Origin of the sequence: Paenibacillus sp. RC73 (assembly GCF_044908085.1) — a bacterium.
Classification (GTDB): Bacteria; Bacillota; Bacilli; order Paenibacillales; family Paenibacillaceae; genus Paenibacillus; species Paenibacillus terrae_A.
This window is the reverse complement of the sequence record NZ_JBIYCV010000002.1, coordinates 230,687-288,357: the sequence shown is the minus strand read 5'-3', so window position 1 is coordinate 288,357 and position 57,671 is coordinate 230,687. Positions and strand designations below refer to the sequence as shown.

Below are 57,671 nucleotides of genomic sequence, written 5' to 3'. Positions count from 1 at the left end.
CTCTTCAATATCGTCAGGCAGTGCTCGTTGCTGGAATACAGTCACAAAATGCTGCTTCGCTGCTTCCTCCGCTTCCTTACCGTGGTACATGCGTACCAACGTTCCGGCCAGCTTCATTTTGGCGTCACGCGGATGCACTGAACCGTTCTTAATACCTTCCGCGAGCTCAGCCAGTTCCTCATTGTTCAAATCTGTTGCCAGCTCAAAATATTTAAACATCAGTTCATCAGGAACCGACATGGATTTTCCATAGATTTCGTTCGGCTCTTCATCGACACCAATGTAATTGCCCAGACTTTTGCTCATCTTCTGCACGCCATCCAGCCCTTCAAGCAGTGGCAACGTAATGGTGGCCTGTGGCTCCACTCCGTATTCCTTTTGCAGAGTTCTGCCCATCAGCAAATTGAACTTTTGATCTGTACCGCCCAACTCAATGTCGCTTCGGAGTTCCACGGAATCCATCCCTTGCATCAACGGGTAGAAAAATTCATGGATGCTGATCGGCAAGCCGTTTTGGTATCTTTTCGTAAAGTCATCCCGTTCCAGCATACGTGCGACAGTTACTTTAGCGGCCAGCGTTACCACATCCGCAAAAGACATGGGCGCCAACCAATGGGAATTGTAGTATACCTTTGTTTTTTCGGGGTCCAGAATTTTGAATATCTGCTCCTTATACGTCTGAGCATTGCGCTGGACATCTTCCTCGGTCAGCTGCTTACGAGTTTCCGATTTGCCTGTCGGATCACCAATCTTGCCCGTAAAATCGCCGATGATAAGTTGTACCTGATGACCAAGCTCCTGAAACTGGCGTAGCTTATGCATAACGACCGTATGCCCGATGTGAATGTCCGGCGCCGATGGGTCAAGTCCTAATTTAATTTGAAGCGGCTCACCGCTAACGACCGATTTAATAAGCTTACGCTTCAGCTCGTCCTCCGGTACAATTTCTGCCACACCACGTTGAATCACATTTAATTGACGTTCTACCTCTACCTGCTGTTCAGGCTTCAACTCTTCCCATTTCATCCTGTATACCTCCTGTTTTTATCCAAAATATTACATATTAAACAGACCAAAAAGCCCCTTTCATCCCAAGGGACGAGAAGGAGCCGCTCGCGTTACCACCCTAATTAAAGAAACATATGCCAAAGACAAGCGTTTCTTTCACTTCATTCCTATAACGGGCCTACACCCGGTACTGGATTACTATAGTCAGCTTCACAAATCTGCAAAAGCTACACCATTCATCCAGACAGCTCCAGACAGTAATTCAAAGGAGGGTCGTTACCGATTCGCACCACCCATCGGCTCTCTGCACAACGTGATTCCACCTTCTACTGAAGTCTTTCTCTGCTTTTCACGATATTTACTTTGACTTATTTATAACACACCACTTTTATAGAGTCAACGACACCAAAAGACAGGCTTTTTAGCATATGGGTTCATTTTGTAATTTTATGCTATAATAATGGCTGTTATAAAGGAGGAAGACTTAATGGTTGAAGAAAAAAACAATGTGTCAGAGCCAAAGCCTTCCCGCTTACGGACATACATGCGAAGGCTCGGCCGTGTCATAAAGTGGGTCGTCATCATCGGTTTTATGGGAGCGCTGTTTGCAGGAGGAGCCGCAGCCGGCTATGTAGCCTCTATTGTAAAAAGCGAGCCAGTGCGCTCCAGATCCATGATTGAACAGGAAGTAGACAAAAATGCAATTACAGGCTTCGCTTATTTCAATGATGGCTCCCCTATCGGACAGCTCCGGACAGAAGAAGATCGGCGTCCTGTCACGTTTAAGGAGATTCCGCAACTCGTTATTAACGCAGTCATTGCCATTGAAGATAACCATTTTTACGAGCATAAAGGTGTCGATCTGTCGGGAACGCTGCGGGCTATAAAACAAAAAGCGCTGCATGAATCCGTACAAACCGGGGGAAGCACCCTAACCCAGCAGCTCGCCCGTCGTGTCTTTCTGAATCTGGATCGCACGGATGACCGCAAGGTCAAGGAAATTTTGCTCTCTCTGCGCCTTGAGCGCTTCCTGAGCAAGCAGCAAATTATTACGGCCTATCTCAATAAAGTACCTTTTGGTAACGGATCAAGCGGTTATAACGTCTTTGGGATCAAAGCAGCGGCCAAAGGTATTTTTAATGAGAATGATCTGAATAAGCTGAATGTGGCTCAAGCCGCCTATCTGGCAGGTCTGCCACAGCTTCCTTCCTCTTATTCCGCTTACAACGGTAAGGGTGAATTTAACGAGTCCGGCTTTAAAAGGGCGATCAACCGCCAGCACCTGGTACTTAGCAGGATGCTAGAGGAGAACAAAATCAATCAGGCACAGTATGATGAGGCGATGGCTTTTGATATCAAAAAGTCGCTCGCTCCACGCACTGTTAAAGCCTACAACACGTATCCGTATCTTATGATGGAAACGGAACGGCAAGCGGCACAGGCACTTATGTCAGTCACAAATCCGGGTCAAGCGGCCAATGCCAGTGCAGATGCCAAAACCAAGGATGATAACGACTTGCTCAAAGAAGCTGAACAACAGCTTCGAACAGGTGGTTATATGGTATACACCACTATTGATAAAAGTATCTACAAGTCGATGCGCCAAATTGCAGAAAACAAGGATAATTTCTCTTCCACAAGTAAAACCAAGGGTGACGAGCAAGCGGCCGCCATTCTTATCCAGCACAAAACAGGCGCGATTCTCGGTATGATGGAAGGCCGGGATTTCCAAAAAGAACAGATGAATTATGCTACCCAGATGGTACGCCAGCCGGGATCGGCTATGAAGCCGATTGCCGCCTATCTCCCTGCATTGGACAGCGGTCTCGTGCAGCCTGGCAGCATCGTGGATGATGCACCTATTATTTTGAAGGATGGCAGCAATGGGTATCACATCCCGAAAAACGCCAATAACCGCTATCAGGGGCTGGTTACGGCCCGTTATGCGTTGAATCAGTCACTAAATACGATAGCACTCAAGCTGTTTAACGAAAAGGTAGGTATCAGCAAAGCTTGGGATTTTGCCAAGAAGCTAGGCATTACCACCTTGGAACCAAGCGATAACAACGCCCAGACGGGTGTACTCGGCGGTTTGGCCCATGGGGTCACAGTCGAGGAACTGACGAATGCTTATGGTGCGATTCCAAACGGCGGTGTATTTAATGACGCCTACATGATCGAAAAGATTGTGGACTCGCAAGGGAATATCGTTTATAAGCATCAGCCTAATCCCGTACAAGCCTTTACACCACAAACCGCCTATCTGATGACGGATATGCTGCGTACAGCTGTGTCGGAAGGTACAGGCAGACTGGTGAAGCGTAATTTCAATCAAGCTGGCAAGATTCCGATTGCTGGTAAAACAGGTACTACACAATCTTATACCGATGTATGGTTCGAGGGCTTTACGCCTGACGTCACACTGGGTGTATGGGTTGGTTACAAGCAACCTGTCAATAAGCTTGAAACGAAAGCACAAAAAGAGCGGGCACGCCGCCTGTGGGCGCAAATCATGAATGAAGTGACCGCAAAGGATCCGGATCTGTTCCGAACCGACAGCTTCAAGCGACCAGACGGTATTGTAACAAGAACAGCATCCGCATACGGTTCGGATATTTACAACAGTAAGTATCCACCCAAAAACAGTGAAAATGGTGTCACTCGTGCCAAATATATTACCTATCAAGGTGTCAATTACATTCCACGGGACGGCACACCGGATGATATGTTGAACGAGCGGACCGTTAGCAAACGGGAAAAACCGATTTCAGAGCTGATTAAAGAGCTCCAGCAAGCCTTTACCGTGATGAGACGACATAATTCGTTGTCCTACTATCTGCCTCAGGATGCAGATAAGGCGGCTCCTACCCAGATTGATCCGCGCAAAGACGATGGAGCCGATCCTAGTGCTCCGTCTAACGTTAGCGTAAGCTATAGTGACGGCAAAGCTATGATCAGCTTTAGCCCAAGCGGAAACAGCGATGTCGTAGGATACCGTCTATATCGTTCTACAGATGGGGGCAGCTTCCAACGGCTTGGCAAAGTCGTCATGGCTGACGGCTCCAAAGTGTTCTCTGACAGCCCGGGTGGTGGCAGCTCCAGCTACTACGTAACCGCCGTTGATGTAGGCGGACATGAGTCAGGGCCAAGCTCCCAAGCAAGTGCAGCGCCTGTAGCACCACCTGTTGATCCCGAGAATCCAGTTGTACCGAGTGAAGGAGATGGACCAAGTGCGCAGCCTACGGAGATTCCTACCGCTCCTGGGCAGCCTCAAGCGAAAGCAGCAGGCTCAGCCGTAGCGCTCCAATGGAGTGCAGGAAAGCCTGCGGATGCGATTACAGGCTATAACGTGTACTACAGTGAAAGCGGTGCGGAGCCTTTTACAAACATCGGCTCCACCGCATCCACCAGCTTTCAATATAAAGCGGGCAGCAAACCGAAGGGTTGGTTCCGCATCACTTCCATGAATGCCTTGGGGGAATCAGCTCCTTCCGGAGCCGTTCGTCCATAAAAGCTCACAACAGCAACAAATACTGATATTTGGTAAAAACCCACTTTATCAGAACCAACAAAAAGGGAGTTCCTTAGCCATCACGGCTTTGGAGACTCCCTTTTTTGTATCTTTCTTAAAAAGCATTTCAATCCTCTATGGTAGACAAATCTCCTGTAGGAAGATTAAGCTCCCAAGCTTTCAGTACACGTCTCATAATTTTACCGGAACGGGTTTTGGGCAGCTTTTCCTTAAACTCAATTTCACGTGGTGCAGCATGGGCAGACAGCCCTTCTTTGACAAAGCGATAAATATCCTGCTGCAAAGCTTCAGAGGGGGTGTAGCCTTCACGGAGTGCGATAAAAGCTTTAATGATCTCTCCCCGCACAGTATCCGGCTTTCCGATCACTCCAGCCTCCGCTACAGCGGGATGCTCCAGAAGCTTGCTCTCGACCTCAAAAGGACCAATTCGCTCCCCGGACGAATTAATGACATCATCAATTCGTCCCTGAAACCAGAAGTATCCGTCCTCATCCATATAAGCAGAATCACCAGACACATACCAGTCGGAAAAACGGAAATACTCCTGAAATTTGTTCGGGTTGTTCCATATACGGTTCATCATAGACGGCCACGGCGTACGAATCGCCAAATGCCCCATTCGGTTAGGCGGAAGCACTTGCCCCCTGTCGTCCAGAATAGCGGCCTGAATGCCAGGCAATGGCTTTCCCATCGAGCCGGGCTTAATCGGCAGCTCAGGGTAATTACAGATCATTTGGCCACCCGTTTCCGTCATCCACCAGGTATCATGAATACGCTGCTTATATACCTGCCAGCCCCAGCGCACCACCTCGGGATTCAGCGGCTCTCCGACGGACAGCACATGCCGCAGGCTTCCGAGATCATATTTGTCAACGATATCCTCCCCTGCGCTCATGAGCATCCGAAACGCCGTAGGAGCGCTATACCATACGGTCACCTCGTAACGCTCAATGGTTCGATACCAGTCCTCGGGGCTAAAACGACCGCCACGAATAACATTTGTTACTCCATTCAGCCATGGGGCAAAAATGCCATATGACGTTCCGGTAACCCAACCGGGATCGGCTGTACACCAATACACATCATCTTCACGCAGATCCAGCACCATTTTTCCGGTATAATAGTGCTGGATCATCGCGTTTTGCACATGATACACGCCTTTAGGCTTGCCCGTTGAGCCTGACGTGTAATGAATAATCAACCCATCCTCACGACTCAGCCATTCCGGTTCAAGTTCCTCGGAGGACGCAAGCATTTCCGTTTCAAAATCAATAATCCCTTGTTCCCGTTCGTCCACGTCGCCAACCACAAAAATATGCCGCAGCTCCGGAAGTTCCTCACGCTGTACGCGCGAGAGAAGTCCAGGCGTGGTCACCAGCGCCACCGCCCCGCTATCCTCCAGCCGATCCTTGACCGCCGTTTCCATAAATGCCTCAAATAAAGGTCCGACGACTGCTCCTACCTTCAAAATGCCAAGCAGACTAATGACCAGCTCAGGTGAACGCGGCATAAATATAAATACCCGCTCCCCTTTGCCAATTCCGTATTTACGCAGCACATTACCAAACCTGTTGGAGCTGGCACGCAACTGAGAAAAGGTGTAGGCTTCATGGCGGTTCGCGTCACAATACAACAACGCCGTTTTGCTGCCTCTCCCTTCCTCTACATGCCGGTCAATCGCTTCATGCGCCATGTTCACCTTGCCTGATTCATACCACGTAAAATGACGCTCTGCATCTTCCCACTGAAAGCGGTTGTAAGCTTGTTCATACGGGCCCATGTTGGATGTGGGAACTACAGCCTGGAGTTCTTCAATCTTCATGCGTTCAGCCTCCTCACGATATAATGAGAATAATACAGAACAAGATAACGCTTACAAATTCAATACAAGCATGTCAATTCCTTTGTTTAACATCTGATAAAAGCGACTAATTGTGAACAATTTATGTCTAAAACAGTATATCATAGGTGAGGATGTGACGACCATCCTTTTCATTTATTTGTTTTTTTGCTATAAGTAGGGGATATGGAGAGCTAGGTCACGGTAAAGAAGGAGGCGCATGTATGCAGCATTTAAAACTGCACCATTTGGACACGCTGAGTCATAACGGGCAAAAGATTTACGTAGAAGGCCCCGTATCCGCTGATCAACTGCGTTCATTTCAAATGCATCCACAACTGGACGCCTTTCGCAAGCCGAAGGAGCAATTCGACGCGCTGATGGATATTTCGGGACTGCCGGAAGGCAGGATTATCATCGCACATGATGGGGAAACCATTCTCGGATACGTGACTTTTCACTATCCGGATGAGATGGAACGCTGGTCGGAAGCCGGAATGAAGGACCTGCTGGAGCTTGGAGCGATTGAGGTAGCCGACGAATATCGCGGACTGGGTCTGGGAAGCCAAATGATCCGTGTCGCCTTTGAGGACGGACAACTGGAATCCTATATCATTTTTACGACTGAGTACTATTGGCATTGGGATTTAAAAGGCAGCGGTCTCTCTGTATGGGAATACCGCCGCATGATGGAACGTCTGATGAAAACCGTGGATATGATCTGGTACGCAACGGATGATCCTGAAATATGCTCTCACCCGGCGAATTGCCTAATGGTCCGAATGGGAGAGGATGTCCCCCTCACATCACGGGAACAGTTTGATCGTATCCGGTTTGTGAGAAGGTTCATGTATTAAATGTTACACTACTAGCCATTTAAGCCAAATACTTCAGCATATACTCCACAATCCGATGCGAACGATGGGAAGATTCTACTGTAAATTCGCCAAAATTAACATGGGCAGATCCGTCTGCCTTATCAGACATAGAGCGGAGGACAACGTAAGGCACAGCGTTCATATGGGCTGTCTGAGCCACTGCTGCGCCCTCCATCTCGGTACAAGCACCGTCCATCTCCTGATGCAATGCAGCTACCAGCTCACGACTGGCGATAAACTGGTCACCGGAAAGCACCTTGCCGATAATATAACGATCGCCGAAGGATTGACAGGCTTGCTCAGCCAGGCGAACAAGATCAGGATCAGCCGCAAACTCCGAGGTATCCTGATAAGGAATGACCCCTTTGGCGTAACCCAAAGGCGTTACATCCATATCATGCTGCATGCACGTCGAGGAGATCACGATATCCCCAATATTTAAATCCGGATGCACCGCCCCTGCCACTCCTGTAAATATGATTTGTTCCGCTCCAAAGCTATCGATAAGGATTTGTGTCGTTACCGCAGCATTGACCTTACCTACACCGGACTTGCATACGACAACCTGTTGACCGTGAATGACTCCCTTTGTATAGGTGATTCCAGCCTTGACCGACTTACTAGCTTCAGTCATTGCAGCAAGCAGCAGCTCAATTTCTTCATCCATGGCACCAATTAATCCATAAATTCGGCTCATCTCAAATCCCTCTATTCTTTGTTTAATGATGTGCATTATGGACTATGTATTCACGAAAAAAGCTCCATAAAAGGAGCTTTCATCGAAGGTCTATCCTGTTAACAAATTTGTCTAGTCTAAATAATTAACCGACAACCGCAAAATCGTTTCATGCGGCAAAATAACGCGGGGATTTTCCACATTTTCCTTCTTCATCAGCTTGGTCAGCAAACGCATCGCTACTGCACCCAAATCGTACATCGGTTGCGCTACTGTCGTAAGCTGCGGACGAACCATGGAAGCCATACGGATATTGTCCACACTGATGACAGAGAAATCGTCCGGTACTTTCAAGCCTTCATCCTGAATGCTATGAATCGCACCAATTGCCATTTCATCCGTAGCCGCAAAAATCGCGCTTGGCTTCTTCTTGAGGCCCAGGAAATACTTCATTGCCTCCACACCGGACTCATAACGATAGTTCCCGATTCGCACGAGATCTTCCTGATACTCCATTCCTGCTGCTTCCAGCGCTCTCTTGTAGCCTTGGAAACGTGCATAGCCGTTCGCAGGATCCTGAAGAGTACCACTAATCATCGCGATTTGACGGTGCCCGTGGCGGATCAATGTATTCACTGCATCAAAAGCAGCGGCTTCATGGTCAATATCAACCGAAGGGTAGCTGCCTTTCTCATCACTCGTTGCGCACAGAACGATAGGAACCGCAGCCGTATGAAAAGCCTGAATATGCTCGTCCGTTACTGTGCCACCCATGAACAGAAGTCCATCAACCTGTTTTTCGAGCAGCGTATTGATGACACGAATCTCTTTTTCTTTCCTCTTATCGGCATTACACAAAATAATGTTATAGTGATACATATTCGCAATATCCTCAATGCCCCGCGCAATCTCTGCGAAAATTGAGTTTGATATATCAGGGATAACCACGCCGACGGTTGTTGTCTTCTTGCTGGCCAGACCTCTAGCCACCGCATTAGGCCGATATCCCAATTGCTCAATCGCTTCATATACCTTCTTGCGTGTCTGAGGTTTTACGTTAGGATTATTGTTAACTACACGGGACACTGTCGCCATTGAGACACCAGCTTCGCGAGCTACATCATAGATCGTTACCGTCAAATTCCTTCTCTCCATTGCCAATAAATTTTCAACCGAATCCAAGAACAACTAATTAGAACTATGATACGACAAAATACTACTTTATGCAACGACAGCGCTCATTCTATCTATACCAAATGATCGTGAAGCGCACGCGCAGTGATATTCGAATGGGATGTATGCCAGACAGCCTCTCCGCCCTTGATCAAAATGGCCTGCGGTGATTCATGCTGCAGTTGGAGCTTGTTCGCAGCCTCATTGGACACCGGCCGGTCTTCTACTACATAAATGATACCGTATTCAATATTTTCGTTGGGAGTGCCTTGCAAATAGGACTCCAGTTCCTGATGTGCGCCAGAGCTAATCGGACAGCGCGTACTATGTTTAAAAAGAAGCAATGCCTTGTCTGATGACGCTTCCAGCGCCGCATTTAATTGTTGAACAGTAGTCATCTTTGTCATCGTCGCCATTGGATATACATTCCTTTCCTCGTATTGTCGTATGTCCTATTCACATCCTAACAAAAAGAACATGTAAAATCCAATGGTGACCATGAAAATTTTCATTTTTTTTAGTTTTTTGTATTCATAAACACCGATTCACTGGTAAAACCGGATAATTGCCCCAATCTTTTCTGTACATCGTTCATCCAATCCTCATCTCCCAGACTTCTCGCATAACGATAAAGGTCCAGCAGCAGATTGATTCGAAGCTCCATTCGCTCCTCCAAAGAGGATTGCCAGTCCACATTAGGATTGTCCGCTTCCTCCAGCACCAGCCTGCGAATAATTTCAGCCAGCTCGTTGTTACGGGCAAAGGAAATGCGCCGAGCCGTAGGCTTGCTCCCCAAATTTTGCAATAGCTCCTTGATGTCCTTCGTTACATGCTGCAAAACCTCACTGGAGAAGCATGAAGGGCATGAAAATACGGGAACATGTAAAATTTCAACCTTGTCCGCATAAACTACCTTTCTCAACTCCAGCCCCATCGGTTTACCGCATTGGCATTGCTTATGCATTTAACCACCTCATTACGTAGGATCAAGCTATATGAGGATTTCATCAGAATCCAGATATATCTATCTACTAGTCTATAAAAGATTTGTTAACTCTATAAAATTTTTCACACTCTTTTTTATTTCGACTTTGGGACCTCAAATCCTTCCACAGATTGCAGCTATGAACAAATTACCAAAGGTTTAGTGGGTTTCGGAATGGTGATGCTAGTATTAAAAGAGCTAGTCAATTTATGAGAATGTGCAGAGGAATGGACTTCCGGCGCTCTTTTTCTTAAGATGTATAGGTGCAGATATAAAACAGCGTGTCATCAAGTGACGCACGAAAGGATGGTTAGATGTCGAGACTTGCCGGAAAAAAGGTTATCGCCCTGGTAGATGAGGAATTCGAGGATCTGGAGCTATGGTACCCCGTGTACCGCGTCCGTGAAGAAGGCGCAGAAGTGCATTTGGCCGGTGCTGAAAAGGGTAAAAAATATATTGGAAAATATGGCGTACCTGCTGAAGCGGAATATGCCTTTGAGGAATTGAACAGCCGCGATTATGACGGGATTCTTGTCCCCGGAGGCTGGGCGCCGGATAAACTGCGCCGCTATCCCAAGGTGATTCAACTTGTACAGGAGTTTCACGCCGCCCACAAACCCATCGGGCAGATCTGCCACGCAGGCTGGGTGCTGATCTCCGCCAAAATTTTGGACGGTGTCACCGTAACTTCCACACCGGGCATCCGTGATGATATGGAAAACGCAGGAGCCATCTGGAAGGACGAAGCTGTCGTGACAGACGGACATATCGTATCTGCCCGCCGCCCGCCTGACCTTCCGCCATATGGAAAAGCGTTCTGCGATCTGTTGGCAAACAACGCAAAGAAATAAGGCAGTCCAATATAATGAGCAAAAACACCTTCAAAATCACCACGTTATCCATGGTTTTGAAGGTGTTTTTTTATTCCAAAACAAGCTACACAGCCATTGCATGATTACTGCCGTCCAGGCCCGACTGAAATACAACTGACACTAACTGCGGTCAGCTTGTCTTCGATCGCCGCGCCGGTAGACATGCTGAAGCACGCCTGGGCAACCAGTGTTGCCTCAGCTGCGGACGTGTTCAGCACACGATGCTTAACTCGCAGCAAGGACTGGGGAGACATGCTTAGCTGGTGTATTCCCAACTCCAGCCACAAGGGAATGGAGCGTTCATCCCCTGCCATTTCACCGCACACACTCACATCAATTCCCGCTTGATGAGCCGCCTGTGCCGTCATACGCAGCATCCGCAGCACAGCCGGATGGTATGGATGGTACATATGGGCAATCTGCTCGTTCATACGGTCTACGGCCAGCACATACTGTACCAGATCATTCGTGCCTATACTGAAAAAATCTGTTTCAGCAGCGAGTAGATCGGCAATCATTGCTGCCGCTGGCACCTCGATCATAATCCCTTGCTGGATATGTGGATTGTAGGCAACCCCTCTCGCATCCAAATCCGCCATAGCTTCCTTCAAGATTGCATCCGCCTGGCGGATCTCCTCCACCGATGAGATCATCGGATACATGACCTTGATATTCCCTGCCGCACTGGCACGTAAAATAGCTGTCAGTTGTGTCTTGAATAATTCCTTCCAATCGAGACTGATGCGTATAGCGCGATAGCCGAGAAACGGGTTTTCTTCCACCGGCAGTTGAAGATAGTCCAGCGGTTTATCCCCGCCGATATCCAATGTACGGATAACAACGGAGTGGTTTCCTGCCTTTTCTGCTACCAGCCGATACACTTCATACTGCTCATCTTCATCCGGTGCAGAGTTTCGATCCATATATAAAAATTCCGTGCGGAACAGTCCAACACCCTGCGCCCCATGCTTCAATGCCGCCTCCAGTTCCTTGACAGAACTGATATTCGCTGCCAGCCTCAGTTCAGTTCCATCCTTGGTCACGGCTTCCACGGAAGCGAGCACCTGAAGCTGTTCTTTTCTGCGGAGCTGCTCATCACGTAATGCCGTATAATGATCAATAATGGATTTCTCCGGCTTCACATAAACCTTACCCAAGTCTCCGTCGACAACCATCATATCCCCAGTCTGGACAGGCAAATTGAGATTGCTCTCCAGTCCCGAAACAAGCGGAATGCCCATCGCACGGGCCATGATCGCGGAATGCGATGTTTTGCCCCCATTCATAGTTACAATTCCTAATACATAGCTTGGATTCAAGTGGGCCGATTGAGATGGAGAAAGCTCCTTGGCTACCAGAATGTAAGGCTGTGTGTCCTTCGGAAGAGTTACTTCCGGCGCACCCAGCAAATGCTTGAGCAACCGATTCCCCACATCCTTGATGTCGATCGCCCGCTCCTTCATATATTCATCATCCAGCAGATCAAACATCGTCACAAAATGGTCAATTGCTTCCTTAACAGCCACCTCGGCTGCTTTATATTGACGCTCGATGATTCCACGAACTTCGTTCATGAATTCAGGGTCCTCCAATATAGCCAGATGCGCATCAAAAATGCTGGATTCTTCCGGTCCCACCATTTCCCGAAACTCATCCTTAATAAACTGGATTTCACTTTTGGATGTGCGTATCCCTTCATACAGCCGCTCGAATTCCTTTGCGAGATCCACCGCATCCATTTTCTGCTCAGGTAAATCCCACTCCCAGCTCGGCAGGACAAAAGCCTTCCCGATTGCCACACCTGCTGCGGCGCCGATGCCTTCTATCATGTCTCTACCCCTCCAACATTCCTGTCATGCAGCACAACGGACATTACCGAGGTCTGACCTTTTTTCACTGTTTTAAACGGAGCAAAGCTCCATGACTTCACGCGATCCGGATTCGTAATGACCATAGGGGTCACTAAAGATGGAGCTTGTTCCCGCAGCGCCTGCAAATCAAATTTGATCAGCAATTGTCCCGGTTCCACCGTATCGCCTGCTTCTACCATAGCAGTAAAATTCCCTTTTAGCTGTGAAGTATCAATCCCTATATGAAGCAGAACCTCAAGTCCCTCTCGTGTAGAAATGCCCAAAGCGTGCATGGTCGGATACAAATGCATAACCGTACCATACACCGGAGACACAAGTTCACCTCGTTCGGGAACAAAAGCAACTCCGTCTCCGACCAGCTTCGTCGCAAAAATTTTGTCCGGCACCTCGTGAATCGGCAGCATTTTTCCATGCACAGGAGCGTTGAACAACACTTGAGGAAGATCACGATCCATAAGCTTCGCGATTTCCTCACGAATCAGCTCCGAATACGTCCCGAACACAACCTGCAAGTTGCCCCCTCCCAGGTTGATGAGTCCAGCCGAGCCCAAGGCTTTTATCGCTCCAGTATCAATCAGCCGGTCATTGTGGACGGTGAGGCGCAACCGTGTAATACAGGCTTCCACCCGAACAATATTTTCCTTCCCGCCGAGCGCCTCCAAAATGAGCGGAGCGCTGTAGGGAATATTGCCTGCCCAATCCTCCAGAACTGAACCTTCCTCGCGACCTGGAGTGGGAATACGGAACCTCCGAATCGCCCAGCGGAATAGCACATAATACACCAGCCCATACGCCACACCTAACGGAATCAACAACCAGGCATTATGTGACAGATGGAAATTGAGTACGTAATCTATAAAACCCGCTGAATATGAAAAACCGTGATGAATATCCAGTTCAAAGGTAAGCCACATAGCCAGACCGGACATGACTGCATGAACAAGGAACAAATAAGGAGCAGCAAACAAAAAGGCAAACTCGATTTGTTCCGATACACCGGTAAAAAAACAGACCAGGGCAGCAGTCAAAAATGTCTTTTGCACCTTTGGCTTCAAGTCTTCACGTGCTTCCTGAATAATCGCCAGCGCAATGGCTGGAATCGCAAACATCATGATTGGAAACAACCCTGACATAAAATAGCCCGCCGTCGGATCGCCAGCAAAAAATCGGGGTAAGTCTCCCTGCACTATGTTGCCTGACGGTGTTTTATATGTACCCAGTTGAAACCAGAATATATTATTAAGCAGATGATGGAGGCCAAAAGCCGCCAGCACCCGATACAAAATACCATAAATAAACAATCCGAAGCCGCCCAAGCTCAATTCCAGACCTGCTATAAACTGCAATCCTCTCTGAATGAGTGGAGCCACAATCAGCATCAGTCCTGCGAACACGGCGGAGAACAAGCCAATTAGCAGTAAAACAAATCGAGTCCCTCCAAAAAATTGGAGTACCTCGGGCAGCTTAATGCTTTTGAAGCGGTTATACGCCACCCCTGAAATGACACCTAAAATGATGCCAATGAGCGTCGCCGGATGAATGAGTCCGTTTCCAAATCTCAATGTGACCTGATCATATATTGCCATACCAGCCAATGCCGCCAATCCCGCCTGACCTGCCTGATTTGACATGCCGAGTGCTACACCAACCGCAAACAAATACGGCAAAAAATAAAAAATACCGTTCCCTGCCGCATTAGCCATATCAGACACCATTGGAAATCCCCAAGTGGACCAGGGAAGGCTACCGAGACTTAGTAATATAGCAGCAGCCGGTAACACCATCGTCGGGAGCATGACAGCACGACCAAGCTGTTGTAAGGATCCGAGCCAATTCATGGCATTCCTCTCCTTTCTATCCCTGATGGTAAGCCGAATAGATACTTTTGTCAAAGCGATTCTCTTGCTTGATTAAAAATACTTATATACGCTTTAAAGGTCTGGACAACTCCATTAAATGGCCTATTTAAGTTATATTTTGCTTGTTTATCAGCTTGGACCAAGCTATCCTGAAACAAAGGGGGATGGAGCAGCGATTCCATTACCATAACCAATAAAATAAGCGAATTCACCAAGATAATATCATCATAATGGCATACATACATTATATGAATTCCTGTAAGTATAATATACAGTTCCTGACTAAACTTAACCAAGCAACTGAGTGAAAAAAAGTAAAGCCAAATATAGTTTAATTCCACACTAAAAACCTTCTTCCCCGTATTTCATCGGGGCGAAGGTTTTTCTTCATGTCCAGATTATCCTTTGCGTACAGCTTGGGTTACGGAATCCTCTACCTTAATGCAGCGATCCATAATAACCGTCATTCCATGCTCCTGCGCGATGTCAGCGGCTTCCTGGCTGATAATGCCCTGTTGAAGCCACAAAACCCTGGCACCAATGGCAGCTGCCTCACGAGCAACCTCCGCGCAGTACTCACTGCGACGGAATACATTGACCAGTTCCACAGGCTCAGGTACTTCTTCGAGACTTGCATAGCAAGTTTCTCCTAAAATCGTTTGCCCCGCTGCTGCAGGATTAACCGGAATAATCCGGTATCCCCGCTTTTGCATAGCATAAGACACCATATACGAGGTCCGGTCCGATTTATCAGACAAACCCACAACCGCAATGTTGCCTACTTGTTCCAAAATGCTTTTGATCTCTTCTCTTGACGGATTTTCAAAAGCCATCCTGTCCCCTCCTGTTCACTTCTAAAGCTTACTATTATTTTACCCACTCTACAGAGGCGCCAAGCGTCGTCAGATGGTCAAAATATTGCGGATATGATTTGGCAACATGATGCGCATCCTTGATCACCAGCGGTTTCTGGGCCCGTAGACCGACTACCGTCAAAGCCATAATAACACGGTGATCAAAATGCGCGTTGATTTCAACGCCGCCTTCGACCCCCTCCGGTCGGCCATGTACGATAATTTCAGCCTGACGTTCCTCCACGCGAGCTCCGGCCTTGGTCAGTTCGTTCAAATAATCGGTAATGCGATCACATTCCTTGTACCGCAAATTTTCCACATTATAAAAACGGGATGTGCCGTCAGCAAATACAGCGGCAGCCACCATGGCCAGCACAGCATCGGTTGCAGCATCGCCGTCAAACTCGATTGCCTTCAAACGTCCATTCCCCTTCACGACAACTGTGTCGTTCTTGTGCGTCAGCGGTACTTCCATCATACGAAGCACATCTACAATAGCACGTTCTCCCTGCTTGCTCTGTTCCTTTAGCCGATGGATGGTGACATCCGAGTTCGTTACGGCAGCCGCTGCCAGCACCGCGGCACTGCCCGGGTAATCCCCCTGCACTGTATACGTGCGCGGCTGATAAGATTGTCGTCCCGGAACACGGAAAGACAAATAATCGTCACTTGCATGAATGATTATACCTGCCTCTTGGAGCACCTCCAGCGTCTGACCAATAACCACCTTGGATTTCAGATCATGCAGCACCTCGATTTCGCTGTCTTCCTCCAGTAAAGGTGTAAGGAATAGCAAAGCGCTCAAATATTGTGAGCTAACCGAACCGGACACCTGAATTTTGCCGCCCTTAGCTTGACCGCCCTGGATACGAATTGGCAACTTACCTTCGCGATGGTCCACTCTCACACCCAATTGGCCCAGCGCATCAATTAGATCATCATGTGGTCGTTTACCCAATGAGTCAGGATATGTATTAACGAAAGTAACATCCGGACATAAGGATGTAATTCCCATCAAAAAACGGAGCACCGCTCCGGCATTCCCCACATTTAACTCCTTCACAGCACGAGGATGGCTACCAAAACCCGTAATGACAATTTTTTCGTCATCCTCTTCCAGCACTGCCCCCAGATCAGCGATACAACGACGCATAGCATCACTATCCTCACTGTGTGCCGGAAAATAAATGGTACTTTCTCCATCGGCAAGCGCTGCTGTGAGCAGATAGCGTGTAGTGTAGTTTTTGGAGGACAAGGCCCCAATCTCTCCCTGCAAGGAAGGGGTAGGTCTAACGATAACATCCATATTGTACATGCTCCTTTTCGATTCAAACCATCCTAGTTTACGTTAATTATACAAGCTGTAGCGTTCATTTCTCTACCCAAAAAAATATACAATATTCATCTAGGTCTTTCGGAGTTTAATCCAGCAGGTTGATTAGTCTCTATCTTTCTTTAGGATTAACCCAATTGACAGCTTAGAGATAGCTTCGCTATCATACATAGAGAGTGTGATGTTTTGCACACGTCAATAACACACGCAGCACCCATTATACATTAGAAAAGAGGTCCAGCCATGACGCAAATCGCCCTGATTGAACCTTCTGAGCTTCGCGCACGCCTGCAAGCAGGAGAGCAACTGCAATTGATCGACGTTCGCGAGGCAGAAGAAGTAGCGGAAGGCATGATTGACGGTGCCAAGCATATTCCGCTCGGACAGATTCCGAGTCGTCTTGAGGAAATTGAACGTACCGGTGAAATTATCTTTATTTGCCGGAGCGGTTATCGCAGCGAACGAGCCTGCGAATATTTACAACAGCTCGGTTATGAAGGCTGCACTAACATGACTGGCGGTATGCTGCAATGGTCACAAGAGCAGTAAAATGCTGCTCACCACAAGAGACGGGATCTTCCCGTCTTTTTGTTACAACCCAAAGCTTAGACGCGGTAATGCGTTAAAATATCTTGTCGTTATCATACCACAGCGCCAAAAGATTACACAATCCTCTAGCTTCATCCTCATCCAATCAACTATCCACGAAAATCAAAAAACGGAAGCTTCTTCTACCACAAGGGTAAAAAAAGCTTCCGCTGTATTACATCGATGCTATCCTTACATATCCATCAATTTATTAGAACCACTGGTGATGGAACACGCCTTCTTTGTCCACACGTTTGAACGTATGCGCACCGAAGTAGTCACGTTGCGCTTGCAGCAAGTTTGCTGGCAGACGCTCAGTACGATAGCTGTCATAGTATGCGAGCGCGCTGGAGAAGCCCGGCACTGGAATACCTTGAGATACAGCCACGGAAATCACCTGACGCCATGCGTTTTGGTAAGTTTCTACTACATTTTTGAAGTAGGAATCCAGCAACAGGTTTTTCAGAGCAGGATCGCGGTCATACGCATCCTTGATGTTTTGCAGGAATTGCGAACGGATAATGCAACCGCCGCGGAAGATCATAGCAATTTTTCCGTATTTCAAATCCCAATCGTATTCATCGGAAGCTGCACGCATTTGAGCAAACCCTTGAGCATAAGACACAATTTTACTTGCGAACAATGCTTTACGTACGCTTTCGATAAATTCTTTTTTGTCTCCGCTGAAGGATTCAGCATTAGGACCGCTCAGCACTTTGCTTGCCGCAATGCGCTCGTCTTTCATAGCAGACAGGAAGCGGGAAAATACGGATTCGGTGATCATAGACAGTGGCACGCCCAGATCCAGCGCGCTTTGGCTTGTCCATTTACCAGTACCTTTTTGACCTGCTGCATCCAGAATAACGTCTACCATTGGTTTGCCTGTTTCGGAATCATATTGGGAGAAGATGTCAGCCGTGATTTCGATCAGGTAGCTGTCCAGCTCGCCTTTATTCCATTCTGTGAAGATTTCATGAAGCTCTTCCGCATTCACATTCAGGACCGATTTCAACAGGTGATAAGCCTCACCAATCAATTGCATGTCGCCGTACTCGATACCGTTATGCACCATTTTTACATAGTGACCAGCACCGTCGGGACCGATATATGTACAACAAGGGTCGCCTTCTACTTTTGCAGAGATTGCTGTCAGAATCGGCTCTACCAGCTTGTAGGCACTTTCTTGTCCACCTGGCATAATTGCAGGACCGTTCAAGGCACCTTCTTCGCCACCGGATACGCCTGTACCAATAAAGCGAAATCCTTTTTCCTCCAGCTCCTTACTGCGGCGCTGTGTATCAGGGAAGTAGGCATTGCCGCCGTCTATAATAATGTCGCCCTTGTCCAGATGAGGCACAAGCTGCTCAATCGTGGCATCCGTTGCTTTACCAGCTTGAACCATGATCAGGATTTTACGGGGCGATTCCAGTGAGTTCACAAATTCTTCAATGGAGAAAGTACCCGTCAATTTCTTACCTTCTGCTTCTTTGATAAGATCGTGCGTTTTTTCGGGAGAGCGGTTAAATACCGAGACGGTGAAGCCTCTGCTCTCAATATTAAGGGCCAAATTCTTACCCATTACCGCCAGGCCGATCACACCAATCTGCTGTTTTGCCATCTGGTTCCTCATCCTTTGCAACATATTTTTTATTCTATATCGCCGCTTTACCGCATTACACTTTATGTGAATCGGAACACGTGCAATTCTATTTTAACGTTTTTGGTGTCAGAAGTGAACCCCTGTCTATTCGCAGATCAAAACACCCCATTTTCATGAGGTGTTCAATTATACTAAATCTACATCATTATGCTTCCATCATCAGCAGTTGGCGGGATAGCGCTTGCAGGCGTTCATGGCAGTTCTCGGCTCTGGTCGTATCTCCCTCTGTCATTGCCGTGAAAAGCTTCTCCAATTCATCATCCACTTGCATTCTGAGCAGCAGCAGTCGGGTCTCTCCCTCATTGGAAATATACATTTCCTCCATCTCCTGCACTGACAGCACTGGTCCCTTCTGATAAATAACGCGTTGCTTAAAACCAGTAACCTCAACCAGACGAATGACCTCACCGAACAAAATATTTTCCACCAAAATATGATGGTCCTTGACTCTTTTGACAATGGCATGGCCTCGGGTGCTTCCAATCAGCTTTTCCAACCACTCCGCCAACTTGGCGTCGCGGATCACATAATCTCCGGCCAACTTGTAGTGCCCTGTACGCAATTGTTGAAAACGAAGCTTCACCAGCTTGCGTCCGGTCCTTACCGACAGCACCAGGTACGACTCATCCTCGCTCCAGTACAGCGAATATCCTTCCGATATCAAATCCTTGATCAGATTATGGATATGCCGACGGCTAAACCGGAGCTCCAAATTACAATATTCTACCTCGCAGCCCTTGTTCACGGCATTCCCTCCTTTTTCAAGTCCGATTCAAGAAGTCCGGCTACAGCAAGCCTGCGGCTTTCCCGCTTGATCTTCCCTTGCTCTATTTTATACTTCATTTTATGTAAGGGTACTTGGTTATTTGACCTATTTTTATGAGTAACAACGCACAATCCTACTTTTGCCTTATACTCTTGTCCCAAACCCGGCCTAAAGTCGGTCAAGCCTGATGGCATTATGCTATAATCGGACATATTACGCCACACGAAATGGCTTAACCCAGTTACAGGAGGAAAAGGTATGACATTCAGTGGATTTACTGCAAAGGACTTTGATGTTTTTGGAATACCGGGGCTGGAGCCTCGCATGGAGGTACTGATTGAACAGGTTCGACCCAAACTGGAAGCGATTGGTGCGGAGTTGGCTCCTTTCCTGACGGACTTGTGCGGCGAGCCTATGCACGTTCATGTTGCAAAGCATGCACGACGCAAAGTAAACCCACCCAAGGATTCTTGGGTAGCTTGGGCGGCGAACAAGCGTGGATACAAGGCGTTACCGCATTTTGAGGTAGGTATGTTTGCTTCACATCTATTCGTCATTTTTGCAATTATTTATGAAAGTCCGAATAAAACTACGTTTGCCCAGGCACTCAAAGCCAACCTGAGCAATGTACGCTCTAACATACCGGATCATTTTTACTGGTCCATGGACCATATGGCTCCGGAAGGTACAGAGCAAAAACAAATGGACGAGAAGGATTTTCAAACGATCATCGACAAGCTACAGCAGGTAAAAAAATCCGAGGTCATGTGTGGTATCCGTATCGACCGGGACGATCCACTCGCCAGTGACGGAGCTGCATTGCTACAGACAGTGCGTTCTACTTTTGAGCGTTTGCTGCCGCTGTACCAAATTGCCTTCTCGAAAGAGTAACCAGCATTAGCTAATCAAGCTGCTATTCAGGCTTTGGCCGTCTTTCTGCGCGGATTACGCGCCAAAGCCAAATGACAGCCGAACATAAGCAGCATTACAACTCCGCTGATGATAAATGGAGCTGTGTGTCCAGCGCGGTCCCACAGCACTCCTGAAACGAGTGGACCGATGACCATGCCGGAGCCTTGGAGTGTCAGAAAAAAGCCCCATACCGTCGCTCGTTCGCTTTCCGGGATCAATTTAGCGAGGAAGGTATTCCATGCAGGTAAAATAAGCGCATAGCCCAAGCCAATGAGCGCTACGGATACGAACACAAGCGGAATGGATCGGACGGCGGAAAAGAAAAACAGCGTAATCCCGGCAAGCAAAAAACCGGCGTGCAGAAAATACTCTGTTCCCAGCCGATCCACCAGCTTTCCGCAAGGAATAAGCGCCAGCACCGTCACCCCGCCGCCCGCGATCAAAAATACACTGTACAGATTCGGCGAAATGCCGAGGTCTGTCCGGGCGTACAGTGTCAATACTGGGCTGATCAAACCGATAACAAACGACTGCAAAAACAGCGCCGGGTAAATTAACGGGTTTACATCAAGTTTTGTTTTGAGAGAGTTGAACGTTTCCTTGATTCCTCCCAGTAGCTGCTTCTTTTGCTTCGCGAGACCGTCGGAGGACACCAAGGCGCTCCGTTGCAGCGCTCCTTTGTCAGCAGATTTTTTGCGTCCGGGCAGCATAAGGGAGACCAGCAATAACAAAATGCTGCATCCTGTCAAAATCATAAACACCATTCCGTAGGAATGACCATAATGTGCCATAGCGAAATTCATAACAAGCGGCCCCATTCCTGTTCCGCCCATGGACGCAATTTCCAATGTGCCCATCGCCGCACCATTGCTGTTATTAGGCCCGGACATTTCAGTCGTTCCAGTCATGACACAAGGCCAGAGCGGAGAAGTGCCCAGACCGAGCAGCAGACAGGCGACTACGAGCCACACTGGCTCTGTCAGCACGCTTAGCATGATCACCGCTACAAGTGTGAACAGCAACGCGGTCGACATCGTTCCCCGGTAGCCGAGCCGTTCAGCTATCCAGCCCGCCGGTGCCCGGAACGCATTGTCACCAAAATACTGGAGCGAAAAGGCCAGACCGATGATTCCGGCTGACAGTCCGAGCGTTTCTCCCATATATACCGGCAGGATAGCTACCAGAAGAGATCCCTTCATAAATTCAACCAGAAATACCAGTACCCATAATTCCGCAAAAAAGGGAGACCATAACCGCCGAGGATTTTTTTCTCTTCCGATTTGTTTCATCTGTCCCACATCCTCTACCTTCGTTTTTTCGTCATAAAGTCCGGGTTGTCTCCATGCTCCTCTCATTCACAAATAAAAGCACCGTCAACCGCTTGCATTCCTACTTCAAACTGCTATACTCAATTTTGTTCTATTATCACTTGCCAGGATTGTCGAAATCCTGCACGAAAGGTTGTGACAACACTAATGAATCAAAGCAACACCCCGCTTTTTACTGCTTTGAAAAAGCACGCTCAGAGCAACCCGGTTCAATTTCACATCCCAGGTCATAAAAAGGGAGTGGGGGCAGATCCGGAATTTCGCGAATTTATGGGGGATAATGCCTTTTCCATAGATATGATCAACATCGCTCCATTGGACGATCTGCATCAACCTACGGGTGTCATCGAAGAAGCCCAAAAGCTTGCGGCAGAAGCCTATGGAGCAGATTATACTTACTACAGTGTACAGGGTACAAGTGGAGCTATCATTACTATGATTATGTCCATCTGCTTGCCAGGTGATAAAATTATTGTACCCCGAAATGTACACAAATCTATAATGTCTGCCATTATATTGTCTGGAGCAAAGCCTGTATTCGTATCTCCGGTCAGTGATGAAAATCTTGGTATTCACCACGGGATTACAACCAAGTCCGTACGCCGGGCACTGGAACGCCATCCTGACGCCAAGGGCGTCCTCGTCATCAACCCGACATATTACGGTGTGTGCGCCGATTTGAAAGAAATAGTTGATCTCGCTCACAGCTATAATGTGCCGGTCCTGGTCGATGAGGCCCACGGTGTACTCATTCATTTTCATCCTGATCTGCCGATGTCCGCCATGGAAGCGGGAGCAGATATGTCAGCTACAAGCGTCCATAAGCTAGGCGGTTCCTTGACACAAAGCTCGATTCTGAATGTGAATACCAAAAACGGATACGTCAATCCGCAGCGTGTGCAGACGATTTTCAGTATGCTGACAACGACTTCCACTTCCTATATCCTGCTGGCTTCTCTGGACACATCACGCCGCAATCTGGCTCTCAATGGCTATGAAATAGCGCAACGTGCGCTTGATTTGGCCGAATACTGCCGTGCAGAGGTCAACAAGATTGAAGGATTATATTGCTTTGGCAGTGAAATTCTCGGTACAGAGGCAACCTATAATTATGACGCGACCAAAATCACCATTCATATTCGTCATCTAGGCCTTACTGGGTACGACGTGGAAAATTGGCTGAGAGAAAACTACAATATCGAGGTTGAGCTTAGCGATATGTACAATATTCTCTGTCTGGTGACCCCCGGGGATACGAAAGAGGACATTGAGATTTTATTGAAGGCTCTGCGTGAGCTGGCTGCTATTCATTATTCTACAGGTCAGCAGCATGAACTGGATGTAAAAATACAGGAAATCCCCCAGCTCTCCCTGATTCCGAGAGACGCTTTTTACGGAGATACGGAAGTGGTACCATTCAAGGAATCTGCTGGACGCATTATTGCAGAATTCATTTATGTATATCCGCCAGGTATTCCGATCCTGCTGCCGGGCGAAGTGATCTCACAGGACAATATTGATTATATTGTCGATCATGTGGAAGTAGGCCTGCCTGTTAAAGGGCCTGAGGATCGAACGGTACATCAAGTGAAGGTTATCGTCGAAACGGACGCCATTTCCTAAGCCTCCTGAGCCGTAACAAGCTTGAAAAATCTTATAAGCATCTTAAATGCTTAACAAAAAAAGCCCCCGATTGGGGGCTTTTTCATCAGCTTACAAAGTTGTAGCAGCCGATAGATCCAAGGTTATTCGTATTGGGCAACCAGCTCGCTGTATGCCTCTTCTACACGTTTCCATTCATCTTCGTCCTCGATATTGTAAAGCACCATTTCTTCGTTTTCTTCTTCCATACGAAGAATAATGCCGTCTGCTTCAGGATTGCCGCGCTCCAGCAGGAGAGCGTAAACGTGATTTTCTACGTCAAAGGTCTCTACCAGCACCATTTCTACATCTTTGCCATTTTCATCAGTTAGCGTAAGAACCATTTCTTCATGTTCGTGGTCATGATCGTGGTTGCAGGCTTCACCGTGTTCATGTTTGTGATCACTCATGGAAATACCTACCTTCAAATTGTTTTATTTTCCCCCGTATCGTAACATGATCAAGGGTACAGGTCAATTTGTGGTATGCCTAATTTATCGCTGTAATGACTTTTTCGGACACCAGTGTATAGCTGCTGTCTTTACTTTCTTTAATGTAGAAACCAACCCGGTAATTCCCTGCTGTTTTAAAATCATACGTAAAGTCGTTGGTACGGAACCAAAAGTTATCCTTTTGTGCTCCGCTGATATCCTGGGACTGAATATCTTTCACGTTACCCGCCGGGTCAGTAATCGCTACCTTCACTCCGGAGATATCCGCTTTCAACGTATCAATCTGACTGAATACATTGAATTTCACTTTGTTGCCTTTATTCACGTTACCGAACACCGTATCGCCCTTAAACAAGAACATGTGTACATTTGGTTGGTCGAAAACAACTTTTCCACCGGACGGATCAAAACTGACAATCCCGTTAAAATCCCGAATGGGCACATACGTTTTGCCATCAATGACAACCGCGCCATCCTTCGACACCTCACCGTTAATAATCAACTTCACTTGGTCCTTGGCGGATTCCGCCGAAATAACGGTCCCTCCCATTATCGAAAAGGCCATCACTAGGGCCATAACTTTTCTCCACTTCATCGCTAGATATCCCTCCATCATTATCTGTTAAATAACTTCTGTCTTACATTTATACCTAGCTCAGTTCCACAAGTTGCGCTAGGCATCACAAATTGTCCAAAGTTTTTGATATGGCGTAAAATCTTTAATTTCTAACAGCATCGATGGTAAGATACGACTGAAGAGGATTTATACACATTTAGCCTGGAGGGTGAAATACGAATGAGCCTGACCATACAAATGCTAGGCACAGGCAGTGCCTTTGCCAAAAACTATTACAACAATAACGCACTGCTGGACAGTGGAGAAGGCAAGCTGCTAATCGACTGTGGAACAACCGCTTCGCTGGCTCTGCACCAAATGGGTGTCCCATTGCCCGAAATTGACGCCATTCTAATCACCCACATTCACGCCGATCATGTCGGGGGTCTGGAAGAGTTTGGCTTTCAAATGAATATCCTACATGGTCGCAAACCTGTGCTTTGTATCGCAGAACCGCTAATTCATCCATTATGGGAAAATACGCTCAAGGGCGGCATGTCACAGCAAGGAATGATTGGCAAGCTGGAGGATGTGTTTGAGGTAAACGTGCTGACGCCTGGTGAACCCACCAGCTTAGTATCCGGCATCGAAGTTGAACTCATTCCTACCCGTCATATCCCCGGTAAAGACAGCTACTCCCTGTTCATTAATGACCGTCTTTTTTATAGTGCGGATATGACCTTTGATCCAGATCTGCTGAATCAACTGGTACACGAGCGAGGCTGTCGCAGCATTTTGCATGAGGTTCAATTACAGGGTGCAGGAGAAGTCCATACGACGTTGGACGAGCTGCTCAGCTTGCCAATCCAGCTTCAAGAGCGGATTCGTCTCATGCACTATAGTGACGACATGGAGCAATTCAAGGAAAAAGCTGGAGTCATGTCCTTTCTGGAGCAGCAGCGCGTATACAACATTGTGGAGCTGGAACGCACAGAGCAAAAATAATACTGGATACAAAGTGAGAAAGCAAAAAGCCGCCGGGTTTCCAACTGGAAAAAGAGCCCGGCGACTTTGGCATATACTTGCGTGTAGTTATGTGCTTAGTGATAGATGCTTGAAATGAACGTCAGAACAACGGCAACTGATCCAAATTATTCGTAGGATCTCCATCAGCATCTCCGCGAATCCGGTTGCTTCCGTCCTTGGCTTTGAAAACATTGACCCCGGCAATCGAGCCTGCTTCAATTTCATTTAGAGCCTGACTGTAATCCAGAACCCGTCCGGTAGATGTCTGAAATGACGTCAGATCACCATCACCGTTTTTACGTACTGCCGTAATTTGTTCCCGTTCTACATTAGCCATGCTGCATCGCTCCTTATCCATAGTGTAGTGGAGGAACTTTTACTAGCATGCACCCTATGCAGAATTATATGCATCTTCGGGCTGCCGGCTACAGCTTTTTGCGCATGCGCACATGTGGAATCCCGGCATCGTCAAAAGGTTCTTCCGAAATCGTCTCGTAACCGAGCTTCTCGTAAAACTTTTCAGCTTGACATTGAGCATCCAGCAGCGAATGCCGCAGCCCCAGCTCACGTGCGCGTTCCTCCAGAGCCAGCAGCAATATACGTCCGTACCCCCCGGAGCGATGCTCCTTGAGAACCGCAATACGTTGCATTTTAGCTGTATCTTCCTCATAATAGGTCAAGCGTCCCGTTGCCACCATCTCACCATGATCAGAGATCAACAAATGATGTGCAGTATCCCCCAGCTTGTCAAAATGGTCAATTTCTAGATTGAGAGGAACTTTCTGCTCCTCGACAAACACCTTAGTACGGATCAATATCGCTGCCTGTAGCTGTTCTTCTGTCGTCACACTAATAATTTCTGCGGCCATCATCCGCTCCCCCTTATCACTGCTTCAATTTGCAAACCCACTAAATTTGAATTATATATATAAATGGTAATGAAGTACAAGCTTATTTCTATTTTTCTACTTTACATTTATGGTTAATACATGATATTATCTAATAACCGAAGGACGGTAGCTCAGCGGGAGAGCATTATCTTGACAGGGTAAGGGTCATGGGTTCGATCCCCATCCGTCCTATACGTCAAAAAGCCTTGATACTCAAGGCTTTTTTGTTTGCCTGAAAATAAAAAAGTCTCATAGTTAGAACTCCAAGTGACTTATTGTGTATATCCCCCTCTCTCTTCTTCATTCACTTTATCCACCTGTTATAAAAATCTCTTCCTATCTATGGAATGAAATAAATTCTATTCCTGATTGAAAGACCCATCCAGCTCCATAGTAGCTTCGCTATGACAAAACTTACATTTAATAAAAATTATTGAAAATATAATGAAAATTAAATGTAATTTTCAGATAAAAATGATTGAAAAATATTTTCATTTTCATAAATTTTCTTATGTAAACACTTATATAACCATTTTTCACACAACATACTTGTTCACTTGGTTTAAAATAAGGCGTATACTGGTTCACGAATTGTTCAAGGTTTAACTAAATGTAATTTTCTAGAAAGAAGGAATTAGAAATGCGTGCTTTTCAATTGACGGAAGATGGTTCTATCGAAACCAAATTAACCGGAAAGGAATTGCTGGCTAATCCACTACTGAATAAAGGAGTGGCTTTTACTCTTGAAGAACGGCAGCAGCTTGGACTTGACGGTCTCCTTCCTCCTACCATATTGACTATTGAGGAACAGGTTCAACGGGTTTACGAGCAATTTCAGAGCCAACCGGATAATTTGCGTAAAAATATCGCGTTAAACGATCTGTTTAACCGGAATACAGTCCTTTACTATCGCTTGCTCTCCGAGCACCTAAACGAAATGCTTCCGATTGTTTATACTCCGACGGTCGGTCAGGCTATACAGGAATACAGTCATGAATACCACAAACCCGGCGGTATGTATTTATCTATTGGTAACCTTTCCGCCATTGAAGAAGCTTTTAAAAATTTGAGCCTGGACCCTGAGGATATTGACCTCATCGTAGCCACGGATTCCGAAAGTATTCTGGGAATCGGGGACTGGGGAGTTGGTGGAATTAATATCTCCATCGGTAAGCTTGCCGTGTATACCGCTGCTGCCGGAATTGATCCTAGCCGGGTGCTGGCAGTTGTTCTTGATGCAGGTACGAACAACGAAAAACTGCTGGAAGATCCTTTATACATGGGGAACCGTCACAAACGTGTTCGCGGAGAACAATATGACCAATTTATTGACACCTATGTTCAAACTGCACTGTCTTACTTTCCGAATGCGCTACTGCACTGGGAAGACCTGGGCAATGTCAACGCCCGGAACATTATCAATAAATACGGAAGCAGTATTCTGACATTTAATGATGATATCCAAGGCACTGGTGCAGTTACGCTCGCAGGTGTTATGTCTGGTGTTAAACTGTCCGGAGTCCCACTAAGCAAGCATCGAGTTTTGGTCTTTGGTCCAGGAGCCGCCGGTATCGGTAATGCAGATCAAATTAGTGCAGCCATGATGCTGGAAGGACTATCGGAAACCGAAGCAAGAAGTAACTTCTGGGCTTATGATTACCGCGGCCTGCTTACTAATGAAACAGAAGGACTTTTCCCATTCCAGGTTCCTTATGTACGGGATGCCGCAGAATGTCGTGATTGGGAACGTGCGGAGGACGGCAAAATTCCACTTTTGGAAGTTATTCGCCGGGTGAAACCGACCATTATGATCGGAACCTCCGGTGTTACCGGAGCATTTAGTGAGGAAATCGTTAAAGAAATGGCCAAGCATACAGAACGTCCTATTATTATGCCTATGTCTAATCCAACTCCACTGGCTGAAGCAACTCCGGAAGACTTGATCCGCTGGACTGAAGGAAAAGCATTGATTGCAACAGGCAGCCCTTTTGAACCAGTAACCTATAATAATGTTAAGTTTGAAATTGGACAATCCAATAATGCTTTCGTGTTCCCTGGTCTTGGACTTGGCGCGATTGTAGTGAAATCCAAAATCATCACAGACAGCATGTTCGCCGCCGCTGCCCATGCAGTAGCCGATATGGTCGATTTGTCACAGCCTGGAGCTTCCCTGCTGCCGAAAATCAGCGAGTTGCGTGAAGTATCTGAAGCAGTAGCTGTAGCAGTTGCAGAGGCTGCCGTTCAGGATGGCGTAGCACGTCACCAGCCCGATGATATCCGCCAAGCGGTTCGGGATGCAATGTGGGACTGCAAGTATAGACCAATCAAACAGAATGGCAAAGAAACGGTCCTGGTTTAAGATTAGCGAACAACGTCAGGTTGTACTTGCATACAAACAAAGTAATTATTGATTCCCCGATGTCCGCCATCCATTTGGCGGACATCTTCATTATTGGAGGCGACATCATGGCTACAGGTCATATTTTTATCATTTTAATTCCTATTTTCTTTGTTATTTTAATTGGTTATGTTGCAGGTTTGTTCAAAGCATTTAACCCTGCTTCTTGGGATTATCGGCTTTTATATCGTATTGCTCGTAGGATATCGCTTAATTGCCAAAAAAGCTCTGACCGAATCCTCCATGTTCGCTTTGAATTCAACTCAGCCTTCTTTTGCGTTTATGGGAATACCGGTTCTCGGCAGCTTATTCGGAAGCGCTGCTGTCGCCATTCCGACTGCGATCACTGGCATCGTCGTTAATGCGATTCTTGATCCACTTGCAAGTATTTTAGGAACGGTCGGTCAGCGCAACTCAGAAACGAAGGAACAAGGCAACTTGTTTAAAGTTACTATGAAATCAGTCCTTCACGGACTCAGCGAGCCACTTGCCTGTGTACCGTTGATCGGCGTCATACTCACCCTTTGTGGATTTCAGGCTCCGAAGTTGCTGCAATCCATGTTTGATCAAATCGGCAACGTCACTTCTGGTACAGCCTTGTTTGCCATCGGGGTAACCATCGGAATCAAAAAGATTACGTTCAGTCCCAAAGCAATTAGCATTGCTGTACTGAAAGCCATCGTCATGCCTATAGTCATGCTAGGCATCGCTGTACTCGTAGGACTGTCCCATGAAGATATAACCAAAGCTGTACTGCTTGTTGCATTTCCAGGCTCGGCGGTAGCCGCTATAATTGCTACCCGCTATGAAACGCTGGAAACGGAAGCCGCATCTGCATTTGTCATCAGCTCAGTATTGTCGCTTATTTCCCTCCCCTTGCTCATTTCATTGCTTATATAAGGGGCAGGATTTTCTATAAGCCTCGACGTGATGCAGACATATACATGATCTTAGGGTGCTCGTCTGTTCCTTAATATCTTATTTTTTAAATATTGTCCAAACAATAAAATGAATTATTCATGCCGACAAGCGGTCGTTCCACAACGTTCTTTCGTTGTAAGCCACCGTTGTTATTATGTAGCCTCCCATTTCCTTTTCTCCTCCAAACCCCATTTTTCCCATATGAAAGTGAAAAGAATCTTTGTCGGTTTTTGTCACTATATTTCACCAATATGTAACCGATATTCTCCAAATTTAATAAATATCTAACATTTAGAAAGCTAATTGACGAAATATATAAGGTATAGGTTGTATATTAAAAATATAGTTCAACTTAAAGGAGAAGAAGCACGTGAAAAACTTGAAGTGGAGTACTATGTCCTTTTTTGGTAAAAATCTATTGATTTCATTCCTTAACATCGTATTGATCGGTACGATTCTCATCACATCCAGCTACATACTTCAAAAGAACATTCTGACCACACAGTTGCAAGACCAGGTTAAGGTGTTAACCAAAAAATGGGCAAATGATGTCGATAAAACGAAAGTAGAGCAAGCCTTGACCGAGAAAGATTATAATGGCTCTGTTCAACAGGATTTACGCAAATTTCTCGACTCCATTCACACCTTTTATCCTAATGTTGCCCAAGCTTACATATTTGGTACAGAGTTAAAAGAAGGAGACCAAACCTCCATCATTGGCGTTCCCACAAATCTGGTTCAATCGTTCCAAGATTCCAAAATGAACATAGGGGATATGTATGCTCTTCCTATTGAAAACGTAAACGCCGTAAATGAAATGCTAAAATCGAAAGAATCGGCGTTGAGCAGCTTTTATTCCGACGATTATGGCACATGGACTACCATTGTTTATCCCATTACTGATGCAAGCGGTAAAATTACGAGCGCCATCTACTTTGACGTAGACGCAAGCTCAGTGCCTGCCGGACTTCATAAACTGCTTTTATACGGTGTATCCCTGCTCATTCTGTTCCTTGCTATTTTCTTAACCATTCAATATTTGCTGGTAAAACGTACCCTTTCCCCGATTCGCAGCTTGATGAAGGGCATCGAGGAAGTGAGCGAGGGCAATCTGAATGTTAGCATCAAAACAGGCCAGGATGATCTTGGCATTATCAATCAAAAGTTTAATACCATGATCAAACGTATTAACGATACGATGGTAAAAGTACAGGATACGACGCAAGAGGTTACAGGATCAGCTCAGGAATTGCTAAGTATTAGCGAGAAAAACAGTGAGAATACGAACATCATTAATAGCAATATTCAGGAAATAACCCAAGGACTTGAATCCCAGGATCAAGCTGCGCTTGAAAGCTCCCGGGCTATGAATGAAATGTCTACGGTTATCCAAACCATTGCCGAAAGCTCATCTTCCGTATCAGATCAAGCTTATTCCATGGAAAAACGCTCGGTAGAAGGCAACCAGGTAGCCCAGAAGCTATCTACTCAAATGGATTCTATCTCTACTACAATAGAAAGAACAGTTGATTCCGTTAATGCGCTACAGAACCGATCTAACGAAATCAGTAATATCGTAAGCATCATTACAGGCATTGCCAGCCAAACCAATCTGCTCGCACTGAATGCCTCCATTGAGGCCGCCAGAGTAGGTGAGGAAGGTAAAGGCTTTGCAGTAGTAGCAGGAGAAGTGCGTAATTTGGCTGAGCAATCTCAAGAATCCGCTAGACAAATTGCCGAGCTTATTGGGGAAATTCAAAAGGAAATTGAACAAACGGTAGAAGGAATGAGTCTAGGCGCGAAGGAAGTTCAAGTCGGGCTGGAAGTCACACGTCAGACGGGCGAAATGTTCTCGGAGATTTTGAATGCGGCCAATAATGTATCGTCACAAATTCAGGAGGTATCCAGTGCGACGCAGCAGATTTCAGCCAGTACGCAGGAAATGTCAGCAACCTCTGACGAGCTGTCTTCCACAGTAAGCAAAACAGCAGACAGCAGCAAACAAATTGAAAACACCATTGGAGAACAGGCTGAGTCGATGGCTTCTATCGTCAAAGCTTCCGACAAGCTTACCATGATGTCCGGGGAGTTAGGAGAGCTTATTTCATTCTTCAAGGTAAACCGGAAATCCTAACGATCTACCTTCAATAAACCAACGAAAACAAAGAACCTCTATTCTGCACATTGTGCGGATTAGAGGTTCTTTGACATACTCGTCACGTACTCTAGTTTATAAAGCCTTCCAGCGCTGAGGTTGGCTTACCGTCAGCCTGCCAAGCACCTTTGTTATAGCCCTGATTATAACCTGGGGTTGCAGCCGGCTCCCAATAAAATACTCCCAAGCCTTTGCCGCCCGTGATACTACGAACCTTCGTTTTGATGTCGGCAATAAATGCCTTTGAGGTTGCAGGTTCATTATATTCCATTCCGATTTCACTGATAACAATACCTTTGCCGTATTTTGCAATGAGATCATTGGCATTGGTAATCGTCTGGTTCACTTTTCCCTGCCAGTTCGAAGGAGACGGATACAGAGAAAACCCGATGAGGTCAAACTGAGCTCCATTGTCAATTAAGCCGCCAATATTCCAGGCTAAGGTGGAGCCACTATCCCCGTTTGCCAGGTGTACGATCGTTTTAGTACTGCTGCTTACCGATTTTACAGCATTATTCCCTGTATTGACGAGCCAGGCGTAGTTTTTCATGTTCACTGAGGCTTTGCCGTCTTCCCAGAGCATTCCATTGTTCGTTTCATTGCCGATTTGCACCCAATCCGGTGTTACCCCCTTGCTTTTCATCGTGTTCATAACATAAACCGTATGAGACCAGACCGCATCCATAAGTTGCGTAAATGTAAGATTTCGCCACGCATAAGGTTTGTTCTGCTGCCCGGGATCAGCCCATGAATCGCTGTAGTGCAGCGTCAGCATGACGCTCATACCCAATTTTTTAGCTCGCTGCGCCAGTTCTGCTGCCTTTTCGGCATTCATGTATCCGCTTCCATAATCCTTCATGTCAGGGTTTACCCACACCCGGATACGCACCGAGTTGATCTGATAATCGTCCCGCAAAATTTGCAGCACATCTCCGCGAACCCCTTTTTTATCCTTCCAGGTCCTACCTTGCGCTTCCATTCCTGCTACCCAGCTTATATCTGCTCCTTTGGCAAAAGCAGGGGCGGCCGAGGCCGCACCTAATCCCGCAGAGCCAAATGGATACAAAAAGCTGGATAACAAGATCAACATCACAAATACCATAGTCCGTTTACTTGTTTTCATAAGTCATCCCCCATCTGAATTGTGTACCCCTCATTGTCTCTGACAAATCTACCCAGATCCCTCATTCGGGAAAACGTCAGCCATCACACTCTATACTATTTCCGATTTACTCCGCTCTGTCTTTAGTACCTTAACAGCATAGGCATCCAATAGAACCTTGCCGTCTTCCACCACATGATTTTCGAGCATATCCGCATAAATTCGTCCATCCAGCCTAATCTCTTGCGGCTCATGAGTGAAATTCAGCATGAAAATATAATCATGGACTCCATCGGTACGAATCGCCGTATTCACTCCATGCGGCAACTGAACATCGAGTGCTTTACTAATTCCTGCGCCATCAATCAAACTTCTGTAAAAATGACTGTTGAACGATCCGGTGTTGCGTGAGGCGATATAATAAGCTTTTCCCTGTCCCAAGCGGTTCACCGTCAAGGCTGGGCGTCCTGCATAAAAGTCTGAACCGTATACAGCCAGTACCTCTGCACCTTCCGTATGAATGAGATCGCACAGTTCTACAGCCTCATATTCGCCATGCAGATCCAACTCATTGCCTTCAACTGGCAAAATATGATTACGGTCGTGATCATGCAGCCCGTCAATCTCTTCCGACCAGATCCCAAGCGTCTTACGAAGCGGCCCCGGAAAGCCTCCAAGGAAGCACAAATCATGTTCATCCACAATACCGGACCAATAGGTTGCTACAAAAATGCCACCGCTTTCAACAAACTTTTGTATTCGCTCACCTACACCGCTGCGCACCATATATAGCATTGGAGCTACCACAAGTTTGTATTTGGAGAAATCTGCATCCATATGAATGACATCTACAGGCACACCCTGCTCCCACAAAGCCAAATAATGTGCTTCGGCTGTCTCCTCATATTTTACACCTTTATTACGTGGCCCTTGTGAGTCGTTGACCGCCCAGCGATTCTCCCAATCAAAAATAACTGCCGCCTCTGCTGGTACAGATGTGCCGATAACCTCCTCCAGTTTTTCCAGCGCGTTGCCCACATTTGTCACATCCCCAAACACCCGAGTATGCTCATGCCCCACATGATCGACGACTGCACCATGCAATTTTTCACTCGAACCGCGGCTTTTCCGCCACTGGAAATACTGGACTGTATCTGATCCGTGTGCCACAGCCTGTAAAGACGATAGCAGATGCATACCCGGCCGCTTCAGCTTGCTAATCTCCTGCCAATTCGTCAAGCTTGGCGTACTCTCCATCAGCATCCAAGGCTTCCCGCCCTTGATTGAACGGATAATATCATGCATCATGGCCACTTTGGCAGCCTGACGGCTATCATCTCCCCCACGGTCATGCCACGTTGGATAGCTGTCCCAGGATACAACATCGAGCAGATCGGCAAACTTCCAGTAATTCAATCCTTCAAAAAACTCCATCAGATTTGTGGTGACCGGAAGCGCCGGGTTTGCAGCTTTGAGCGGTATAATCTCATTTTTGATAAAATCTCCGGTCTGATCAGTTACAAAGCGTCTCCAGTCCAAATTCATAGCATGGACCTGCGTTTCACCGTGAGGGGCCGGAGATTCGATTTGACTCCAATCCGTAACCGTATGACTCCAAAAGGTCGTCCACCATGCGTGATTAAGCTTATCCAACGTGCCGTATTTATCCTTCACCCAAACGCGAAATGCCTCCTGACAATAATCACAGTGGCAATCCCCACCAAATTCATTGGAAATATGCCAACCAATGACAGCCGGATGATTTGCATAACGCTCGGCCAGCTTCGTATTCATGATACGTACTTTTTCCCGGTAGACAGGCGACGTAGAACAGTGATTATGACGAAACCCGTGCAAGTTACGGACACGGTTAGCCTCCACACGCAATACCTCTGGATATTTCTGCGACATCCAGGCCGGTCTTGCTCCACTAGGAGTAGCCAAAAACGCATAGATCCCGTTTTCAGCAAACGAATCCAGGATACGGTCCAGCCATTCGAACGTGAATACACCCTCCTCAGGCTCCAATGAAACCCATGAGAATATGCCGACGGACATCACATTACATTTAGCCTGCTTCATCAGCCGAATATCCTCATTTAGCACCTCGGGATAATGCTGCCATTGCTCCGGGTTATAATCCGCCCCATGCAGCATACGTGGAACTCGCTCACTGATTGGCGGGTATTTGATTATGTTTTGCTGTGACACTATAAATCATCTCCTTTTAATCAATGCTGTTTACTCCTTGACAGAACCAAGCGTCATACCTTTAACAAAATACTTTTGTAAAAATGGATATACAATCAGAATAGGGGCTGCACCAATAAAAATTTGCGCTGCATTCACTGTCGTTTGCGAAAGCAACTCCATCTCTTTGGGACTCATACTCATGGAGCTCATATCCTTCTGAATGATTACCGTTTGCAGGAATGTAGCCAATGGATAATCCTTGGCATTGCTCAAATAAAGCAGGCCATCAAACCATGAGTTCCAGTGAAATACCATACTAAACAACGCAATCGTCGCAATAGATGGCATGGATATCGGCAAAAATATACTAAACAAGGTCCGAAAATGACCTGCCCCGTCAATCAGTGCGGCCTCCTCCATCTCTTTGGGTATTCCTCTAAAAAAGTTCAACATGAGGATTACCAGAAATGTATTGACCGCTCCTGGCAAAACAAGTACCCAAAAGCTGTCCATTAGATGAATCTTTTGAATAACCATATAGAATGGAACCAGGCCACCGTTAAAAATCATACTGAATACAAACAGCCATGAATATACGTTTCGGCTACGGAACACAGATGTTTCCTTTGAAAGTGGATAAGCAGCTAAGAAGGTAATGAGCAGCGTCAAACCAGTTCCCAGCACGGTCCGGAGAACAGAAATCCAGATAGAGTGCAGAAAAATAGGATTATTCATCGTCTTCTTGTAGGCTTCTAATGAAAATTGCACTGGCCACAGTCCAACCAGATTGGCGTCTGCTGCTGATTTGGCACTAAATGATACCGCCAATACATGAATCAGCGGAACGATACACAGGATGGATAAAAACACAAGCAAACAAATATTAAACACATTGAAGATGCGATATGCCGTTGTTTTATGATACATGACTCTCCCTCTTTCAGCCTCGTAGAATCAAAATATGCGGTAACCTGCCCATTTGTAAGCAAGTCGATAAGATATCAGAATGAGAACCATACTAATAACGGATTTGAATAACCCAATGGCGGTAGCAAAGCCCATTTCCCCATTAATTAAGGCTGTCCGGTAGACGAAGGTGTCAATAATATCGCCTTTTTGGTATACCAACGGATTATAAAGGTTAAAAATCTGGTCAAAACCGGCATTCAGGACATTGCCGAGTGCAAGCGTACCGACAACCACCACCATAGGAATCAACGAAGGTACAGTGATGTGTAGCGTCTGTCTCCAGCGGCTTGCCCCATCCATCTCGGATGCTTCGTACAACGAAGGATTAATGCCCGCCAGTGCGGCGAGAAATACGATGGTGTTGTAGCCAAACTCCTTCCATATATCCGACACAATGACAGTAAAGCGAAACCAGTTATTATCTCCCAGAAAGAAAATGGGCTGGATCCCGAAACTTCCGAGAATACGGTTCATAAATCCATCTGTAGCCAACAGGTCAACCAGAATTCCGCCCAAGATTACCCACGACAGAAAGTGTGGCAGGTAGACCAGTGTCTGAATGGAACGCTGAAGTCCAACCTTGCGGATTTCATTGAGCAGTATAGCAAAAACAAACGGAATCAGCAGATTGAAAAACATCTTTAATACCGCGATAATGAGCGTATTCCAGACGACCTGAAGACTGTCTTCCCGTTGAAACAAAAAGCGGAAATTGTCCAGTCCAACCCACTCGGAACCGGTTATGCCGAGCCAAGGCTTGTAATTTTGAAAGGCCATCACAATGCCGCCCATCGGAATGTAGCTAAATACAATTAAGAAAATGATGGCTGGCAGCAGCATAATATGAAATGGCCACGTACGTTGCAGACTTCTCATTGCAGTTCCTCCTGTAACTCTCATGTTATACTTCAATTATAAAGACGATTCTACTCTCCCAACAGTTCAAAAAACCAACATACATGGCACAAAAGCAATCATTTTTTAGTCTCACCCGGTGAATGAAAGTCTATCTCGCAAGCATCATTATAATGCATTCATTTCCAATTCATTCTGATAATCTGTATTAAAAAGGCTGCCCGTTTGGGACAGCCTGTTAACCCGTTTTAACTGTTATTACTTTTCAACACTTTTATACCATTCGTTCACTTCATTTGTAATTTGTTCGCCTCCGGCAGTCTTCCACGTCTGCACGAAGGTGTCAAAGGCCGAAATCGGCTGTTTACCATAAATAATTTCATTGAAGGTCTGGTTTTCAATCTTGTCCAGATAGTCCTTTTTAGCCTTCATCGTTGGCGTAGTAGGCCCCGTGAACTGATCCTTCATGGAGATGTCCTTTTGTTCCATCAACACCTTGGCAGCCGCAGGAGTGCCTTTCCCGTAATTAACCATTACATCCTTCTCCAGACGGGTCTTCGCTTCCCCGCCGTTAGCCAAGCTTAACAAAGCTTTCATTTGGGCATCAGGTATACGCGCACCATCACGAACCAGCAAATAACGAACAGAGTTTACATAACCTCCTGCTATTTTGTCGATCGGCAACAGCTTTCCGCCCGCATCCAAATCATAGTCGTAGCCCTTAAACATCCCGTTCGCCAAATCCCCTTCCGATTTGGCATTTGCAAAGTGATCAAACAGGTAATTTTGATAGGTGAAAAAAGCTTCAGGATGCTGCATTTGTTTGTTGATCAGTACGACACCATTGGTGTATTGCGTACCGTGCCGCATGGCTTTACCGTCAGGCCCTGCCGGAATCTTGATCGGCTTCCATACGGCGCCCGGCGCATTTTTGACCGTGTCCTGAAGCGGCCAGCCGCTCATCCAGTATGGGCCCGGGATCATACCTGCTGTTCCCGCGACTGTGGGTTCTGCCGTCTTATTCTCATCCCACAATGCTGCTTCCTGCGGAATATATCCCTTTTTGAGCCACTCGCTAAGCTTTTGTAAACCCGGCTTCATGCCAGGCTGCACGGAGCCATATTCCAGACTGCCGTTCGTACCTTTGTTCCACTGTTGCGGGAGTGTACCGTATGCCCCAAAAATCCAGGACGGGTCACCCATCCAAGTGTTCATGGACGTTTTGAAACCGATGCTGAGCGGAATAACTTTGTCCGGAGACAATCCGTCCGGATTTTTGTTTTTAAAAGCATCCATCACTTTTTCCAGCTCATCCATCGTCTGAGGGGCCTTCATGCCCAGCTTGTCCAGCCAATCCTGTCGTACCCACAACACATAGTCATGATTATAGGCGAAATCCAGCACAGGAATACCCATTTTTTTGCCATCCCGACTATATTGGTTCCATACGTTCGAATCCTGATTCATCGCTTGCTTCCAGGAATCCGAAGCATACTTATCGAACAACGGACCCGCTTCCGCAAACATACCGGAATCGATCATATCCTGTGCCAGTTGCTCATTCTCCGTCCCCAGTACAACGACGTCCGGCATCTCCTGACCTGAGGACATAGCCAAACGCAGCTTGGTGGCAAATGCACCATTCGTATCCGTGACAGACCAGAGTGATTTTACATTAATCCCGAATTTCTCTTTAGCCCACTTCGTCGCAACGTTATTTTCGATAGATTCGCCATTTTTAAATTTTAAGGCGGGATCTACACCCCATACTGTGGAAATTGTGACTTCCGGATTGTATTTTTCTTTGTATACGTTTTCAGTTTTAGCTGTGCTAGCCGCATTTCCATCATTCCCCGACCCTGAGCAGCCCACAAGGCCAACTCCTATTACCATAGTTGCGGCGAGCAACGACAACAGCTTTTTTTTCGAATGAACTCGCATATTGTTCCCCCTTAAAAAATCATTTTCTACTCTTTTAATTATAAGAGGGCTTTTCTACGCAGCCTATGTCACAAAATAAATATTTCTGCACCTTTCCCAACTGATCTTTACTATTCTCTTCTTGGTCTCATCTTTACTGGTCCCGAAATTCATGCGGAGTCATTCCGTAATGCTTTTTGAACATCTTACTGAAATATTGGGGATTCTGATAGCCCAATTCAGTTGTAATTTCATATATTTTTTTGTTGGAATACTTGAGCAAATAAAGAGCCCGCTCCATTCTCATTCGGATGATATAATCTCCCAGACCTTCTCCGGTTTCAGCTTTATATATTTTCGACAAATAGACCGGATGAAGATAAACCTGATCAGCAAGCGTCTTAACAGACAGCTCCTGACCTTTATCCTGGGAGATGAGCTCCTGAACCTGTTTGACCACATAGCTTTTGGCGCTTTGCTCACTTGCAGACCATTCCGATTTAAGCTTGTTCATCATGGAAAATATCCATTCCTTAAGGTTGGAGAACGATTGAACCATTTTCTGCGCATGCAACGGGTCGAAGCCCGTTTGATCCATCTGCGTAATGAAGCGCCCTTGCTTGTGTGCCGTGTACATAAAGGCGCTCGTAACCGAGATAAACAGCTCATATAAATGTTCGCGGGTATATCCTGCTTCTTCTATCTTCCCAAATACACGGTTCAACTTCGCTTCAGCTTCCTCCCATTGCCTAGACTCCAGTAGATGAGTAAGCGTAGGAGGCATATATAGTCCCTCCAGCGACTTGACTGACCTGTGTGACTGTTCTGTCTGCTCATCCACAAATAGCAACGTATCCGCCTCCTCCCGGTGGTTCCAGTATAAGGATCTTATCGCTGTCTGATATGCCTTAGGCAGCTCCTCCGGGAACATAAACCAACCAGTTACCGTGACGTAAATTTCCCCTTTCAAGTAATTGCTCACATTTTTCCGAAAGGTTTCGATACTCGCCCGCAAAATACTACTATGCTCGTCCATACTAATTTCTGTTATTCGCTTCATTTCATGCTGTTCTGGGACATCATCTGATTCTTCCTTATGATGTATACCATGCTTTTCCAGATTGTTATTCCAATTTGATTCTATTAATACAATTAAGCAGTCATGTGGTGCTTTACAGTGCCAGACGTGAAAATCGGGTGCGAGCACTTCTTCAGCAATATTTCCAATCGCATACTCGATTAAGGATACTGAATGATAATCCATATCAGAAAAATGCTTGCCCATCTGAATAAGCAGCATATCTGCGGGTTGTCCCGTACGTAACATGATTTCGTACTGGGATAACTTGTCCTCTATCATCTGTACAGATAAATCGCGTCCAAGTACCAAATCGTGCATTAAGTGGGTGCGCAGCACACCAAAATCCGTCCTGCGGTTATACTGTAATTGATGAACCTTATTAAAAGCTTCCCATTCTTCCTTTAGCGAATCGATGGCAGCTGATACACATTTCATAAACTCTTCATCATCCACCGGTTTTAAAATATAATCAAAAGCCTTAAGCTGAAGTGCCTTTTTAGCATAATCAAAATCGGCATAGCCTGTTAGTAGCAAACATCGGATATGCGGCCATCGTTCGTTTACCTCAACAATCAACTCCAACCCTGTCATGCCAGGCATACGAATATCCGTAACCAGAATATCAATATCATACGCTTCCAGCACATCCACTGCTGCTAATGCGGAAGCCGCTTGATGAACCCTCTCAATGCCCAGCGCCTCCCATGGAATCGTAGCCACCAGGCTTTCTGTTACATAGCTCTCATCATCTACCAGTAATATCTGAACCATCAGGTCCCTCCATTTTAACCATATTCGAATTTGACGAAGGTTTGAGCTTGATCAAGCTATTCGCCTGCTCTTCTTCTGTTAACAGCGGCCATTTTAAAACCGCGCGCAGTCCCCCCAAAGGTGACAATGAGAAGTCCAGTCCGGCGTCTTCCCCAAAATGTAATCGCATTCGTTGATGCACATTCCATAAACCATAGCCGCTTTCCTCTTCTACAGGCTTGTCAAGTGCTGATCTCAGGGATGTTATAGCCTCCCTGCCCAAACCGAGTCCGTTATCATCCACAATCAAGCACATATATAGCCCGATCTGTTCCGTTGTAATGCGGATTATACCATCCTCTGCTTGAGGTTCTATCCCATGCAGCACCGCATTTTCTATTAGTGGTTGCACTACAAGCAACGGAATCAGCAGACTGTTAGCCTGTGAAGAAACATGAATTGAAAACGTTAGCCGCGGCATACGCATCTGCTGAATTTTCAAATAATAATGAACAAACTCGATTTCCTCCGATAAAGGTACCAAATCCCGTTCCTGTCTTGTCGTATATCGATAATACTTGGACAAATTATGAGCCATTGCCACGACCGCCTCATGATTACGCAGCTTCGCCATACTTGTAATAAAAGAAAAACAATTATAGAAAAAGTGTGGATTAATTTGTGACTGGAGCTGTTTTAGACGTGCTTCCTTCACATGTAGCTTCTCAACATAAACCTTTTCAAACAGCTCCTGAATCTGTCCGACCATCAAATTAAATTGACGAGATAGGAAAGCAAATTCATGACTCCCCTTCGGACTCAATCGAACAGCATAGTCCCCATCCTTTAATCTCCGAAATGCCCGCACAAGCTGAAGAATCGGCACTTGCACCTGTGAATGAAGCAGATAAGCACCAATGAAGCCTACCAGCAGCAAGCCAACAACGGTTATATAAAATAGTCTATTAGATGTGTAAATCGGAGACATCATATCGGACAAAGGCATGTAGTCAATCAAATACCAGCCCGTCGTTTGCGAAAGAACAGCGTGAACAAGGTAACTCTCTTCTCCAACTTTCACGGTCAGATTATCAACTTCATGCAATCCCATCTTCTCCAGTTTCGTAATCAGCTTGCCTGACAGCTCTTCATTCGCAGTACGATTATAGATCACTCCTACGCCTTTTTTATAATAAAAAGGTTCCTTCCGTCCATCGCCTTTGAAACGGTCAAGCATGTCCTGAATATTGCTGCTGTCAAATTCGACCTTAATAATCGTGTTAGCGGTTTCCGGATTACCAAGTGAAGAAAACGGGGATAATGTATACAACGAAAATATAAACTGATCCTTCCCGTACATCCTTTTTTTAGATACCTGCCAGCCGTTTTTAATCATTTGCTTTAATTCTTTCTGATCATAAAAACCGGCTCCTTTTTCTGATACAACACGTCCAAGCGAAGGTGAATAAATATTCAGACCCGTTCTCCAATTCGATGAGCTTTCTTGAAGTCCAAGCTTGGTTTGGATCCGTTTGACAAGGTTAATGCCATCCAGATTGAGAGTCTTATCCTTTAAAAAAATCGCTTGAAAACTGGCTACGTCAGGATCATGAATCAGCAGATGCGGCCAGGAGGATATCATTTCAATATTCGTATTCACCTGATTTTGGAAAAAAGTCAACTGGTTATAATTAGACTGATTCAGCTCCTTACGTAACACATCTGTCGTTGTCTGGTTCGAATACACATACAGGATTAGCACAGGAATAAGCAATACGATAACGATAGAGACGATTTTAGTATAAAAATTAAATCTTAACATGTGTTCTACACATCCTCTGCACAAAAAACAGGCATACATAAATGGTATGCCAGAGCCCTGACCTTCGTTGCCATCAGAACATACTATACATTATTAATGGTTGGCGGTGATAAAATGTTTGATGCTAAGCAAATGGAATGGTTCAATCAACTATCCGCTGAAGATCTGGCGATATTAGGTGCCGGCTTCACTACACTAGGTGATTTTTTTGCTTTTTTGGCATTGATTAGAGCCAAACAGGAGCCTAAGGAAAATAATTTTGTGGCTCTGGTTAGGGCCAAACAGGAGCCTACTAAGGGGAAAAAAAAGTAACGATACGATCTCATAACATATTATTTGACGACAAATTTTACGCGAGTTCCATCCTCATACTCATCCAATTGGTGACTGACCCATGATCCTGCCCCACGATTATCCTTAGGAGCTATGTATTTGACATTTGCACCTTTTCCACCTTCTGAGCACATAGCCATCGGCCATTCGTCACGATCGTATCCTTTACGAGTGGGAACTCCTGTAAGCGAATGCTTGCGATTCTGCTCGGCTCCTTCACGGTCAATTGTGCATATGGATGATTTCCCCGCTTGAATGGCTTCCTTGATATGCTGCGCCGTTTCAGGATAACGACCTGACGGAAATTGCAACGTAACCTGAGCCGATGAAGGCGGGTTCTCTCCTGTCGTTTTCGTAAGAAGATTGGCACCTTCAAACCAATACACGCCAGTAGCTAGCAGCACTAGAGTTATAAAACTTAACAACTTTTTCTTCAATTTTCCTCTTCCCTTCAAGCTATTCCAGTGGACAACCTTCAATCAAGGAAATCCCCGAACTTTATTTTCTATAACCCGACTCAATGAGATATCCAGCGGACAAACCCAAAGAAGGCACACCACAGGAAAAGACTGATCAATATTCCCCAAAATAAACCTTTAAAAAGCTTCATACCGCACTGACAACCTTTCCGACTGGGCTTTGCCCTATTATAACATGCCAGAAAGACTGTTGTCGCAACATGCCACGCATATATCTTAACCATAAATATTTTAATTTTAAAACATAATAATCTGAAGATAAATTGGAATCATTCCGGAAATAAGTTCATCCTATTGGAAATGACAATTGTGATATAAAAAAAATCACATTTTAATCAAAGTTTAATGAAAGTTTTCCGAAAATGATGTATAATTATTGACATAATAAAACGTACGAGGTGATCATCATGGCATTATTAAACAGAGTACAGGAGTTAAAATTGCAACTACCTAGCGAGCATCATAGCATTTCACAATACGTGGAACATGCGCTGCATTCAATTGACAGCTTTGTTGAGCAACATCGTCAATTTATAGCCGCTCAGGCTTTGTATGGTGAAAAAATTAACGGCACGGAAGAAAGACTGTTCCGAGATACCATTTCCGAGATTAAAGCTCAACTGGTGGCCACGCTGGAAAAGACGGTTGAAGACTTCTCACACAAAGGCGACAAACACTGGAAGAACCATTATCAGGACGGCGTAGAATAAGTTGAAAAATAACCCCTGGTCATTGACCGGGGTTATTTTTGCATAAGCGATCATGAAGATTATTTTAACACTCTGACAGAGGTAGCTACAGTCTTACCTTTATAAACCACTTTAATACTGGAATTTCCGTAAGCCAATGCCTTCACCTGTCCTCCGCTAACCTGTACGATAGAAGGCTTGGAGGAAGTCCATACCGCTGAACTTGTCACATTGGTAATTGTGCCTGTGTCATAAACCGCATTCACACTCAGCACATGAGAGGAACCATTAGGAAGCTTCAAGTTCTTGTTACTCAAAACCAGCTTGAGCAGCTTAGGTGTAACCTTGACCTCAATGTTAAACGACTTATTCTGGTATGTGCCCGTAATCGTCGCTGTTCCAATCCCAACCGCTTTGATGGCTGAGCCTTTTACAATCGCCACGGAAGCATTGGATGTTGTCCATTTCACTTTGTTGCTGAGCGTAACTTTTTTACCATCTGTATATGCACCGATGACCTTGACGGATTGACTCCCTTTCAAATTCATTTCAGCGCTTGAAAGGCTTGGCGTCAACGTAGAAATCGTTCCTTCTACGATGACAGGCACTTTCACATATTTATTCAAATACATGGCCTTGATTCCGGAGTTACCGCCGCTTACTGCTTTTACCTTGCCATTTCCCACTGTTACGGCCGCAGTAGTAGCCACCCAGCTTACCTGATTCGTAACATCGAGCGTTCCACCACCAGCCATTTGTGCTTTTACCGTGGGAACACTCACTTCTTGTCCTGCTACCAGCACATACTTTTTCTCGGAAGCGGTCAGCTTGAGCACTTTGTATTGCACAGTTACCGGGATATCCAGCTTGATGGCACCCAATGTAGCTGTCAATGTTGCGCTACCCGGATTCACTGCAACCAGCTTACCGTCTGCGATTTTGACAACACTTTCATTGCTCAGGCTCCACTTTATATCGGATTGTACTGCTTTTTTGGCTCCATTGACCAAGTAAGCAGATATGCTCGGAAGAGCCGTTTTGCTTCCTGTTTCGAGCGATAAGCTCGCTTTGCTTGATACCAGCTTTTCAATGGTCGGCAATACGTTGACCTTCAAGGTCTTGCTCAAGCCGTGATAGGACACAGTAATTACCGAATTTCCTGCGTCCAATGGGCTAATTTTTCCTTGCTCCACTGTGGCAACCAGCGGATTGGAGGAAGTCCATTCTGCAGTGCTGGTGACATCAGTTTTACCTCCGGTAAGGTTCACATCGGTCGCTTTGATCTGAATTGGTGAACTACCCAGAAAGACCGATTGGGAAGCGGATGGATTCAATATTAATGCCTGGGAAGAGGAACGTACATACACGATCGTTTGTGCTTTGAGTTCATCCTTGCTTGCTTTAATGTAAGTCATGCCCTTGGCAAGAGGACGAACCAGACCATCTTCCACTGTAGCCACGGACGGATTCGTGGATGTCCATTCCACATCGGATACTTTTTCTGTACCGCCCGCCGTAAGCGTACCTTGGGCAGTCAATTTCTTCGAATCTCCGCGCACCACCAGATTGATGGGACCAGATGGATCGATTTGCAGCTTGCTGTAAGGCGATTTAACCGTAATCGTTGTGCTTACCGTTTGCTGTTCATATGTGGCAACAACCTTAATTTGCCCTTTTGACACTGGAGTAATAAGTCCCTTATCTACCTTTAATATGCTTGAGTCTCCAGAGATCCATTCTGCCTTTTGTGTAACATCTTCTTTGCCCTTTTCTGTCAATGACCACACTTTTAATTGAGCGGGGTTTCCACCCAGATTAACTGCAGTCGGATTTTGACTGTCCCACTGTACCGTAGAGGTCTTGCTCTCCTCTGCCGCCTGGATCAAACCCGCTGGCAATGCTGCAAATAAAAACATCAGCACAGCAAGTAAGAAGGTACTCCGTTTGCTCATACGTTTCATACGTTCCATTCGTTTCTCTCCCTTAGTTTCAGCTCTATGAAATAGGATATAATTAACAATCCTATTACTTTATCGGTAAACAGCTACTTGATTTGAACCCTTAGGAAGAAAAAAAGGTGGATTATAACAGTTAAAGTTCTCCGTGTAGCGACCTGACCACGAACAGATGACCTTCCTTGGACAAGGTTTGTCCATCATCCAGAACGACATCGTAATCCGTGTGACTGGTCAATTTTGTGTTGTAGGCAATCAGCTGGTCTTCTTTCCAAACGGTCACCGCCGATTGAAAAAGAATGGCATTATCAAACTGCAATGGAACGCTCATCACATAACCGATAGAATTTAGCTTCGCCGGATGACGGCTTCTGCGCTCACGCCCGGGAGGGAGCATCGTAATATACGTTATATTTTCAAAAGGAATAGACAACATCTTCGGGCCTAAAATAACGCACTTGTGCGTGTCATCCCATTTTTCAATCGTGCCGCGCACCTTTTGGGTATGACCGTTGTTGCCGTGATATAAAATGACCTGACGTCCCTTCCATTGACGCATGTCCTCACCTCCAGTGCTAGCGGTTAGGAATCTCCCACCGAATCGGTTCCATTCCATGCTCCAGCAAAAATGCATTGGTTTGCGAAAAAGGCTTGCTGCCGAAAAAGCCCCTATGAGCCGCCAAAGGACTCGGATGGACGGATTTCAAAACCAAATGCTTGCTCGTATTCACAAAGCTTGCTTTCTTTTGAGCATGGCTTCCCCACAAAATGAACACTACCGGCTGCTCACGTTCATTAATCGCCTCAATAACGGCATCCGTGAAACGTTCCCAGCCTATTCCCTGATGAGATTGCGGTTGTCCTTCACGCACGGTCAGCACATTGTTCAGCAGCAGCACTCCCTGCTCTGCCCAAGGAACAAGGTAGCCCTGATTGGGAATGGGGGTGCCGAGATCATCGCGCAGCTCTTTATATATATTTTGCAGAGACGGCGGTGTACGCACACCTGGTCTTACGGAAAAGCTCAAGCCGTGGGCTTGCCCCTCTCCATGATAGGGGTCCTGCCCCAATATAACCGCTTTGGTAAGATGATATGGTGTTAATTTAAGTGCAGAAAACAAATCTTCCTTTGGAGGGTAGACTTTATGTATCTTGTATTCACGTGCTAATGTATACCTCAATTCATTGAAATAAGACTTTTCTACCTCTTCTCGTAAAACTTCATCCCAATCATTACCAAACATAACTCCCGTCTCCTCTCGATATATGGGTCCCGAAATGTTTAAACGTTTTATTCACAAAAAAATAAGCTGGTCTCCCTCATCCGGAGCCAGCTTATTTATTCGTTACCTGTGTTACATGCCGAAGGACCAGGATAGAAACCATACGATAATCAGCTACCGTTGGATCTAAATTCGATTTCCTTATTATAGCATTAACGATAATGGTGTCAAGTAACTGTAAGCCCAAATCCACACGGTACCTCATAAAAATCAAGAGGTTGGCCCAGAATAGTCGGTTAAGCCTTATGAGCTGTTAGATATTCTAGCGCGTTATACAACATAACGGCTGCTTCCGCACGTGTAATCTCACTTTTTGGATTAAACTTTTTACTTGCATCCAAGGTATTGACCTTGTATATCAGCGAACGCTGAATGCTGCCTTGATACGAAGGCTCCAACTTGCTATCATCGGCAATCGTTGCAGGTGCAATTTTGATCATCGGCAGGCTGCCTGATTTTTCCATGCCCTGAATCAGCATATGGGTGAACTCTTCCTTGGTCAGAGTTTTTGAAGGATCGATATTTTGGGGAATCTCCACGCCATTATAATGCGCGTTGATAAAGGCTTCGGCATACCATGCTGTATCCTTAACATGGGTGAACAGTCCGCTGGCCTGTGGCGCCTTATTAAAATCAATAGCGGCCAAACTAAGCTGAAATCCGCCGGAGATTAACTGAATGCCTTGGGCAGCAGTCACTTTAGAGGCGGGGAGAAACTGCGTATCAGAGACCCCTTTGAGCAAACCCTGATTTTGAAGGGAGATGATTTTATCTTTACCGCTTACGCTGTCCAAATCCTTGAACGGATTGCTCGCCGCAAACATTTGACCCCCAAAAGAGAAGGAAAGAAGTGATACTGTGGTCATGGCTGCGAATGCACTTTTTCTCATGTTCATGTCAAGTTCCACCTTGTAGTTGAATTAGGCCGCCCGGCCATTAACAACCTCTTTGACGTAGTACAGGTTGGAAAGGTTGCAAGCGATCTAACAGAGATTCGGATGAAGATTGCGGAATGATCAATTCTTATCTTTTCACACCAATCAGGATGACATCCCCCTCAAAATTATGCATATCGATAACCGTTACATTGTCCTGGAACGCTACCGAAGCTGCTGCAAATCGGCGGTATTCCAGGTCGATAATTGTAAACTTGTATTCTCTAAGATCGGCGTCTAGCTTCAGGACCGTGTTTACAGGCACGTAAATAGCAATTTTTTCGAAGCCTCTGGTTGAGGCAACTCGAATCTCTTCCGTGTTCTTAAGTACTATGTTCCAAGGTTGCAAATCTATCAATCCGTACATCTGAAACAGCCACTTCGCAAATCCATAATCCCACGCTCCCTCAAATTTAAGGGCAGCCTGCCACTCATAGGGGCTGTCAAAACCTTCCCCGGTAACTCCGAAGCGTTTCCCTTTTTTGTGCCAGCTCCATATTCCATGTGCTCCGTAGGTTACGCCGGCTCCCGCACCGGACAAAAGACTTTGCCATGCAGCTTTACGCACGTCGGCACGGCCGAAACGACCGTATTCTCTCCGGCTGTAACCCATCATCTCGTAGCAAGGTTCCGAGTTCAGCACAGGCCGTGTTACCCGCTTGTTGTAGAAGTCCAACGCCAAGGCGTAAGCCTTGGACTGAAACTGCGAATTGTGACCTGATTGGTACATGTAAAAGTCCAAATTAGGATCGTTAATGAACTCATCCGGCACCTCCGCCAGTCTCCCCTGAATGTGCAGAGTAGTCAAGCACTCCGGACTATGCGTCTTCACAACGTGAAGTGCAGTGCGATAATACTCGTTCGCTCGCTCTGACGGGAAGTCGGTATCCCCGCTCACGATATAGATAGGGTGGTACTTTGAGAATCGGTCTGCTGCATAACGCACATACGGTTCCACCGCCTCCAGAGGCATCTTTTTCTCATCACGAAGCTTGGCCGCCCAAGTATCCGGGATATAATTACACCAAAGCAAGACCAGCGCGGGTACAAATCCCTTGCTCACTGCCATCTCGACCATAGTCTCCGCCCTGTCAAAATAGTCTGGATTCAGTGAATAAAAATCGTAGCTCCCGTCCTCAATCTGTGCGAACGGTTCGTGATCCAGATCACTGCCGCTGGCATCCCACTGACGCAACAAATTGATTTGCAGAACATTAAACCCCTGGCTGCTTCTGTAGTCAAGATAATCAGCCCATTCCTCCAGTGAGATGTTGGTAAATGCGCTCCAGACGGTATCCGCCAGATAAAAAAATGGAACTCCTTCATTGACAAAGTAACGTTTGTTCTCCGCTATGCCAAGCTTGATCATACGGCTTCCCCCTTATTGCTGTAATGACAGAAAACGGCGAACAGTTCGCCGCTTTCCGTTTTATTGCTCATTTATGAAGTAACGATACTTGCTTGGGCTCCAGCCGTTCCCTCCTGTTCTGACTTCTCCTGTGCTTCGCGTTCCCTGTTCAACGCTTGTTTATCAAGCGTTCTAAAGAACGGATAGTAAATCAACATACAAACGGGAATGAGCAAAAGCTGTGCAGCAGCAAGTCTCCAGCTCCCCTCAATAAAGCCCAGAACAAAAATCGGAGTGCCAAATGCCGGGTAAATTCCGATGGGTGCAGGCAGCAAGCCCGCAGTTGTCGCAAAATAACCGAGGACGGCGCAGACGATAGGAGAAATGATAAACGGAATAGCCAGGAGCGGATTCAAAACAACTGGAATTCCGAAATTGAGTGGCTCGTGAATCGAGAAGAAAGTCCCCGGAAGGCCGAGCTTGCCAATCGTGCGTAATTGCTTGCTCTTGGCCAAGAAGACCAGCAGGAGAGCGAAGCCCAGCATCGGCGCATAGTTTGAGAAGATATACCAGAAAGCCAGCCCGATAATGTTCGGTAGCGGAGCTCCCGCCTGGAAAGCGTCGAGATTGGCAAGATCCAGGCTCATCCAGATCGGTTTGACGATGGCAAGCGTTACGATTGCACCGTGGATTCCGAACATCCAGAGCACCTGCATAATGATGAGGGCGACAATCATAGCCCCCAGTGATCCACCCAGTCCTTCCAGTGGCACTTGCAGATAGGTATAAATAAACTCATGGACCGTACCGAATGACGTATGCATGAACAGACCGGAAACAATAACGAATACCATAGCTACGAGTATCGCCGGAATTAATCCTGAGAATGTTTTGACAACGGTGGGCGGTACTCCTTCGGGCATTTTAATGGTCCAGTTGCGATCGACAATCCAGATATACAATCGGGAAGCCAGCAAGCCAACCAACATAGCAACAAACAAACCCTGCGCACCGAGCCACTGAAGTGGAAGCGCCCGGACTTTATCGAATGTTTGAATCGGCGTCAAAATAAGAAACGAGAGCAGTGCCGTTGCTGCGGGAATCAGCGGATCCTTGTCAAAAGCTTGCGCCAGTCTGTAGGCGATGAAGAAGACTGCATAAAGGGCGATGATGCCAGTTGTCATCGTCGATCCTAATCCGATAATACCCTTGATCGGTGCAATGAGGTTCTGGTAAGGCTCCCAGGCAAGTGCGGAAAAAAGGGTCGAAAATGCCCCGATAATCAAAAAAGGAAGGGTGGACATCAGTCCATTTGAAATAGCGCTCATATAGCGATTTTGCTGAATTTTCCCAGCGTATCTTTGCAACTTATGCGATAGTTTTTTTTCGTTAGCCATTTTCCTTCAACTCCTGCTTTAGACTTTCATCTGTTGAACAATAATCTAGAGAGCGCTTCCATTTGAGGAAATCACATTTTTGTACCCATGGAAACTTGTGAATAAGGCAATGTCTTCCTTTATAGATTTAACGCTTCGGCAAGTACCTTTTCGCCATTCATCATGCCATAATCCATTCTGTCAATTACGCTTACTTTGATGCCTTTAGGCTCGTATCTGGTTTTAAAATCGTCTTCCAGGTAGCCGACCTGCGGTCCAATTAGGAGTACATCCGTTTTGTCCGCATACTCTTTAAAGGAGCTTTCGGAAGTAGCTCTGATCTCAACCTCAACATTTTGAGCCTGTGCGGCCTTCTGCATTTTCTGTACCAGCATACTTGTAGACATTCCTGCTGCGCATACGAGCGTAATTTGTTTCATTTGTTATTCCTCCCCGATAATGGTGTGATGGATACTGCTGCTTCGTAACGGTTCAATCTGCTGTAAAGTTCCACGATATGCCCCGCCAGATCCTTTGTCGTAATGGCTGACATGAGATGGTCTTGTGCATGCACCATTAGCAGTGTCACTTCATGAGTTGTCCCACCCGCTTCCTGCTGGATCAGTCGCGTCTGTGATTTATGCGCTTGGACCAGCTCGTTTTTGCATTCTTCAAGACATTCTGCTGCCTGCTCCGCATTACCCTTCTCGGCAAAGCTGATAGCTTCCATAGCTTTACTCTTCGCAATACCCGAATTTGTTATAAGTCCCATTATGATTTCCTGATACTCATCCATTGAATTCACCTCATGCATTTCATCTCTTTAGCTTACAGATTCAGTGTATACGATTCTTGCCGACTTCTAAACGCAACTCTTTTCCACTAGAAGCGGAAATGCTTACAATGAAAAAAATAGAAAAACTCCGCACGATGCTTGTCCAGAATCCAAGCAGATGTCGTGCAGAGCTTTATTTTAATACAGTTTATGTTTGACGATAATTTGAGCAAAATCTCCATAGGTTTTGCATTCCAGCATCTGCTGGATAATATCGGAGTCGTCAACCAATCCCATCAGATGCTTATACATTTTCGCCGGGGGCTCGTCACCGTTTTTGTTAATACTGAGCAGGCAGACGAGCTGCACAGGCTTGCCAGACCAATCTATGGGAGATTTCAGTGTACAGACCGCCCATACCGTCCGATTGCTTTGCGGAATAATGGGATGAGGAATGGCTACCAGATTTCCGTAAGCTGTAGGAGCAGCATTTTCTCTTTCCAGCACCAGTCCGATGAATCCCTCGGAAGAGCGGATCAATCCGGAAGCATGCATTCTTTCTCCCAAAAAAGTAATGATCTCTTCCTTTGTGGTGAAGTTCTGTCTTAGAAATACAAGCTCTTCCATAATATAGCGGAAAGTATACTCCCCTTCACCCGTCAGCAGCTCTTCAATCTTATCGATGTCACCGCCGCCAAGCAGAGTCTGGACTACCACGACCGGAACGGATAATGTCTGCGGGATTGGAACTGTGCTTACCACAAAATCAATGTCATGCAGAGGAACCTGCTGCAACTTGTAATACTCGGTCGTGCCAGCAACCTCAAGCCTTTCACCGAACTTGCTACGCAACTTGTAATACAGCAAGCGGGCACTTCCAACACCCGAAGTGCACACGACAAGGCAGCGTTTAGGTCTGTTGTTCATCTGCTGCCTTTCCATGGCGGCTCCGATATGAATCGCCAAATAACCCATTTCTGTCTCTGGTATAGCCATATTCAACTTGCTCTCGATCAGCTTGGCACCTATGACCCCCGCCTGAAAAGCCAAAGGATAATTATTCTTTACATGATCCAGCATCGGATTACGGATATTCATCCCATATTTTACGCGATTCAGTGCCGACTTCAGGTGAAGACATATGCCCATTAACAGTTCTTGATCCCGGCTGATATTCAGGTTAAAGCCCTTGTCAATTTCATCCAGCATTTCTCTGCCAAGCTCATAAATTCCCCGATCCAAGAGCTTCTGAGGCCCCGCCTCTACCGTCTGTTGCTCCGTAATTCCCTCAAACCACTTGTTCCCGGCCAGATGCATGGCGATATAAGCAACTTCATCTTCCGGAAAGGTCAAATCCATTTCCTTTTCAATGTGGCAAACAATATGCTCAGCGGCTCGAAATTCCTCGGTAGCCCGAAAACCTCCCTTTTCATCGGAAAGCATCGCGACCCGGTTCCCATTACGAATGCGCTTGCAAGCTATAGCGATATGAATGGACAGGTTGTTGAAGGCAACATCCGACAAGGCGACCCCGTGGTTCTGGATTTGCTCCATAATAATACCGCGAATCAGTGTCATTTCCCATGGAGATACCATCCTCGACGCAGCCTCCACACCCCCAGTCCTTTCTTCAGAACGGTTGACGATGAATTCAGACATGCAGAAACGTAAGCGAACCTCGTCGCCCCTCAGCTTGACACCGTAATTCGGGCGCTTATCAATGCCGATTCCGTATGCCTGCAGCATATGCTTAACCTCTTTGAAATCATTTTGTACGGTGGATTTGCTAATGTATAACTCATCCGCCAACTCTTCCAGCTTCAAATAATTTTCTGTAAACAGGAGGCGCGAGATTAAATAACGCTGTCGGTATTCAGGAGAATTGGGATCATCCGGTTCGTTATACAGGAACAACTGCTGTAGGAGCGTACGAAAGCTGCGGTCGTCCGTGATTTTCAGTTCATACCCCCTTGAACGAACAGGCTGAATCGATGCTCCATGCTTGGCCAGAAATTCATCCAGTTCTCTGATATCGCTACGTACGGTACGTGAAGTAACCTGGATCAATTTTGCCAGATGCTCGCTCTTGACAGGAGTGTCCGCAGCCAGCAAATGCTGTAGAATCGAAACCATTCGCGTATTCATTCAAAGTGACCCCCTCCCGTTCTTTTGTCCAAATCTGTCCTCTACTCAGACCTGCTCGGTTACCTCGCCTTTAGATACGAAAGTGGCAGGAGCAGCACAGGAATTGCGCTCTACAAATTTCGTATCCACTGTGATTTTTGCCGTAACCTGCGTTCCCTGCTCAATAGTATCGGTCAGGAGATCGACAGCAAGAACGGCCATTCTTTCTTTTTCTACATGAATGGTCGTTAGCTCCGGCGTGACAATGACCGATTCCGTAATGTTGTCAAAGCCGATAATTGAAGTATCCTGCGGCACCCGGATACCAAGCTCGCTCATGGTCTTCATAGCACTGATAGCAATATAGTCGCATTCGCAAAACCAGACCGTCGGTAAAGTTTTTCCGCTCTCCATATAAACAGTTAGCTGCCGATTCAGATCCTGCTGCGATGTAAGAATGGTTGGAGCTACCGCCAGCATTAGTGTCTCCGGAATCTTCAGCCCCCGTTCCATGAGTGCCGCCAAAAATCCGCGTTTACGTTCCTCAAAATTATGAATCCGTACATTAGAAGCAATATATCCGATTGAGGTATGGCCCATGTCGCATAAATAAGCTCCTGCCTGATAAGCACCCATAACATTATTAATCTGGATAAATTGTACGGGAAGCGTATCAAAGCAGGTATCCAGCACAATCAGATTCGGCAGCTTGGCATGAATATCACTGATTTGCTCACGGGTCAGATTGGTTCCCAGAACGATAGTCCCTGCACTGCGTTTCTCCTCTGCAACCATCTGGATATCCCTCTGGAAAAATTCTACGTCGACCGTCGAAAAGATCAAAGAATACCCTTTTTGTCGGCAACGCTCCTCAATAAACTGGATTAATTCTTTAAAAAATGGCTGTTGATAGTATTCCTCAAGGACAATACCCGAATTGGTACACACGAGAAAAAGCAAGGACTTATCACTTCTCGTAGCCGTTATCGTCTTACTTTTGGGACTGTATCCTGCCTCGTGGGCTACCTGGAGAATACGTTCACGCGTATCTGGACCAATTCCCGGCTTGCCACTGAAGGCCAGTGAAACAGCTGATTTGGATACGTTGGCCAGCTTAGCGATGTCTTCCATTTTCATGCCCTAATTCTCCATTCTCAATAAGATGAACACAGCAGTGAAGTGAATAACTGAAGTTTACACCGAAGTGAGATACGATGCAATATTTAGCTGAATTTATTCATATTTGTTTAGTTATTAGTTTAGTTATACAACTAAATATCACTAAATAGTTCATTGACACCGCTTTAATTCGATGTTACTATGGCTTCGACATAGAAATAGTCATCGAATTTAGTTTTTTTCAACTAAACTTATTACTTTAATTTAGTTAATTCATTTTATTTTGTTCAGCAAATGTTGTTTATTCGAGTACAGAGGAGACATGATCATGAAGAAATTAAAGTTGGGTTATGCTCCGACGCGCCGATTTACGTTCAGCGCCGACGATGCCTTTAAGTACAAAGTGGAAATTCGCAAGAAAATTGAGAGCTTTGGCATGGATATCGACATTGTAGACCTGGAGGGCCTTAATGAGGAAGGCTTGCTGTATGACGACCATATAAACGCGGATTTAATTGCAAAGCGATTCAAAGAGGAAGAAGTCGACGCTGTTTTTTTCCCACATTGCAACTTTGGTACAGAAGATACTGTAGCCCGTGTAGGCAAAGCGCTCGGCAAGCCCGTCCTGTTGTGGGGACCGCGGGATGAAGCGCCGCTCGCGGACGGCATGCGCCTTCGCGACACCCAATGCGGTATTTTCGCCACAGGTAAAGTGTTGCGAAGATTCGACGTTCCCTTCACTTATGTAACGAACAGTTGGGTGAATGATCCGGTTTTTGAAAGGGGCTTTACCAACTTTGTGGCTGCCGCCAACGTTGTGCGTCAGTTCAAGAGCTTGCGCATTCTCCAAATTGGCCCCCGCCCCGCTTCGTTCTGGACGATGATGTGCAATGAAGGTGAGCTGCTCGAACGCTTCGGCATTGAGATTCACCCCATTACCCTTGTCGACATTCAACTGAGAACCAAAAAAATCGCCTCCAGCAACAGCTCTGAGCTTCTGGAAACGATGGATTACATTAAAGAAAAACTCGATTACAGCGAAGTGACCGAAGATGACGTAAAACGGATAGCTGCTTTAAAGGTTGCCATGAAATCTTTCGCCCGTGAGACAGGAAGCAGCGCTATCGCGATCCAGTGCTGGTCCTCTTTACAGGATGCCCTATCTATTATGCCATGTCTTGCCAACGCTATCCTGACTGACGAGCAAATTCCAGTTACTTGTGAAACAGATATCCATGGAGCCATTACTTCCATTATGGTGCAGGCCGCCGCCATGAACACATTGCCGACCTTCTTCGCGGATATTACTGTTCGGCATCCCGAGAATGATAACGGCGAACTTCTCTTCCACTGTGGCAATTTCCCGGTCTCGCTCTCCGTAGAGAACAAACCGAAATTGCGTAAGCATTTTCTCTTCGACGACCATTCGCCCGGAACGCATGAAGGTGAAATCCGCGGTGGCGGTATGACTATTGCCCGATTCGACGGCGACCACGGTGAGTACTCCATGTTCCTCGGGCGTGCCCGGGGTATTGAAGGTCCTTATACCCGCGGCTCCTATGTATGGGTGGAAGTAAACGATTGGCCGCTGTGGGAGGAAAAGCTCGTAAAAGGGCCTTACGTCCATCATTCCGTAGGTATCCACGCCAATGTGATCCCGGCCATTTATGAGGCCTGCAATTATATACCCGGCCTGACGCCTGACCCGGTCGATCCCACGGAACAGGAAATTCAAAGCTGGCTTAGAGGATCCGATCTCGCCCGTAATAAGCGCCCGAGCATTCACGTTTGAGATGTCTAAATCGCCAAAACCCATCCCTATTATATCTATCTTGAGGAGGACATTATGGAAATCCAGGAACTGAAAGTCAAAGCCGCACAAATCCGCATGGACCTGCTGACCATTATTCACCGCGCCAAAACGGGACATACGGGGGGATCGCTGAGCAATACAGACATTTTAACGGCATTATATTATGAAATCATGAACGTTGACCCTGCCAATCCAAAATGGGATGACCGTGATCGCTTTATCGCCAGCAAAGGGCATTCCGTAGAATCTCTATGGTGTATTCTGGCCGACCGGGGCTTTTTCCAAAAAGAAGAGCTGGAGACCTACAGCCAGTTCGGTACCCGACTCATTGGCCACCCGAACAACAAGGTTCCAGGGATTGAAATGAACACCGGGGCCCTCGGCCACGGCCTGCCCATTTCCGTAGGCATGGCACTAGCTGCCAAGCGGGATGACCGTCCTTACCGTGTATTTTGTCTAATGGGAGACGGCGAACAGGCCGAAGGCTCCAACTGGGAAGCTGCTATGGCAGGCTCTCATTATAAGCTGGATAACCTGATCGGCATTATCGACCGCAACCGACTCCAGATCAGCGGT

At 46.3% G+C, this 57,671-nt stretch carries 48 protein-coding genes, 1 tRNA gene, 1 pseudogene and 1 other annotated feature (2 of these 51 running past the window's edge); of the genes and pseudogenes, 15 read left to right on the top strand and 35 right to left on the bottom strand.

Annotation, left to right across the window (positions count from 1 at the left end; genetic code table 11):
* Window positions 1-1,026, bottom strand: the 5' portion of a protein-coding gene (gene tyrS, locus ABH897_RS04830) for a tyrosine--tRNA ligase (RefSeq protein WP_283652405.1). 228 nt of this gene lie to the left of the window's left edge; 1,026 of the gene's 1,254 nt are visible here — the first part of the coding sequence; the start codon lies at window positions 1,024-1,026; the stop codon falls past the left edge of the window.
* Window positions 1,027-1,091: 65 nt separating this feature from the next.
* Window positions 1,092-1,360: a binding site (T-box leader), on the bottom strand.
* Window positions 1,361-1,495: 135 nt separating this feature from the next.
* Here tyrS and ABH897_RS04825 point away from each other — a divergent pair.
* A complete protein-coding gene (locus ABH897_RS04825) occupies window positions 1,496-4,519 on the top strand; it encodes a transglycosylase domain-containing protein (RefSeq protein WP_283652406.1) in 3,024 nt (1,007 codons plus the stop codon).
* A gap of 127 nt (window positions 4,520-4,646) precedes the next feature.
* Here ABH897_RS04825 and acsA read toward each other — a convergent pair whose 3' ends face one another.
* Window positions 4,647-6,362, bottom strand: coding sequence for an acetate--CoA ligase (gene acsA, locus ABH897_RS04820; protein WP_283652407.1), 1,716 nt, complete (start codon window positions 6,360-6,362; stop codon window positions 4,647-4,649).
* 242 nt (window positions 6,363-6,604) lie between these two features.
* Between acsA and ABH897_RS04815 the strand changes: the two genes are divergently transcribed.
* Window positions 6,605-7,237: a GNAT family N-acetyltransferase gene (locus ABH897_RS04815; protein WP_404518826.1), complete on the top strand. Its 633-nt coding sequence runs from the start codon at window positions 6,605-6,607 to the stop codon at window positions 7,235-7,237.
* Between the two features lie 19 nt (window positions 7,238-7,256).
* Here ABH897_RS04815 and ABH897_RS04810 read toward each other — a convergent pair whose 3' ends face one another.
* From ABH897_RS04810 to ABH897_RS04795, 4 genes are all read right to left on the bottom strand, one after another.
* The gene (locus tag ABH897_RS04810; protein WP_283652409.1) at window positions 7,257-7,955 is read right to left on the bottom strand and encodes a 5'-methylthioadenosine/adenosylhomocysteine nucleosidase; all 699 of its coding nucleotides are present in this window, start codon (window positions 7,953-7,955) and stop codon (window positions 7,257-7,259) included.
* A 111-nt stretch (window positions 7,956-8,066) separates the two neighbouring features.
* Window positions 8,067-9,074 carry a catabolite control protein A gene (gene ccpA, locus ABH897_RS04805; RefSeq protein ID WP_044648625.1) on the bottom strand — a complete coding sequence of 336 codons (1,008 nt, stop codon included), beginning with the start codon at window positions 9,072-9,074 and terminating at the stop codon, window positions 8,067-8,069.
* A gap of 107 nt (window positions 9,075-9,181) precedes the next feature.
* Window positions 9,182-9,523 carry a bacillithiol system redox-active protein YtxJ gene (ytxJ, locus tag ABH897_RS04800; RefSeq protein WP_283652410.1) on the bottom strand — a complete coding sequence of 114 codons (342 nt, stop codon included), beginning with the start codon at window positions 9,521-9,523 and terminating at the stop codon, window positions 9,182-9,184.
* A gap of 101 nt (window positions 9,524-9,624) precedes the next feature.
* Window positions 9,625-10,071: a hypothetical protein gene (locus tag ABH897_RS04795; RefSeq protein WP_044648627.1), complete on the bottom strand. Its 447-nt coding sequence runs from the start codon at window positions 10,069-10,071 to the stop codon at window positions 9,625-9,627.
* Window positions 10,072-10,406: 335 nt separating this feature from the next.
* On the opposite strand from ABH897_RS04795, the gene ABH897_RS04790 reads away from it, so the two are divergent.
* Window positions 10,407-10,943, top strand: coding sequence for a type 1 glutamine amidotransferase domain-containing protein (locus ABH897_RS04790; protein WP_404518825.1), 537 nt, complete (start codon window positions 10,407-10,409; stop codon window positions 10,941-10,943).
* A gap of 104 nt (window positions 10,944-11,047) precedes the next feature.
* Here the strand turns inward: ABH897_RS04790 and ptsP are convergent, their stop codons facing one another.
* The 4 genes from ptsP to aroA all read right to left on the bottom strand — a co-directional run bounded on the left by ptsP (window position 11,048) and on the right by aroA (window position 16,854).
* Window positions 11,048-12,793: a phosphoenolpyruvate--protein phosphotransferase gene (ptsP, locus tag ABH897_RS04785; RefSeq protein ID WP_283652413.1), complete on the bottom strand. Its 1,746-nt coding sequence runs from the start codon at window positions 12,791-12,793 to the stop codon at window positions 11,048-11,050.
* A complete protein-coding gene (locus tag ABH897_RS04780; protein WP_404518824.1) occupies window positions 12,790-14,673 on the bottom strand; it encodes a glucose PTS transporter subunit IIA in 1,884 nt (627 codons plus the stop codon). Before ABH897_RS04780 ends, ptsP begins: the two co-directional genes overlap by 4 nt.
* A gap of 419 nt (window positions 14,674-15,092) precedes the next feature.
* Window positions 15,093-15,527: a CoA-binding protein gene (locus tag ABH897_RS04775; protein ID WP_283652415.1), complete on the bottom strand. Its 435-nt coding sequence runs from the start codon at window positions 15,525-15,527 to the stop codon at window positions 15,093-15,095.
* Window positions 15,528-15,561: 34 nt separating this feature from the next.
* Window positions 15,562-16,854, bottom strand: a complete 1,293-nt coding sequence (aroA, locus tag ABH897_RS04770) for a 3-phosphoshikimate 1-carboxyvinyltransferase (protein WP_404580532.1) — start codon at window positions 16,852-16,854, stop codon at window positions 15,562-15,564.
* Window positions 16,855-17,124: 270 nt separating this feature from the next.
* Between aroA and ABH897_RS04765 the strand changes: the two genes are divergently transcribed.
* Complete coding sequence (locus ABH897_RS04765; RefSeq protein WP_014282339.1) at window positions 17,125-17,430, top strand: rhodanese-like domain-containing protein; 306 nt, start codon at window positions 17,125-17,127, stop codon at window positions 17,428-17,430.
* 250 nt (window positions 17,431-17,680) lie between these two features.
* Here the strand turns inward: ABH897_RS04765 and gndA are convergent, their stop codons facing one another.
* Window positions 17,681-19,087, bottom strand: coding sequence for an NADP-dependent phosphogluconate dehydrogenase (gene gndA / locus ABH897_RS04760; RefSeq protein ID WP_044648633.1), 1,407 nt, complete (start codon window positions 19,085-19,087; stop codon window positions 17,681-17,683).
* A gap of 187 nt (window positions 19,088-19,274) precedes the next feature.
* Window positions 19,275-19,874 (bottom strand): hypothetical protein, encoded by a 600-nt coding sequence (locus ABH897_RS04755; protein WP_283652417.1) that lies wholly within the window; start codon window positions 19,872-19,874, stop codon window positions 19,275-19,277.
* 279 nt (window positions 19,875-20,153) lie between these two features.
* On the opposite strand from ABH897_RS04755, the gene ABH897_RS04750 reads away from it, so the two are divergent.
* Window positions 20,154-20,786 carry a YktB family protein gene (locus ABH897_RS04750; protein ID WP_283652418.1) on the top strand — a complete coding sequence of 211 codons (633 nt, stop codon included), beginning with the start codon at window positions 20,154-20,156 and terminating at the stop codon, window positions 20,784-20,786.
* A gap of 26 nt (window positions 20,787-20,812) precedes the next feature.
* On the opposite strand, the gene ABH897_RS04745 is transcribed toward ABH897_RS04750, so the two are convergent.
* Window positions 20,813-22,096 carry an MFS transporter gene (locus ABH897_RS04745; RefSeq protein WP_283652419.1) on the bottom strand — a complete coding sequence of 428 codons (1,284 nt, stop codon included), beginning with the start codon at window positions 22,094-22,096 and terminating at the stop codon, window positions 20,813-20,815.
* Window positions 22,097-22,282: 186 nt separating this feature from the next.
* On the opposite strand from ABH897_RS04745, the gene ABH897_RS04740 reads away from it, so the two are divergent.
* Window positions 22,283-23,758: an aminotransferase class I/II-fold pyridoxal phosphate-dependent enzyme gene (locus tag ABH897_RS04740; RefSeq protein WP_044648638.1), complete on the top strand. Its 1,476-nt coding sequence runs from the start codon at window positions 22,283-22,285 to the stop codon at window positions 23,756-23,758.
* Window positions 23,759-23,880: 122 nt separating this feature from the next.
* On the opposite strand, the gene ABH897_RS04735 is transcribed toward ABH897_RS04740, so the two are convergent.
* Together ABH897_RS04735 and ABH897_RS04730 are read right to left on the bottom strand one after the other, a co-directional pair.
* A complete protein-coding gene (locus ABH897_RS04735; RefSeq protein WP_025684269.1) occupies window positions 23,881-24,186 on the bottom strand; it encodes a DUF1292 domain-containing protein in 306 nt (101 codons plus the stop codon).
* A 79-nt stretch (window positions 24,187-24,265) separates the two neighbouring features.
* A complete protein-coding gene (locus ABH897_RS04730; protein ID WP_044648639.1) occupies window positions 24,266-24,823 on the bottom strand; it encodes a hypothetical protein in 558 nt (185 codons plus the stop codon).
* A gap of 201 nt (window positions 24,824-25,024) precedes the next feature.
* On the opposite strand from ABH897_RS04730, the gene ABH897_RS04725 reads away from it, so the two are divergent.
* Window positions 25,025-25,789 carry an MBL fold metallo-hydrolase gene (locus tag ABH897_RS04725; protein WP_044648640.1) on the top strand — a complete coding sequence of 255 codons (765 nt, stop codon included), beginning with the start codon at window positions 25,025-25,027 and terminating at the stop codon, window positions 25,787-25,789.
* Between the two features lie 121 nt (window positions 25,790-25,910).
* Here ABH897_RS04725 and ABH897_RS04720 read toward each other — a convergent pair whose 3' ends face one another.
* Both ABH897_RS04720 and ABH897_RS04715 read right to left on the bottom strand, forming a co-directional pair.
* A complete protein-coding gene (locus tag ABH897_RS04720; RefSeq protein WP_283652420.1) occupies window positions 25,911-26,147 on the bottom strand; it encodes a DUF3892 domain-containing protein in 237 nt (78 codons plus the stop codon).
* Window positions 26,148-26,235: 88 nt separating this feature from the next.
* Entirely contained in the window at window positions 26,236-26,679 is a 444-nt protein-coding gene (locus tag ABH897_RS04715) for a GNAT family N-acetyltransferase (protein WP_044648641.1), read from the bottom strand.
* 141 nt (window positions 26,680-26,820) lie between these two features.
* On the opposite strand from ABH897_RS04715, the gene ABH897_RS04710 reads away from it, so the two are divergent.
* From ABH897_RS04710 to ABH897_RS04695, 4 genes and pseudogenes are all read left to right on the top strand, one after another.
* Window positions 26,821-26,892 (top strand) — tRNA-Val (locus tag ABH897_RS04710).
* A 448-nt stretch (window positions 26,893-27,340) separates the two neighbouring features.
* A complete protein-coding gene (locus ABH897_RS04705; protein WP_283652421.1) occupies window positions 27,341-29,059 on the top strand; it encodes an NAD-dependent malic enzyme in 1,719 nt (572 codons plus the stop codon).
* 107 nt (window positions 29,060-29,166) lie between these two features.
* Window positions 29,167-29,998, top strand: a pseudogene (locus tag ABH897_RS04700) (AEC family transporter).
* Between the two features lie 391 nt (window positions 29,999-30,389).
* Window positions 30,390-32,153, top strand: coding sequence for a methyl-accepting chemotaxis protein (locus tag ABH897_RS04695; RefSeq protein ID WP_404518821.1), 1,764 nt, complete (start codon window positions 30,390-30,392; stop codon window positions 32,151-32,153).
* A gap of 91 nt (window positions 32,154-32,244) precedes the next feature.
* Here the strand turns inward: ABH897_RS04695 and ABH897_RS04690 are convergent, their stop codons facing one another.
* From ABH897_RS04690 to ABH897_RS04660, 7 genes are all read right to left on the bottom strand, one after another.
* Window positions 32,245-33,297: a glycoside hydrolase family 53 protein gene (locus tag ABH897_RS04690; protein ID WP_404518820.1), complete on the bottom strand. Its 1,053-nt coding sequence runs from the start codon at window positions 33,295-33,297 to the stop codon at window positions 32,245-32,247.
* Window positions 33,298-33,387: 90 nt separating this feature from the next.
* Complete coding sequence (locus ABH897_RS04685) at window positions 33,388-35,433, bottom strand: beta-galactosidase (protein ID WP_404591450.1); 2,046 nt, start codon at window positions 35,431-35,433, stop codon at window positions 33,388-33,390.
* An 84-nt stretch (window positions 35,434-35,517) separates the two neighbouring features.
* A complete protein-coding gene (locus ABH897_RS04680) occupies window positions 35,518-36,396 on the bottom strand; it encodes a carbohydrate ABC transporter permease (protein WP_283652425.1) in 879 nt (292 codons plus the stop codon).
* 27 nt (window positions 36,397-36,423) lie between these two features.
* Window positions 36,424-37,314 carry an ABC transporter permease gene (locus ABH897_RS04675; RefSeq protein WP_283652426.1) on the bottom strand — a complete coding sequence of 297 codons (891 nt, stop codon included), beginning with the start codon at window positions 37,312-37,314 and terminating at the stop codon, window positions 36,424-36,426.
* Between the two features lie 237 nt (window positions 37,315-37,551).
* Window positions 37,552-39,234 carry a type 2 periplasmic-binding domain-containing protein gene (locus tag ABH897_RS04670; RefSeq protein ID WP_283652427.1) on the bottom strand — a complete coding sequence of 561 codons (1,683 nt, stop codon included), beginning with the start codon at window positions 39,232-39,234 and terminating at the stop codon, window positions 37,552-37,554.
* A 133-nt stretch (window positions 39,235-39,367) separates the two neighbouring features.
* Window positions 39,368-41,065 (bottom strand): response regulator transcription factor, encoded by a 1,698-nt coding sequence (locus ABH897_RS04665; RefSeq protein WP_404591307.1) that lies wholly within the window; start codon window positions 41,063-41,065, stop codon window positions 39,368-39,370.
* Window positions 41,040-42,866, bottom strand: a complete 1,827-nt coding sequence (locus ABH897_RS04660; protein ID WP_404518817.1) for a sensor histidine kinase — start codon at window positions 42,864-42,866, stop codon at window positions 41,040-41,042. The genes ABH897_RS04665 and ABH897_RS04660 overlap by 26 nt, the downstream gene beginning before the upstream one ends.
* A gap of 114 nt (window positions 42,867-42,980) precedes the next feature.
* On the opposite strand from ABH897_RS04660, the gene ABH897_RS04655 reads away from it, so the two are divergent.
* Window positions 42,981-43,178, top strand: coding sequence for a hypothetical protein (locus ABH897_RS04655; protein ID WP_044648210.1), 198 nt, complete (start codon window positions 42,981-42,983; stop codon window positions 43,176-43,178).
* 20 nt (window positions 43,179-43,198) lie between these two features.
* Here ABH897_RS04655 and ABH897_RS04650 read toward each other — a convergent pair whose 3' ends face one another.
* Window positions 43,199-43,636, bottom strand: a complete 438-nt coding sequence (locus ABH897_RS04650; protein ID WP_283652430.1) for a NucA/NucB deoxyribonuclease domain-containing protein — start codon at window positions 43,634-43,636, stop codon at window positions 43,199-43,201.
* A gap of 449 nt (window positions 43,637-44,085) precedes the next feature.
* Here ABH897_RS04650 and ABH897_RS04645 point away from each other — a divergent pair, with 449 nt between their 5' ends.
* Complete coding sequence (locus tag ABH897_RS04645) at window positions 44,086-44,388, top strand: hypothetical protein (protein WP_025683436.1); 303 nt, start codon at window positions 44,086-44,088, stop codon at window positions 44,386-44,388.
* A 59-nt stretch (window positions 44,389-44,447) separates the two neighbouring features.
* On the opposite strand, the gene ABH897_RS04640 is transcribed toward ABH897_RS04645, so the two are convergent.
* From ABH897_RS04640 to ABH897_RS04595, 10 genes are all read right to left on the bottom strand, one after another.
* Window positions 44,448-46,337, bottom strand: coding sequence for an Ig-like domain-containing protein (locus ABH897_RS04640; protein WP_404518816.1), 1,890 nt, complete (start codon window positions 46,335-46,337; stop codon window positions 44,448-44,450).
* 121 nt (window positions 46,338-46,458) lie between these two features.
* Entirely contained in the window at window positions 46,459-46,881 is a 423-nt protein-coding gene (locus tag ABH897_RS04635) for a YolD-like family protein (protein ID WP_044648213.1), read from the bottom strand.
* Window positions 46,882-46,897: 16 nt separating this feature from the next.
* Window positions 46,898-47,566: a uracil-DNA glycosylase gene (locus tag ABH897_RS04630; RefSeq protein WP_283652433.1), complete on the bottom strand. Its 669-nt coding sequence runs from the start codon at window positions 47,564-47,566 to the stop codon at window positions 46,898-46,900.
* Between the two features lie 275 nt (window positions 47,567-47,841).
* Entirely contained in the window at window positions 47,842-48,501 is a 660-nt protein-coding gene (locus tag ABH897_RS04625) for an S-layer homology domain-containing protein (protein WP_283652434.1), read from the bottom strand.
* A gap of 127 nt (window positions 48,502-48,628) precedes the next feature.
* A complete protein-coding gene (locus ABH897_RS04620) occupies window positions 48,629-49,909 on the bottom strand; it encodes a glycoside hydrolase family 140 protein (RefSeq protein ID WP_404518814.1) in 1,281 nt (426 codons plus the stop codon).
* Between the two features lie 71 nt (window positions 49,910-49,980).
* A complete protein-coding gene (locus ABH897_RS04615) occupies window positions 49,981-51,285 on the bottom strand; it encodes a PTS sugar transporter subunit IIC (RefSeq protein WP_404518812.1) in 1,305 nt (434 codons plus the stop codon).
* Window positions 51,286-51,404: 119 nt separating this feature from the next.
* The gene (locus tag ABH897_RS04610) at window positions 51,405-51,704 is read right to left on the bottom strand and encodes a PTS sugar transporter subunit IIB (RefSeq protein ID WP_283652436.1); all 300 of its coding nucleotides are present in this window, start codon (window positions 51,702-51,704) and stop codon (window positions 51,405-51,407) included.
* Window positions 51,701-52,060, bottom strand: a complete 360-nt coding sequence (locus ABH897_RS04605; RefSeq protein ID WP_283652437.1) for a PTS sugar transporter subunit IIA — start codon at window positions 52,058-52,060, stop codon at window positions 51,701-51,703. The genes ABH897_RS04610 and ABH897_RS04605 overlap by 4 nt, the downstream gene beginning before the upstream one ends.
* A gap of 177 nt (window positions 52,061-52,237) precedes the next feature.
* Complete coding sequence (locus tag ABH897_RS04600; protein WP_404591304.1) at window positions 52,238-54,184, bottom strand: BglG family transcription antiterminator; 1,947 nt, start codon at window positions 54,182-54,184, stop codon at window positions 52,238-52,240.
* A gap of 45 nt (window positions 54,185-54,229) precedes the next feature.
* Window positions 54,230-55,300 carry a LacI family DNA-binding transcriptional regulator gene (locus tag ABH897_RS04595; RefSeq protein WP_404591302.1) on the bottom strand — a complete coding sequence of 357 codons (1,071 nt, stop codon included), beginning with the start codon at window positions 55,298-55,300 and terminating at the stop codon, window positions 54,230-54,232.
* 310 nt (window positions 55,301-55,610) lie between these two features.
* Here ABH897_RS04595 and ABH897_RS04590 point away from each other — a divergent pair, with 310 nt between their 5' ends.
* On the top strand, window positions 55,611-57,074 hold the full coding sequence (locus ABH897_RS04590) for an L-fucose/L-arabinose isomerase family protein (RefSeq protein ID WP_404518808.1): 1,464 nt from the start codon (window positions 55,611-55,613) through the stop codon (window positions 57,072-57,074).
* A 54-nt stretch (window positions 57,075-57,128) separates the two neighbouring features.
* Window positions 57,129-57,671, top strand: partial view of a transketolase gene (locus ABH897_RS04585; RefSeq protein ID WP_404591300.1) — the 5' portion only. The gene runs 303 nt beyond the window's last position; 543 of the gene's 846 nt are visible here — the first part of the coding sequence; it begins with the start codon at window positions 57,129-57,131; its stop codon lies beyond the right edge, outside the window.

Excerpts from the sequence above, each read along its gene's own strand:
- ABH897_RS04825 (WP_283652406.1), top strand. The coding sequence starts at position 1,496 with ATGGTTGAAGAAAAAAACAATGTGTCAGAGCCAAAGCCTTCCCGCTTA.
- acsA (WP_283652407.1), bottom strand. The coding sequence starts at position 6,362 with ATGAAGATTGAAGAACTCCAGGCTGTAGTTCCCACATCCAACATGGGC.
- ABH897_RS04815 (WP_404518826.1), top strand. The coding sequence starts at position 6,605 with ATGCAGCATTTAAAACTGCACCATTTGGACACGCTGAGTCATAACGGG.
- ABH897_RS04810 (WP_283652409.1), bottom strand. The coding sequence starts at position 7,955 with ATGAGCCGAATTTATGGATTAATTGGTGCCATGGATGAAGAAATTGAG.
- ytxJ (WP_283652410.1), bottom strand. The coding sequence starts at position 9,523 with ATGGCGACGATGACAAAGATGACTACTGTTCAACAATTAAATGCGGCG.
- ABH897_RS04795 (WP_044648627.1), bottom strand. The coding sequence starts at position 10,071 with ATGCATAAGCAATGCCAATGCGGTAAACCGATGGGGCTGGAGTTGAGA.
- ABH897_RS04790 (WP_404518825.1), top strand. The coding sequence starts at position 10,407 with ATGTCGAGACTTGCCGGAAAAAAGGTTATCGCCCTGGTAGATGAGGAA.
- ptsP (WP_283652413.1), bottom strand. The coding sequence starts at position 12,793 with ATGATAGAAGGCATCGGCGCCGCAGCAGGTGTGGCAATCGGGAAGGCT.
- ABH897_RS04780 (WP_404518824.1), bottom strand. The coding sequence starts at position 14,673 with ATGAATTGGCTCGGATCCTTACAACAGCTTGGTCGTGCTGTCATGCTC.
- ABH897_RS04775 (WP_283652415.1), bottom strand. The coding sequence starts at position 15,527 with ATGGCTTTTGAAAATCCGTCAAGAGAAGAGATCAAAAGCATTTTGGAA.
- aroA (WP_404580532.1), bottom strand. The coding sequence starts at position 16,854 with ATGGATGTTATCGTTAGACCTACCCCTTCCTTGCAGGGAGAGATTGGG.
- ABH897_RS04765 (WP_014282339.1), top strand. The coding sequence starts at position 17,125 with ATGACGCAAATCGCCCTGATTGAACCTTCTGAGCTTCGCGCACGCCTG.
- gndA (WP_044648633.1), bottom strand. The coding sequence starts at position 19,087 with ATGGCAAAACAGCAGATTGGTGTGATCGGCCTGGCGGTAATGGGTAAG.
- ABH897_RS04750 (WP_283652418.1), top strand. The coding sequence starts at position 20,154 with ATGACATTCAGTGGATTTACTGCAAAGGACTTTGATGTTTTTGGAATA.
- ABH897_RS04745 (WP_283652419.1), bottom strand. The coding sequence starts at position 22,096 with ATGAAACAAATCGGAAGAGAAAAAAATCCTCGGCGGTTATGGTCTCCC.
- ABH897_RS04740 (WP_044648638.1), top strand. The coding sequence starts at position 22,283 with ATGAATCAAAGCAACACCCCGCTTTTTACTGCTTTGAAAAAGCACGCT.
- ABH897_RS04735 (WP_025684269.1), bottom strand. The coding sequence starts at position 24,186 with ATGAGTGATCACAAACATGAACACGGTGAAGCCTGCAACCACGATCAT.
- ABH897_RS04730 (WP_044648639.1), bottom strand. The coding sequence starts at position 24,823 with ATGAAGTGGAGAAAAGTTATGGCCCTAGTGATGGCCTTTTCGATAATG.
- ABH897_RS04725 (WP_044648640.1), top strand. The coding sequence starts at position 25,025 with ATGAGCCTGACCATACAAATGCTAGGCACAGGCAGTGCCTTTGCCAAA.
- ABH897_RS04720 (WP_283652420.1), bottom strand. The coding sequence starts at position 26,147 with ATGGCTAATGTAGAACGGGAACAAATTACGGCAGTACGTAAAAACGGT.
- ABH897_RS04715 (WP_044648641.1), bottom strand. The coding sequence starts at position 26,679 with ATGGCCGCAGAAATTATTAGTGTGACGACAGAAGAACAGCTACAGGCA.
- ABH897_RS04705 (WP_283652421.1), top strand. The coding sequence starts at position 27,341 with ATGCGTGCTTTTCAATTGACGGAAGATGGTTCTATCGAAACCAAATTA.
- ABH897_RS04690 (WP_404518820.1), bottom strand. The coding sequence starts at position 33,297 with ATGAAAACAAGTAAACGGACTATGGTATTTGTGATGTTGATCTTGTTA.
- ABH897_RS04685 (WP_404591450.1), bottom strand. The coding sequence starts at position 35,433 with ATGCTGCATGGGGCGGATTATAACCCGGAGCAATGGCAGCATTATCCC.
- ABH897_RS04680 (WP_283652425.1), bottom strand. The coding sequence starts at position 36,396 with ATGTATCATAAAACAACGGCATATCGCATCTTCAATGTGTTTAATATT.
- ABH897_RS04675 (WP_283652426.1), bottom strand. The coding sequence starts at position 37,314 with ATGAGAAGTCTGCAACGTACGTGGCCATTTCATATTATGCTGCTGCCA.
- ABH897_RS04670 (WP_283652427.1), bottom strand. The coding sequence starts at position 39,234 with ATGCGAGTTCATTCGAAAAAAAAGCTGTTGTCGTTGCTCGCCGCAACT.
- ABH897_RS04665 (WP_404591307.1), bottom strand. The coding sequence starts at position 41,065 with ATGGTTCAGATATTACTGGTAGATGATGAGAGCTATGTAACAGAAAGC.
- ABH897_RS04660 (WP_404518817.1), bottom strand. The coding sequence starts at position 42,866 with ATGTTAAGATTTAATTTTTATACTAAAATCGTCTCTATCGTTATCGTA.
- ABH897_RS04655 (WP_044648210.1), top strand. The coding sequence starts at position 42,981 with ATGTTTGATGCTAAGCAAATGGAATGGTTCAATCAACTATCCGCTGAA.
- ABH897_RS04645 (WP_025683436.1), top strand. The coding sequence starts at position 44,086 with ATGGCATTATTAAACAGAGTACAGGAGTTAAAATTGCAACTACCTAGC.
- ABH897_RS04640 (WP_404518816.1), bottom strand. The coding sequence starts at position 46,337 with ATGGAACGTATGAAACGTATGAGCAAACGGAGTACCTTCTTACTTGCT.
- ABH897_RS04635 (WP_044648213.1), bottom strand. The coding sequence starts at position 46,881 with ATGCGTCAATGGAAGGGACGTCAGGTCATTTTATATCACGGCAACAAC.
- ABH897_RS04630 (WP_283652433.1), bottom strand. The coding sequence starts at position 47,566 with ATGTTTGGTAATGATTGGGATGAAGTTTTACGAGAAGAGGTAGAAAAG.
- ABH897_RS04625 (WP_283652434.1), bottom strand. The coding sequence starts at position 48,501 with ATGAACATGAGAAAAAGTGCATTCGCAGCCATGACCACAGTATCACTT.
- ABH897_RS04620 (WP_404518814.1), bottom strand. The coding sequence starts at position 49,909 with ATGATCAAGCTTGGCATAGCGGAGAACAAACGTTACTTTGTCAATGAA.
- ABH897_RS04615 (WP_404518812.1), bottom strand. The coding sequence starts at position 51,285 with ATGGCTAACGAAAAAAAACTATCGCATAAGTTGCAAAGATACGCTGGG.
- ABH897_RS04610 (WP_283652436.1), bottom strand. The coding sequence starts at position 51,704 with ATGAAACAAATTACGCTCGTATGCGCAGCAGGAATGTCTACAAGTATG.
- ABH897_RS04605 (WP_283652437.1), bottom strand. The coding sequence starts at position 52,060 with ATGGATGAGTATCAGGAAATCATAATGGGACTTATAACAAATTCGGGT.
- ABH897_RS04600 (WP_404591304.1), bottom strand. The coding sequence starts at position 54,184 with ATGAATACGCGAATGGTTTCGATTCTACAGCATTTGCTGGCTGCGGAC.
- ABH897_RS04595 (WP_404591302.1), bottom strand. The coding sequence starts at position 55,300 with ATGAAAATGGAAGACATCGCTAAGCTGGCCAACGTATCCAAATCAGCT.
- ABH897_RS04590 (WP_404518808.1), top strand. The coding sequence starts at position 55,611 with ATGAAGAAATTAAAGTTGGGTTATGCTCCGACGCGCCGATTTACGTTC.